The sequence below is a fragment of the Actinosynnema pretiosum genome (assembly GCF_024171695.1).
GTDB classification, from domain to species: domain Bacteria; phylum Actinomycetota; class Actinomycetes; order Mycobacteriales; family Pseudonocardiaceae; genus Actinosynnema; species Actinosynnema pretiosum.
In genome coordinates this window covers 349023-406245 of the sequence record NZ_JAMTCF010000008.1, presented here as the reverse complement: position 1 = coordinate 406245, position 57223 = coordinate 349023, and the positions used below count along the sequence as shown (strand labels likewise).

53 protein-coding genes and 1 pseudogene (2 of these 54 only partly in view) are annotated in these 57223 nt (G+C 73.7%); 24 read left to right on the top strand and 30 right to left on the bottom strand.

What is annotated here, in order from left to right:
- Window positions 1-71, top strand: the final stretch of a protein-coding gene (locus tag LV78_RS19160; protein WP_253846630.1) for a hypothetical protein. The gene continues 481 nt to the left of window position 1, outside the view; 71 of the gene's 552 nt are visible here — the last part of the coding sequence; the start codon falls outside the window, past its left edge; its stop codon occupies window positions 69-71.
- Between the two features lie 67 nt (window positions 72-138).
- Here LV78_RS19160 and LV78_RS40840 read toward each other — a convergent pair whose 3' ends face one another.
- Complete coding sequence (locus LV78_RS40840; protein ID WP_301306775.1) at window positions 139-1002, bottom strand: Scr1 family TA system antitoxin-like transcriptional regulator; 864 nt, start codon at window positions 1000-1002, stop codon at window positions 139-141.
- Window positions 999-1241: an HC3 family zinc finger protein gene (locus LV78_RS19140; RefSeq protein WP_253846629.1), complete on the bottom strand. Its 243-nt coding sequence runs from the start codon at window positions 1239-1241 to the stop codon at window positions 999-1001. Before LV78_RS19140 ends, LV78_RS40840 begins: the two co-directional genes overlap by 4 nt.
- A 244-nt stretch (window positions 1242-1485) precedes the next feature.
- Here LV78_RS19140 and LV78_RS19135 point away from each other — a divergent pair, with 244 nt between their 5' ends.
- Both LV78_RS19135 and LV78_RS19130 read left to right on the top strand, forming a co-directional pair.
- Window positions 1486-2340 carry a helix-turn-helix domain-containing protein gene (locus tag LV78_RS19135; RefSeq protein ID WP_253846628.1) on the top strand — a complete coding sequence of 285 codons (855 nt, stop codon included), beginning with the start codon at window positions 1486-1488 and terminating at the stop codon, window positions 2338-2340.
- 24 nt (window positions 2341-2364) lie between these two features.
- On the top strand, window positions 2365-2544 hold the full coding sequence (locus LV78_RS19130; RefSeq protein WP_253846625.1) for a DUF397 domain-containing protein: 180 nt from the start codon (window positions 2365-2367) through the stop codon (window positions 2542-2544).
- 158 nt (window positions 2545-2702) lie between these two features.
- Here the strand turns inward: LV78_RS19130 and LV78_RS19125 are convergent, their stop codons facing one another.
- From LV78_RS19125 to LV78_RS19105, 5 genes are all read right to left on the bottom strand, one after another.
- A complete protein-coding gene (locus LV78_RS19125; RefSeq protein WP_253846623.1) occupies window positions 2703-3860 on the bottom strand; it encodes an RNA polymerase sigma factor in 1158 nt (385 codons plus the stop codon).
- The gene (locus LV78_RS19120; RefSeq protein WP_253846622.1) at window positions 3857-4258 is read right to left on the bottom strand and encodes a YciI family protein; all 402 of its coding nucleotides are present in this window, start codon (window positions 4256-4258) and stop codon (window positions 3857-3859) included. The genes LV78_RS19125 and LV78_RS19120 overlap by 4 nt, the downstream gene beginning before the upstream one ends.
- A 141-nt stretch (window positions 4259-4399) precedes the next feature.
- The gene (locus LV78_RS19115) at window positions 4400-5473 is read right to left on the bottom strand and encodes a GDSL-type esterase/lipase family protein (protein WP_253846621.1); all 1074 of its coding nucleotides are present in this window, start codon (window positions 5471-5473) and stop codon (window positions 4400-4402) included.
- An 11-nt stretch (window positions 5474-5484) separates the two neighbouring features.
- Entirely contained in the window at window positions 5485-7113 is a 1629-nt protein-coding gene (locus LV78_RS19110) for a cellulase family glycosylhydrolase (RefSeq protein WP_253846619.1), read from the bottom strand.
- 283 nt (window positions 7114-7396) lie between these two features.
- Window positions 7397-7807 carry a hypothetical protein gene (locus LV78_RS19105; RefSeq protein ID WP_253846617.1) on the bottom strand — a complete coding sequence of 137 codons (411 nt, stop codon included), beginning with the start codon at window positions 7805-7807 and terminating at the stop codon, window positions 7397-7399.
- A 535-nt stretch (window positions 7808-8342) separates the two neighbouring features.
- Here LV78_RS19105 and LV78_RS19100 point away from each other — a divergent pair.
- Window positions 8343-9305 carry an acetylxylan esterase gene (locus LV78_RS19100; protein WP_253846616.1) on the top strand — a complete coding sequence of 321 codons (963 nt, stop codon included), beginning with the start codon at window positions 8343-8345 and terminating at the stop codon, window positions 9303-9305.
- A 352-nt stretch (window positions 9306-9657) separates the two neighbouring features.
- Here LV78_RS19100 and LV78_RS19095 read toward each other — a convergent pair whose 3' ends face one another.
- The 3 genes from LV78_RS19095 to LV78_RS19085 all read right to left on the bottom strand — a co-directional run bounded on the left by LV78_RS19095 (window position 9658) and on the right by LV78_RS19085 (window position 14197).
- Window positions 9658-10623: a hypothetical protein gene (locus tag LV78_RS19095; protein WP_253846615.1), complete on the bottom strand. Its 966-nt coding sequence runs from the start codon at window positions 10621-10623 to the stop codon at window positions 9658-9660.
- A gap of 125 nt (window positions 10624-10748) precedes the next feature.
- Complete coding sequence (locus tag LV78_RS19090) at window positions 10749-13064, bottom strand: beta-xylosidase/alpha-l-arabinosidase (protein ID WP_253846613.1); 2316 nt, start codon at window positions 13062-13064, stop codon at window positions 10749-10751.
- A gap of 56 nt (window positions 13065-13120) precedes the next feature.
- On the bottom strand, window positions 13121-14197 hold the full coding sequence (locus tag LV78_RS19085) for a LacI family DNA-binding transcriptional regulator (protein ID WP_253846611.1): 1077 nt from the start codon (window positions 14195-14197) through the stop codon (window positions 13121-13123).
- A gap of 267 nt (window positions 14198-14464) precedes the next feature.
- Between LV78_RS19085 and LV78_RS19080 the strand changes: the two genes are divergently transcribed.
- Window positions 14465-15508 (top strand): LacI family DNA-binding transcriptional regulator, encoded by a 1044-nt coding sequence (locus tag LV78_RS19080; RefSeq protein ID WP_253846610.1) that lies wholly within the window; start codon window positions 14465-14467, stop codon window positions 15506-15508.
- Between the two features lie 10 nt (window positions 15509-15518).
- On the opposite strand, the gene LV78_RS19075 is transcribed toward LV78_RS19080, so the two are convergent.
- The 3 genes from LV78_RS19075 to LV78_RS19065 form a co-directional block, all read right to left on the bottom strand.
- Window positions 15519-16064: a hypothetical protein gene (locus LV78_RS19075; RefSeq protein ID WP_253846609.1), complete on the bottom strand. Its 546-nt coding sequence runs from the start codon at window positions 16062-16064 to the stop codon at window positions 15519-15521.
- Window positions 16061-17350 carry a lytic polysaccharide monooxygenase gene (locus LV78_RS19070; protein WP_253846608.1) on the bottom strand — a complete coding sequence of 430 codons (1290 nt, stop codon included), beginning with the start codon at window positions 17348-17350 and terminating at the stop codon, window positions 16061-16063. Before LV78_RS19070 ends, LV78_RS19075 begins: the two co-directional genes overlap by 4 nt.
- A gap of 159 nt (window positions 17351-17509) precedes the next feature.
- A complete protein-coding gene (locus LV78_RS19065; RefSeq protein WP_253846607.1) occupies window positions 17510-18775 on the bottom strand; it encodes a hypothetical protein in 1266 nt (421 codons plus the stop codon).
- Window positions 18776-19030: 255 nt separating this feature from the next.
- On the opposite strand from LV78_RS19065, the gene LV78_RS19060 reads away from it, so the two are divergent.
- The gene (locus LV78_RS19060) at window positions 19031-20023 is read left to right on the top strand and encodes a C40 family peptidase (RefSeq protein WP_253846606.1); all 993 of its coding nucleotides are present in this window, start codon (window positions 19031-19033) and stop codon (window positions 20021-20023) included.
- 125 nt (window positions 20024-20148) lie between these two features.
- Entirely contained in the window at window positions 20149-20484 is a 336-nt protein-coding gene (locus LV78_RS19055) for an STAS domain-containing protein (protein WP_253846605.1), read from the top strand.
- A gap of 160 nt (window positions 20485-20644) precedes the next feature.
- Here the strand turns inward: LV78_RS19055 and LV78_RS19050 are convergent, their stop codons facing one another.
- Window positions 20645-21379: an ATP-binding protein gene (locus tag LV78_RS19050; RefSeq protein WP_253846604.1), complete on the bottom strand. Its 735-nt coding sequence runs from the start codon at window positions 21377-21379 to the stop codon at window positions 20645-20647.
- Window positions 21380-21953: 574 nt separating this feature from the next.
- Here LV78_RS19050 and LV78_RS19045 point away from each other — a divergent pair.
- Complete coding sequence (locus LV78_RS19045; protein ID WP_253846603.1) at window positions 21954-22820, top strand: MerR family transcriptional regulator; 867 nt, start codon at window positions 21954-21956, stop codon at window positions 22818-22820.
- 61 nt (window positions 22821-22881) lie between these two features.
- Window positions 22882-23169, top strand: coding sequence for a WhiB family transcriptional regulator (locus tag LV78_RS19040; RefSeq protein WP_253846658.1), 288 nt, complete (start codon window positions 22882-22884; stop codon window positions 23167-23169).
- A gap of 226 nt (window positions 23170-23395) precedes the next feature.
- Here the strand turns inward: LV78_RS19040 and LV78_RS19035 are convergent, their stop codons facing one another.
- From LV78_RS19035 to LV78_RS19025, 3 genes are all read right to left on the bottom strand, one after another.
- Complete coding sequence (locus LV78_RS19035) at window positions 23396-23890, bottom strand: sunset domain-containing protein (protein WP_253846602.1); 495 nt, start codon at window positions 23888-23890, stop codon at window positions 23396-23398.
- 92 nt (window positions 23891-23982) lie between these two features.
- Window positions 23983-24537, bottom strand: a complete 555-nt coding sequence (locus LV78_RS19030; protein ID WP_253846601.1) for a hypothetical protein — start codon at window positions 24535-24537, stop codon at window positions 23983-23985.
- Between the two features lie 157 nt (window positions 24538-24694).
- Window positions 24695-25342, bottom strand: a complete 648-nt coding sequence (locus LV78_RS19025; RefSeq protein ID WP_253846600.1) for a hypothetical protein — start codon at window positions 25340-25342, stop codon at window positions 24695-24697.
- Window positions 25343-25470: 128 nt separating this feature from the next.
- Here LV78_RS19025 and LV78_RS19020 point away from each other — a divergent pair, with 128 nt between their 5' ends.
- Complete coding sequence (locus tag LV78_RS19020) at window positions 25471-25776, top strand: ArsR/SmtB family transcription factor (RefSeq protein ID WP_253846599.1); 306 nt, start codon at window positions 25471-25473, stop codon at window positions 25774-25776.
- Between the two features lie 43 nt (window positions 25777-25819).
- Here LV78_RS19020 and LV78_RS19015 read toward each other — a convergent pair whose 3' ends face one another.
- Window positions 25820-27148 (bottom strand): NAD(P)/FAD-dependent oxidoreductase, encoded by a 1329-nt coding sequence (locus LV78_RS19015; RefSeq protein ID WP_253846598.1) that lies wholly within the window; start codon window positions 27146-27148, stop codon window positions 25820-25822.
- A gap of 99 nt (window positions 27149-27247) precedes the next feature.
- On the opposite strand from LV78_RS19015, the gene LV78_RS19010 reads away from it, so the two are divergent.
- Window positions 27248-27964: an HAD family hydrolase gene (locus tag LV78_RS19010; protein WP_253846597.1), complete on the top strand. Its 717-nt coding sequence runs from the start codon at window positions 27248-27250 to the stop codon at window positions 27962-27964.
- Complete coding sequence (locus LV78_RS19005) at window positions 27961-30315, top strand: glycoside hydrolase family 65 protein (RefSeq protein WP_253846596.1); 2355 nt, start codon at window positions 27961-27963, stop codon at window positions 30313-30315. Before LV78_RS19010 ends, LV78_RS19005 begins: the two co-directional genes overlap by 4 nt.
- 360 nt (window positions 30316-30675) lie before the next feature.
- Here LV78_RS19005 and LV78_RS19000 read toward each other — a convergent pair whose 3' ends face one another.
- A complete protein-coding gene (locus LV78_RS19000) occupies window positions 30676-32745 on the bottom strand; it encodes an APC family permease (protein ID WP_253846595.1) in 2070 nt (689 codons plus the stop codon).
- Window positions 32746-32945: 200 nt separating this feature from the next.
- Here LV78_RS19000 and LV78_RS18995 point away from each other — a divergent pair, with 200 nt between their 5' ends.
- Window positions 32946-33092 carry a hypothetical protein gene (locus LV78_RS18995; protein ID WP_253846594.1) on the top strand — a complete coding sequence of 49 codons (147 nt, stop codon included), beginning with the start codon at window positions 32946-32948 and terminating at the stop codon, window positions 33090-33092.
- Between the two features lie 76 nt (window positions 33093-33168).
- Window positions 33169-34377 carry an ABC transporter substrate-binding protein gene (locus tag LV78_RS18990; RefSeq protein ID WP_253846593.1) on the top strand — a complete coding sequence of 403 codons (1209 nt, stop codon included), beginning with the start codon at window positions 33169-33171 and terminating at the stop codon, window positions 34375-34377.
- A gap of 155 nt (window positions 34378-34532) precedes the next feature.
- On the opposite strand, the gene LV78_RS18985 is transcribed toward LV78_RS18990, so the two are convergent.
- Complete coding sequence (locus LV78_RS18985; protein WP_253846592.1) at window positions 34533-35354, bottom strand: hypothetical protein; 822 nt, start codon at window positions 35352-35354, stop codon at window positions 34533-34535.
- Window positions 35355-35735: 381 nt separating this feature from the next.
- On the opposite strand from LV78_RS18985, the gene LV78_RS18980 reads away from it, so the two are divergent.
- From LV78_RS18980 to LV78_RS18970, 3 genes are all read left to right on the top strand, one after another.
- Complete coding sequence (locus tag LV78_RS18980; RefSeq protein ID WP_253846591.1) at window positions 35736-36245, top strand: winged helix-turn-helix domain-containing protein; 510 nt, start codon at window positions 35736-35738, stop codon at window positions 36243-36245.
- 52 nt (window positions 36246-36297) lie between these two features.
- A complete protein-coding gene (locus LV78_RS18975; RefSeq protein ID WP_253846590.1) occupies window positions 36298-36699 on the top strand; it encodes a ChaB family protein in 402 nt (133 codons plus the stop codon).
- A 121-nt stretch (window positions 36700-36820) separates the two neighbouring features.
- On the top strand, window positions 36821-37999 hold the full coding sequence (locus tag LV78_RS18970) for a zinc-dependent alcohol dehydrogenase (protein ID WP_253846589.1): 1179 nt from the start codon (window positions 36821-36823) through the stop codon (window positions 37997-37999).
- Between the two features lie 51 nt (window positions 38000-38050).
- Here the strand turns inward: LV78_RS18970 and LV78_RS18965 are convergent, their stop codons facing one another.
- Window positions 38051-38911, bottom strand: a complete 861-nt coding sequence (locus LV78_RS18965) for an AraC family transcriptional regulator (protein WP_253846588.1) — start codon at window positions 38909-38911, stop codon at window positions 38051-38053.
- 223 nt (window positions 38912-39134) lie between these two features.
- Between LV78_RS18965 and LV78_RS18960 the strand changes: the two are divergent.
- Window positions 39135-39590, top strand: a pseudogene (locus tag LV78_RS18960) (SRPBCC family protein); the annotation flags it as partial.
- Window positions 39591-39832: 242 nt separating this feature from the next.
- Here the strand turns inward: LV78_RS18960 and LV78_RS18955 are convergent.
- Genes LV78_RS18955 through LV78_RS18945 form a run of 3 tightly spaced genes read right to left on the bottom strand, consistent with a single transcriptional unit; the run spans window position 39833 to window position 41408 of the window.
- A complete protein-coding gene (locus LV78_RS18955) occupies window positions 39833-40576 on the bottom strand; it encodes a metallophosphoesterase family protein (RefSeq protein ID WP_253846587.1) in 744 nt (247 codons plus the stop codon).
- Window positions 40573-40827, bottom strand: coding sequence for a BON domain-containing protein (locus LV78_RS18950; protein ID WP_253846586.1), 255 nt, complete (start codon window positions 40825-40827; stop codon window positions 40573-40575). Before LV78_RS18950 ends, LV78_RS18955 begins: the two co-directional genes overlap by 4 nt.
- Window positions 40824-41408 carry a nucleotidyltransferase family protein gene (locus LV78_RS18945; protein ID WP_253846585.1) on the bottom strand — a complete coding sequence of 195 codons (585 nt, stop codon included), beginning with the start codon at window positions 41406-41408 and terminating at the stop codon, window positions 40824-40826. The genes LV78_RS18950 and LV78_RS18945 overlap by 4 nt, the downstream gene beginning before the upstream one ends.
- Before the next feature lie 61 nt (window positions 41409-41469).
- Between LV78_RS18945 and LV78_RS18940 the strand changes: the two genes are divergently transcribed.
- A complete protein-coding gene (locus tag LV78_RS18940) occupies window positions 41470-41706 on the top strand; it encodes a DUF6480 family protein (protein ID WP_253846584.1) in 237 nt (78 codons plus the stop codon).
- A gap of 349 nt (window positions 41707-42055) precedes the next feature.
- Here LV78_RS18940 and LV78_RS18935 read toward each other — a convergent pair whose 3' ends face one another.
- The 3 genes from LV78_RS18935 to xylA all read right to left on the bottom strand — a co-directional run bounded on the left by LV78_RS18935 (window position 42056) and on the right by xylA (window position 45318).
- On the bottom strand, window positions 42056-42649 hold the full coding sequence (locus LV78_RS18935) for a flavodoxin family protein (protein ID WP_253846583.1): 594 nt from the start codon (window positions 42647-42649) through the stop codon (window positions 42056-42058).
- Window positions 42650-42796: 147 nt separating this feature from the next.
- Window positions 42797-44179 carry a xylulokinase gene (gene xylB / locus LV78_RS18930; RefSeq protein WP_253846582.1) on the bottom strand — a complete coding sequence of 461 codons (1383 nt, stop codon included), beginning with the start codon at window positions 44177-44179 and terminating at the stop codon, window positions 42797-42799.
- A complete protein-coding gene (gene xylA / locus LV78_RS18925) occupies window positions 44179-45318 on the bottom strand; it encodes a xylose isomerase (RefSeq protein ID WP_253846581.1) in 1140 nt (379 codons plus the stop codon). The genes xylB and xylA overlap by 1 nt, the downstream gene beginning before the upstream one ends.
- Before the next feature lie 402 nt (window positions 45319-45720).
- Here xylA and LV78_RS18920 point away from each other — a divergent pair, with 402 nt between their 5' ends.
- The 3 genes from LV78_RS18920 to LV78_RS41650 all read left to right on the top strand — a co-directional run bounded on the left by LV78_RS18920 (window position 45721) and on the right by LV78_RS41650 (window position 51043).
- A complete protein-coding gene (locus tag LV78_RS18920) occupies window positions 45721-46845 on the top strand; it encodes an ROK family protein (RefSeq protein ID WP_253846580.1) in 1125 nt (374 codons plus the stop codon).
- 917 nt (window positions 46846-47762) lie between these two features.
- A complete protein-coding gene (locus LV78_RS40835) occupies window positions 47763-50468 on the top strand; it encodes an nSTAND1 domain-containing NTPase (protein WP_308208730.1) in 2706 nt (901 codons plus the stop codon).
- Window positions 50469-50530: 62 nt separating this feature from the next.
- Complete coding sequence (locus tag LV78_RS41650; protein WP_253846579.1) at window positions 50531-51043, top strand: LapA family protein; 513 nt, start codon at window positions 50531-50533, stop codon at window positions 51041-51043.
- Window positions 51044-51141: 98 nt separating this feature from the next.
- Here LV78_RS41650 and LV78_RS18905 read toward each other — a convergent pair whose 3' ends face one another.
- The gene (locus LV78_RS18905) at window positions 51142-53901 is read right to left on the bottom strand and encodes a cellulose binding domain-containing protein (protein WP_253846578.1); all 2760 of its coding nucleotides are present in this window, start codon (window positions 53899-53901) and stop codon (window positions 51142-51144) included.
- A 437-nt stretch (window positions 53902-54338) separates the two neighbouring features.
- On the opposite strand from LV78_RS18905, the gene LV78_RS18900 reads away from it, so the two are divergent.
- Complete coding sequence (locus LV78_RS18900) at window positions 54339-54581, top strand: type II toxin-antitoxin system Phd/YefM family antitoxin (RefSeq protein WP_253846656.1); 243 nt, start codon at window positions 54339-54341, stop codon at window positions 54579-54581.
- Window positions 54578-54838, top strand: a complete 261-nt coding sequence (locus LV78_RS18895) for a Txe/YoeB family addiction module toxin (protein ID WP_253846577.1) — start codon at window positions 54578-54580, stop codon at window positions 54836-54838. The genes LV78_RS18900 and LV78_RS18895 overlap by 4 nt, the downstream gene beginning before the upstream one ends.
- Window positions 54839-54856: 18 nt before the next feature.
- On the opposite strand, the gene LV78_RS18890 is transcribed toward LV78_RS18895, so the two are convergent.
- Together LV78_RS18890 and LV78_RS18885 are read right to left on the bottom strand one after the other, a co-directional pair.
- The gene (locus tag LV78_RS18890) at window positions 54857-55888 is read right to left on the bottom strand and encodes a LacI family DNA-binding transcriptional regulator (protein ID WP_096492343.1); all 1032 of its coding nucleotides are present in this window, start codon (window positions 55886-55888) and stop codon (window positions 54857-54859) included.
- Window positions 55885-57223: the 3' portion of a GH1 family beta-glucosidase gene (locus LV78_RS18885; protein WP_253846576.1), read on the bottom strand. It continues 80 nt past the right edge of the window; the window shows 1339 of its 1419 coding nt (coding positions 81-1419); the start codon falls outside the window, past its right edge — the gene reads right to left on this strand; the stop codon is at window positions 55885-55887. Before LV78_RS18885 ends, LV78_RS18890 begins: the two co-directional genes overlap by 4 nt.

The following is a 57223-nucleotide window of genomic DNA, read 5'->3' as shown; positions in this document are numbered from 1 at the left end:
TGGTGGGCGGAGTAGAGGCGCTGCCGTCCGGAGCGATGAACCTGCCGGTTGCTGGCGGCCTAGCGGCCTAGCGGCCTGGTGACCTGCTGATCGGCTCCGCCCCCAACCCCGCCCCCGCTCCCCGGTTCCGCCGCCACCTCACGCGCAGTTCCACCCCATCAGCTCCCACATGTCCCGCCCGACGATCGCCAGGTCGTGCATCCGGTCGAAGTACGCCACGTGCGCCCGCACGTCCTCCTCGTCGGTGATCACCACGCTGCCCGACAGCAGCTCCACCACCACCATCCGGTCGTCCAGCGCCCGGAACCCGGTGTCCGCCGCCCGCGTCTCCAGCGCCCCGAACGGCAGGACGCCGAACTGGACCTTGCCGCCGTCCGCCGTCCGGATGCGGGCCGCCTGGCGCGGGCAGCGGGCCACGCCCTCCGGGACCACGACCTGCACGGTGCGGAGCACCGCGTTGTCCGACGGCAGGTCGGGCACGGCCGTCGCCGCGTACACCTTGATCACCTCCGCCGCCTGCTCGGCCCGCGCCACCTGGGCCTGCGCGCGGGACTCGGTGCGGTTCAGCACGGCCTCGCGGTGGCGGGCCTCCTCGGCGACCTGCTCGGCCAGGCGCAGCGCCCGGTCCCGCACCTCGCCCGCCACCCGGTAGCCGTCCACGAGCCGCAGCACGTCGTCCACCTTCGGCACGAGCCTGCCGTTCTCCAGCTTCGACACCTTCGACTGGCTCATCCCGGCCCGCTCCCCCGCCACCCGCCCCGGCAGCTGCGCCTGGACGCGGCACGCGTGCAGCAGCGCCGCCAGCTCCTCCCGCCGCGCCCGCGCCTCGCCGAAACCGACCACCACGCCACCCCCCTGCTCCCCGGTCCCGCGCATCGGGACCCCCTTCGCCTCCAGCACCCTGCGGATCGAGCGGGCCGAGCGCCCGGTGAGCGTCGTCAGCGCGCGCACCGTCCGCCCCCTCGTGTACTCGTCCTGCACGAACTCCTCGAACTGCGTCATCTCCCGCTCTCCTCCAGACCCCGACCGGTCGGCCGGGGGTAGGGCTGGATGCCCTCGTGCTCGCGCCAGGCCAGATCGCACCCCGCGCACGTCGGCCAGCACCACTGCGGGTACGCGGGCGAGGACGGCACGACCAGCCCGATCCCGCACAGCGTCACCCCCTCGTCCCGCACCTCCAGCCGCGCGCTGACCGCGTGCCGCCGACCCTCGTGCGGCAGCCACCGGAACGACCGCGACACCCGCCCACCCCCAGTTCTGCGCTGTTCACGGGCCGTCCCGGCACCCGCGCCCCCACCCCCGGAACCCGGTCCGCCCCCCGTGCGGACGCCACCCGGCGGGGTGGGGTCGCCGGGTGGTCAAAAACAAAAATAACTGTGCACGTGCAGGTTGAGAAGTACACAATTGGGTGAGGTGCAGATGTACCGCTGTGCGGCACACTTGATGCCGCACAACGCATTCCGACCGGGAAGCTGAGGTGGCCTCATGCCGGGAAGTGGCGCGAGTCCGACGGTCTACAAGCGACAGTTGGGGCTGGCGCTCGCCTCGATGCGGGAGGAGGCCGGGTTCACCGCGGAGCGGGTCGCCAAGGTCCTGGAGTGCTCCGTGGCGAAGATCCGGCGGATCGAGGCGGGCGACGTGAGCGTGCGCGCCGCCGAGCTGAACGCCCTGATGGACCACTACGGGGCCACCAAGCAGGCGCGCAAGCACATCGAGGAGCTGGGGCGGCAGGCGCGGAAGCGGGCGCCGAGGACGGCGTACGGGTCGGTGCTGCCGGACTTCTTCCGGAAGTTCTTCAACCTGGAGCAGATCGCCACGGAGGTGCTCCGCTACCACGGTGAGCTGGTCCCCGGTCAGCTCCAGACCCCGGACTACGCCCGAGCGCTCCTGGACGCGAACCCGCTCCAGGAGGAGCAGGAGCTGGACCGCCTGGTCCAGGCGCGGCAGGTGCGCCAGAGCAGGCTGGTCGACCCGGCGGCGACGCAGCGGCTGCACATCGTGCTGCACGAGGCGGCGATCAGGACCGTGGTCGGCAGCCCCGAGGTGATGAAGCACCAGCTCCTGCACCTGAAGAAGCTGGCCGGGCTCCAGAACATCACGGTGCAGATCATCCCGTTCAGCGCGGGCGCGCACGCGGCGACGGGCTTCCCGTTCGTGCTGCTCCGCTTCCCGGACAACCTGGCGAACGTGGTGTACCTGGAGAACCTGACCACGGCCGCCTCCGTCGACGAGCCGACGCACGTCGCGCAGTACGAGATGGTCTTCCGCCACGTGGCCGGGGCAGCCCTGTCACCCGCGAAGAGCAGCGCACTCCTGGCTACAGTGGCGAACGAACTGTAGATCAGGAAGGACGGTGCAGCCCTGATGGAGGACTTCACCTGGCGCAAGTCGAGCTACAGCGGGGGCAACGGCGGGGACTGCGTCGAACTGGCGCAGACCCCCGCCCACCTGCTGGTCCGCGACTCCAAGAACCCCGGCGGCCCGGTACTGGGCTTCGGGCACGAGGCGTTCGCGGGTTTCGTCACGGCGCTGAAGAACGCGTGACCGACGGCCCCCGGCGCCGGACCCGCCGGGGGCCCACCACCGACGTCCACCCGCCGCGAACGCGCGGACGAAGGCCGCCTGACCGCCCCTCGGTGCGGTGCCACGCACCGAGGGGACCAGGCACCGACGCGGCCGAACGGCCGGGCCCCGCCCCCGCCTCACCCCAACCCCGCCGCCTTCGCCAGCAGGTGCTGCCGCTCCGCCGTGCTGGTCGTCCGCGCCGCGGCGGCCCGGTAGTGCCGGACCGCCGCCTCCCGGTCGCCCGCCCGCTCGTGCAGGTGCGCCTTCACCGCGTCCAACCGGTGGTGCCCCGCCAGCGCCTCCTCCAGCTCACCCACCAGCGTGAACCCCGCCTCAACCCCGTGCACCACCGACGCCGCCACCGCGCGGTTCAGGGCGATCACCGGGTTGCCGGTCATCCGGACCAGCAGGCCGTACATCGCGAGGATCTGCGGCCAGTCCGTGTCCTCCGCCCGCGCGGCGTCGTCGTGGAGCGCCGCGATCGCCGCCTGGAGCTGGTACTGCCCCACCCGCCCCCGCGACACCGCCCGCACGACCAGGGCCGCGCCCTCCTCGATCAGCTCCCGGTCCCACCGCCCCCGGTCCTGCTCGGCCAGCGGCACCAGCGCGCCGTGCTCGCCCAGCCGCGCCGGGCGCCTGGCGTGGGTCAGCAGCATCAGCGACAGCAGGCCCGCCGCCTCGCCGTCGTCCGGCCGGGCGGCCACGACGGCGCGCGCCAGGCGGATCGCCTCCTCGGCCAGGTCCACCCGACCCGGATGGGTGTAGCCCTCGTTGAACAGCAGGTACAGCACGTGCAGCACCTGCGGAAGCCGCGCCTCGGGGTCCCCCAGCGGCTCCACGCGGATCCTGCGCTTCGCCCGGCTGATCCGCTGCGCCACCGTCGCCTCCGGCAGCAGGTGCGCCTCCGCGATCGCCGCCGTCGTCAGCCCGGCCACCGCCCGCAGGGTCAGCGCGATCGCCGACGCGGGCGGCAGGTCCGGGTGGCAGCACAGGAACAGCAGCAGCAGGGTGTCGTCCCGGTCCGGGACGGCCTCGGCGGGCACGTCCTCCGCGAACGCCTCCTCACGCCTGCGCCGCGCCTGATCACCGCGCGCCCGGTCCACGAGCTTGCGCCAGGCCACCGCGATCAGCCACGCCCGCAGGTCGTCCGGCGGCACCGGCAGGGCCAGCGCCTTGACCAGCGCCTCCTGCACCGCGTCCTCCGCGTCCGCGAACCCCGCCCCGCGCCGCACCAGCGCCCCGAGGACCCGCGGCGCGACCTCGCGCAGCAGGTCCTCGGGCACCGCCCAGCTCACCCGTCCTGCGGTTCCGGGGCGCCCATCACGGCCCTGACCTCGATCGGCTGGCCGAGCGGGACGCCACGGGGACCGGGGGCGGCGGAGGCCAGGGCCGCGATCTCCAGCGCCCGCGCCTCCGACTCCACGTCCACCACCCAGTACCCGGCGATGAACTCCTTCGCCTCGGGGAACGGCCCGTCCGTCACCACGGGCGCGCCGTCGCCGGTCGCGACGACGACCTTGGCCGCCTGCGCCAGCCCCTGGGCGTCGACCAGCTCGCCGCGCTCGGCCAGCTCACCGCCGAAGCGCCGCTGGAACTCGATGTGGGCCGCGACGTCCGCCGGGTCCCACTCGGGCATCGGGGTGTCGCAGGTGGCGGTGGCGCCGTAGTTCATCAGGAGCAGGAACTTGGCCATGGCGGTCCTCCGGGTGCTCGGTCCGACGCCCATCCTGGCGTCGTCGTCCGGGGGACGGGGCGGCCCCGCCGTTCTCGACACCCCGAAGGAGTGACCTGAGCCACACCACCAGGGCGTCGAGAACGGCCGGGGGCCGCCGGTTCAGCTCTTCGTGCAGCTCGCCGACGGCGTCCACGACGCGGGGTCGCCGTTGATGATGACCCCGGCCGTGGCCGACCCGGCGGGCGCGACCGCGCCGTTCCAGGCCGCGTTCGCCACGGTCGCCACCGAGCCGCTGGTGGTCGCCGTGCCGTTCCACGCCTGCGCCACGCTCATGCCGCTGCCGAGCGCGAACCGCACGGTCCACGCCGAGGAGGCGACGGTGCTGGTGTTGCGGAAGACCACGTCGGCCTGGAACCCGCCCTGCCACCGGTTGACCACGGTCACCGACGCCGCGCAGCTGCCGGTGGGCGGCGGGATCGTGGTGGTCGTGGTGGAACCGCCGGTCGTGGTCGTGGGCAGCACCCCGCCGAGCGCGTCCCGCAGCACCGGGAACCACCGGTTCGCGATCTTCCGGTCGCCCGACGCGTTCGGGTGCACGCCGTCGTAGGTGTCGGTGGCGGTGTCGAAGCCGGTCCACTGGTCCACCACCACGATCGGCGACGCGGCCGTGGTCTTCGACGTCGCCCACGGCTGGATCGCCGCGTTGAACGCCACCACGCGCTGCCCGCAGTCGGCGCACTGCGGCGTCCCCATCGGGATCAGCTTGGCGATCAGGATCCGCATCGCCGGGTTCTGCGCCCGCATCTGGTCCACGAGCTTGCCGTAGGCGGCCAGGATCGTCGCGGGCGCGATGTTGCTCCACACGTCGTTGGTGCCGAAGTGCATCACCACGACGTCCGGGCTGGTGGCCTGCAACCAGGGCACGAGCTGGTTCTGGTTGGCCACGTTGGTGACCAGGAGCCCGCCGTGCCCCTCGTTGTCCCCGTCGTGGGGGATGCCGCACCCCTGCGACGGGAGCGTTCCCACGAAGTCGGTGTTCGTGTAGCCGGCGGCCTTCAGGTCGACGTCGAGCAGCGCGCGCCAGCAGCCGGGCGAGCCGGTGATGGAGTCGCCGAGCGGCATGATCCGCACCGGCGCGACGGCGGCGGCCTGCGAGGCGGGGGTCGAGATCAGGAAGCCGCACACCAGGGCCAGCGCGGAGAGCAGGGCGGCCAGGGCCGCTTTCCTCGTCATCTCGGGTCTCCTCACGCCGTGGCGCACGACGCGCCGTTGAGGGTGAACGCGGTGGGGGCGGCGTTCGCGCCGGTGACGCTGCCGGTGAAGCCGACGCTGACCGAGCCGCCCGCCGGGATGTCCGCCGTGTAGGAGGCGTTGGCCACGCTCAGGTTCGCACCGGACTGGGTGGGCGTGCCACCCCACATGCTGCTCACGGTCTGCGCGCCGGGCCACGTCCAGCGCAGCACCCAGCCCTTGACGGCGGCGGTCCCGGTGTTGGCGATCTTCACCTCGCCCTGGAAGCCGCCGGTCCACTGGCCGGTGACGCGGTAGGTGATCGCGCAGGGGCCGACGGGGCTGCCGGGGAGCGTGGTGACCACGACCGAGCCGGAGCGGGTGGAGCGGTTGCCCGCCGCGTCGCGCGCGTACACCGCGAGGGTGTGCGCGGTGGCGGCGGTCAGGCCGGTCAGGGTGGCGGAAGTCGTCGCGGTGGAGGCGAGGGCGGTCTCGGTCGTGCCGCTGATCCGCACCACGTCGTAGCCGGTGACGCCGACGTCGTCGGTGGACGCGGCCCAGCGCAGCACCGCGCCGGAGGAGGTGACCGACGACGCGGTGGGCGTGCCGGGCGCGGTCGGCGCCTGGGTGTCGCCGCCACCGCCGCCGTACACGCTGGCCTCGCGCGAGGTGGCCTTGATCCCGTTGGCCCCGTTGAAGGTCCGCTGCCCCCAGGCGCTCAGCTGAGCGGCGTTGAAGTTGACCGCGAGGTCCAGGTACTCGACGCCGCCGCCGTTGCCGCTCCACGACCACGCGAGGTAGCCGAGCCGCAACCGCTGCGCGGCGGCGAAGATGGCGTCCTCGTTGGGGTCGCCGTCCGAGTGCATGTCGCCGAACTCGCCGACCGCGATGGGCAGACCGGCCGCGACGAACCGGCCGAGGTAGTCGTCAACCTCGGCGGCGGTGTCGAACACGCCGTACATGTGGATGGAGAAGATCGTGTTGCGCTGCGGGTCGGCGGCGAACACCGAGGCGGCGTTGTCGCGCATGGTGAACGCCCAGTCCTGGCCCCAGTTCGGCGCGTCCACCATGATCGTGTGCGTGAAGCCCTCGGCGCGCAGCCTGGTCAGGGCCGAGCGGGTGTCGGCGGTCCACGCCGCGTACCCGGTGTTGCCGTACGGCTCGTTGCCGATGTTGAGGATCGCGTACTTCTCCTGGCCGACGAGCGCGCTCTTGACGCCCACCCAGTAGTCCACGGCCTTGGACAGCGGGATCGCGCCGCTCTGCTCGCCGTACCCGGTGGTGTCGTGCACCTCCAGCACGCAGATCAGCCGGTTCGCCTTGCACTGGGCGATGACGTCCGCGACGTCGGCGGCGTCGTTGCGGGTCCAGCGGTCGCCGCTGGCGAGCACGACCCGGACCGAGTTGGCCCCCAGCGCCTTGACGTCGGCGAGCGCCTGCCGGGTGCGGGTGGGGTACCAGGTGTGGGCGTGGTTGACGCCGCGCAGGACGAAGTCGTTCCCGTTGGCGTCAACCAACCTCCCGCCGCTGATGGTGAACCCGGCGGCGGCCGAGGGGGCGGCTTCGGCGGGAGCGGGAGGTGGGGCGGTGAAGGCGGAGAGCAGGAGCGCCGCGGCAGCCGCGAGCGCGATTCGGGTGCGCATGGTGGGTGACCTCGCGTGGTGTCGGCGTTGACGTGCGAGCTGGTTGGTGCGAGCGCGCGGCGGCGAGGACGGCTCGGTCCGAGCCAAGCAATGAACCGATCAAGTGTCAATCAGCCGGTTCCGGTGCCCACTGGGCGGATCGGCGCAACCGGAAACCCTGCGGGCACGGGAAAAGCCCGCTGCCCCGGTGAGGCCTCGGGTGTGGTGGGGCACCCGGCGGCGGCGTGCCGGGCGGCGGGACGGGGCAGCGGGCGGTTCAGCGGTCAGGCCGGAACGGGCCCGGTCAGTAGTCGGGGCAGAGGTTCTCGCGCACCACGGAGAGCACCGAGGCCGCCGTCTGGCTGTCGAACGCCTCGGGGTCGTTCGGCGGGCTGAAGCGCTCGCGCACCAGCGCGGTCAGGCGGACCTGGTCGTTGCCCATGTTGGGCACGTCCACGCACAGCTCGCGCCCCTTGAGCACGGCCTTGTCCGTCTTGCCGCCGGTGATCCGGGGATCGATGACGTCGAGCGCCGTGATGTAGGCCCGCGTGGTCGCCTCGTCGGGGGCGGGCGGCATCCCGGTGGGGCGCGGGGTCGTGGTCGTGCTCGCCAGGACGCCGACGGCCCTCGGCGAGGGTGTCGACGGCGCCTCCTGGGCGCAGCCGCCGACGAGCGCCAACGCGCCCAGGGCAAGGGCAACACCTGTTCGATTCACGCCGTGAGCGTCGCGGACCGATCGCTCCGCGTTACCGGTACCGCACCGATTCTGGGGTTCGCGCGCAGCCGGGAAAACCCCTCAGGACAACGTTCTCGCACGGTGCACCAACGATTCCGGGGTGATCACGTCGAGCGACGACGTCCGGTCCCCGCACGACCGCGCAGGGCGCGGGGCGATCAGCGCGGGCGGCGCGCGTCGGACCGGTTGGCAGAACGCCGGATCGTCCAGGGCGACCAGCGGAGGCCTCGGCGGTGCGGCCGAAACGCTTTCACCCGTGGAAACCAGCGCGACGCCCCCTCGTGACCGAGAGCGACGACCCACCGCCCCACGAGCACCGCTCCAGCCTTCCGCTCACCGGGAATTCGCAGGAGCACCCCGTTACCACCCGCAAGAGCGCGGGTGCGGGAAGCCGCAGGGCGCTCGCTCACCTCGGACCGCCCGCGTGGTGATCGCGAAGTCGGTCCCGCTGGACGCGCCGAGCGCGGGACTAGGGTGATCGGACCGCCAGACGACGAGTGAGTGGAGACCGCCGATGCCGTGGTTCGACCTGCCCGAGGCGGAGCTGGCGCAGTACCGGACCCCCACCCAGGAGCCGACCGGCCTCGACGCCTGGTGGGCCGAGCGCCTGGCAGACGCCAGGGCACTGGCGAAGCCGGTGACGACCATCCCGCACGAGGAGTCCGCGTACGGCCCGCTGAGCGTGCTGGACGTCGAGTTCTCCGGCGCGCTGGGCGACCGCGTCCGCGCCTGGCACCTGCGCCCCGCAGGCGCAGACCCGCTGCCCACCGCCGTGGTGTTCATCGGCTACGGCGGCGGCCGGGGCACCCCCACCGAGCACGCCTGGCTGGCGGCGGCGGGCTACGGCGTCCTCGTGGTCGACACCAGGGGCCAGGGCGGCAAGTGGACCACCGGCGCGACCCCCGACTCGGCCCCGTCCGGCCCGTCGCACCCCGGTTTCATGACGCGCGGGATCACCTCACCCGAGACCTACTACTACACCCGCCTGATGACCGACGCCGCCCTGGCGGTGGACGTCGCGGCCGACCTGGACGGCGTGGACCCGGACCGCATCGCCGTCCTGGGTTCGAGCCAGGGCGGCGGCCTGGCACTGGCAGCGGCGGCCCTGAACCCGACCAAGGTCAAGGTGTGCCACGCGGACGTGCCGTTCCTGTGCGACTTCCAGCGCGCCATCACCCTGACCGGCGCCGACCCGTACGCCGAGATCGCGAACTTCCTGGCCCACAACGTCGCGCTGGTGGACCAGACCCGCGAAACCCTCCGCTACGTGGACGCGGCCCTGCTGGCCAAGCGCATCACCGCGACCAGCCTGCTGAGCGCAGGCCTGATGGACGAGGTCTGCCCCCCGTCCACGGTCTTCGCCGCCTACAACGAGATCACCGCCCCGAAGCAGATCGAGGTGTTCCCGTTCAGCGGCCACGCGGTCCCGAGAACCCACGACGAGGTGAAGCTCAAGCACCTGCGCGCCCACCTCTGACCAAACCACCGCGCCAGATCTCGCACTAGCGGGCTGCGGGGCGAGCGCAGCGAGCCCGCAGCACAGCCACCCGCGTCCCTCGTCTCCGTTTGGCCTGGCGAAGCCCGAGCGCAGGTGTCAAGACGCCGCCGCACCGCGCGGCAGACTGCCTGGTCACACGGCGTCTTGACGCCTGTGCTTGCCTGAAAGGAGGCCAAACGGAGACGAGGGACCCCGCCCACCGCAGGGGTAAACCGCACCACCCCCGAAACAGCCACCGGCCGGCAGAGCTCGTCCCCCTCGTTTTTGGAGGCCTGCCCCGCCGGCGAGGCGAGCCCTTCAGCTCTTGATCTTGCCCTTCACTCCCGCCTACCTAAAGCAGCCCGAACCGCTTCAGCACGTCCCCCAACGGCTCCCGCCCAGCCCCCAACCGGTCGCTGAGCGGTTGCCACCGCTCACCCCCGACCTCCGGCAGCGGCTCGACCTCCCCGCGCCCCGCCAACTCCTCGTGCGCCAGCAGCAGCACCTCAGCCGCCACCCGCAACCACAAACAATCCAACGCCTCCCCGCGCAACTCGCTCCACGCCCGGTGGTCGGAGTGCCGCAGCAACGGCAACCAGCGCAGCATCGGATCGCGCCGGGCCTCCCACAACAACTCCTCCGCGAACTGCCGCAGATCGCGCGCCTGGACCGGCACGACCTCCAACAACGCCCCCAGCTCACCGGAAACGTCCCCGCTCCCGCCCCCGCTTTCGCCCTCACCCACGCCGACGCCGACGCCGACGCCGACGCCGACGCCGACGCCGACGCCCACGCCCACGCCCCCGATCACCCGAGGCAAATACCGCCCCGAGAGCGCGCACAGCACAACCGCCCGCTTCCGCCGCAAGTGCAACAACCGCGGCGTCCGATCAACCCCGGCCCGGTGCTCCCGCTCAACCTCGTGCAGGTCCAACAACTGCCACGACGAGTACAGGAACCCGTTCCACCAAGGCCCGCGCCCACCACCACCCCGCTCGTGCGGGTGCTCCTCCACCTCGTCGGCGCAGTCCCGCAACCGCCCCTCGCGCACGGCCGCGCGCATCTCGCGCCGCCGGTCCAGATGCCCGTCCGGCAGCACATCCACCCGCCGCCGCCCCTCATCGCCCCCACCCGGAACGACCCGGTACAGCGGCACCAGCAACCGGCTCCGGTGCAACTCCCCCAACCGCGCGAGGTCGAGCCGGTGCCCGCGCAGCAGCGCCTCGCCGATGAACCCGGCGCTGTCGAGCAACCGGTCCTGGGTGAACACCCCCGCCATCCGGGCGAGCGCGAGCACACCGCGCGCCCCGTCAGCCATATCTTCCCCACCCCAACCGCCCAACCGGGCGACGAGGCTACCCAAACAGGTGAAACCAATTCCCGCAGGGGGCCGCGCGGGTCCACCGCCAGGTCCCCGCGCGGCCCGTCCTGGGAGGTGAGCGATCAGCCGCTCACCACTTCGACCTCGACCGGGGTCACCAGCACCCGGTCGTGGCCGACGACCCTGGTCCCGCCGAGCAGCCGCACCGACCGCTCCCACCGCACGTCCTCGCTGGAGCACCCGACGAGCAGCCGCAACTCCCCCGGCTCGACGATCCGCACCCCGTCCCGCCCGGTGAACGAGGTCCGGTCGGCGTGCACCCGGAACACCACCCGCGCGACCTCACCGGGCTCCAGCTCCACGCGCGCGAACCCGACGAGCTGCCGCCTCGGCCGGACCACCGAGGCGACCGGGTCGTGCAAGTACAGCTGCACCACCTCGCCACCCGCCACCGCCCCGGTGTTCGCCACCTCCAGCGACACCACCAGCTCGGTCTCGAACTCCTCCGCCGCGGCGAACCCGCTCAACTCGAAGCTCGTGTACGACAACCCGTGCCCGAAGGGGAACAGCGGCGTCGGGTCGGCCGAGCTGATCGAGCTCGGCCCGCCGAGCTGGGGCCGCAGGTACGTCGACGGCTGCCCCGCCGGTCCGCGCGGCACCTGCACCGGCAGCTTCCCGGAGGGGTTCACCCGCCCGCTGAGCACACCCGCGACCGCGCCCGCGCCCTCCTCGCCGGGGAAGAACGCCTGCACCACCGCAGCCGCCCGGTCCGTCGCGGGCCCGAGCGCGTAGGGCCGCCCGGTCAGCAGGACCAGCACCACCGGCCGCCCGCAGTCCAGCAGCTCCGCCAGCAGCTCCCCCTGCACCCCCGGCAGCTCCAGGTCCTCCGCGTCGCACCCCTCGCCGGAGGTGCCGCGCCCGAACAGCCCCGACCGGTCCCCCAGCACCGCGAGCACCACGTCGGCCCCCTCGGCCAACCGCACCGCCTCGGCGAACCCGCCCCGGTCCATCCCGCTCACCTCGCAACCGGGCGCGGTCACCACCTCGGCGTCGGGGAACTCCGCGCGCACCGCCTGCGCCGCCGTGGCCATCTCCACGCCCAGCGGCACCTCCGGGTGCTGCACGCCGACGTGGTTGGCGAACGAGTAGCAGCCCATCAGCGCGAGCAGGTCGTCCGCGCACGGCCCGACCACCGCGATCCGGGACGCCCCGGCCAGCGGCAGCACCCCGTCGTTGCGCAGCAGCACCACGGACCGCTCGGCGATCCGCCGCGCCAGCGCGCGCAGGTGCGGCGGGTCCAGGTCCACCGGCTCGCCGCGCAGCACCGCGGGCGACTCCGGCTTCCAGTCCGCGTCGAGCAGCCCCAGCTCGCACTTCTGGGTGAGCACCCGCGTCACAGCGGTGTCGACGTGCTCGACGGGCACCTCCCCCGAGCGCACCAGCGCGGCCAGCGGCTCGCCGTAGCAGCGCACGCTCGGCAGCTCCACGTCCACGCCCGCCGCCAGTGCCAGCGCCGCCGCGGCCCCCGGCGAGTCCGCGACCCCGTGCGCGGTCTCCAGGAACGACACCCCGAAGTAGTCCGCCACCACCGTCCCGGTGAACCCCCACCGCTCCCGCAGCAGCCCGGTCAGCAGCGCCCGGTCCGACGCGGGCGGCACCCCGTCCACGTCGGCGTAGGAGTGCATGACCGACCGCGCCCCGCCCTCCCGCAGCGCCATCTCGAACGGCACCAGCACCACGTCGGCGAACTCGCGCGCCCCGATCGCCACCGGCGCGTGGTTGCGCCCGCCGCGCGAGGCCGAGTACCCGGCGAAGTGCTTGAGCGTGGCCACCACCCCGGCCGACTCCAGCCCCCGCGTGTAGGCGGCCCCGATCAGCCCGACCAGGTACGGGTCCTCGCCGATGGTCTCCTCGACCCGCCCCCACCGGTAGTCGCGGGTCACGTCGAGCACCGGTGCGAGCCCCTGGTGCACGCCGACGTCGCGCAGCTGCGCGCCGATGCCCTCGGCCATCGCCCGCACCGAGTCAGGGTCGAAGCTCGCGCCCCAGGCCAGCGGCACCGGGAACACGGTGGCCTGCCAGGCGGTGAACCCGGCCAGGCACTCCTCGTGCGCCATCGCGGGCACGCCGAAGCGGCTGCCCGCGACGAGCCTGCGCTGGGTCTCGGTCAGCGCCCGCGCGCCGAGCAGCGGGTCGACCGGTCCGGTGCCGAAGACGCGGGTGAGCTGGCCGAGCCCCGGCTTGGTCAGCTCGTCCCACGGCGGCAGCGGCTCGGCGAAGTCGTGCTGCGCCGGGGCGACCTCGGCCCCGTCGCTCGACGCGCCCACCCACACCCCCACCAGCTGCGCGAGCTTCTCCTCCAGGGTCAGCTCGGCCAGCAGCGCGGCGACCCGCTCGGCGACCGGCCGGGCCGGGTCCCCCCAGGTGTTCACGTGCACCGCTTCTCCTCCACGCGCTTCTCCTCCACCCGCCCGCGCGGTCGCGGGCTGTCCGTTCACCGGCGCGCCCCGGTCGAGGCGCGGACGACGAGTTCGGTGGCCAGCTCGACCCGCTGGGCCCCGAGCGGGCGGCCCGCGACCAGGTCGGCGAGCATCCGGCCCGCGTGCCTGCCCATCTCGGCCAGCGGCTGGCGCACCGTGGTGAGCGCGGGCGACGACCACACCGCGACGGGCAGGTCGTCGAAGCCGACGACGCTCAGCGCCTCCGGGACCGGCAGGCCCGCCACGCGGGCGGCCTCGATGACGCCGAGCGCCTGCTCGTCGTTGCCCGCGAACACGGCGGTGGGCGGGTCGGGCAGGGCGAGCAGCCCGGTGGCGGCGCGCATGCCACCCCCGTGCCGGAAGTCGCCGTGCCTGACCAGGGCGGGGTCGACGCCGATGCCCGCGCGGTCGAGCGCGGCGCGGTAGCCGTCGACGCGGGCGCGGCTGCACAGCAGTCCGGGCGGCCCGCCGATGGCGGCGATGCGGCGGTGGCCCAGTTCGAGGAGGTGCTCGGTGGCGGCCAGGCCGCCCGCCCAGTTCGCGGCGCCGACGCTGGGCACGTCGGGCGGGGGCAGGTCGACCGGGTCGATGACGACGACGGGGACGCGGGAGGCGGCGAGCAGGCGGCGGTCCGCCTGGGTGAGGCGGGAGGTGACCACGAGCGCGCCCGCGCGGCGGGCCTCGACCAACCGGGCGGCCCAGCTCTCCCTCGGCGCACCCGCGCCGCCCTGGCCCGAACCACCCCGCCCCGACCCGCCCTGTCCCGAACCGCTCTGCCCCGAACCGCCCTGCCCCGCGCCTGCCCCGGTCAGCCCGGTGGACGAGACCACGACGTGCAGCCCTGAGTCGACCACGCCCCGGATGACCTCGACCGCCCACGGGCTCTCCAGCGCGGTGAACACCAGGTCCACCAGCGCGCCCGACGCGGCGCGCCGGGCGCCGACCGGGACGTAGTCGTACTCGTCGAGCAGCCTGCGCACGCGCGCCCTGGTCTCGGCGCCGACGTCGTCCTTGCCGTTCAGCACCTTGGAGACCGTCGGCAGGGACACCCCGGCGGCTGCGGCGATGGTGGCCAGCGTGGCTCGACGCATGATGCCGATAGTATCGAAACCATCTCGAAACACAAGGGTACGCATTTACCCTGATCAGGGTGCCATTAGCCACCACTCAGACCTGCTTGACACCGGGATGCAACAACCCTAGGGTCCTTTGCTGCCGAATGTTTCGGACAGGCCACCGCGCCCACCGGGGCCGACAGTTTTTGCGGGCCCGCCGATTTTTTCGACCGCGCCCGACGGCCGCCGCCCACGTCCCGGTGAACCGGCGAAACCACCCGTGACCTGCCGTAGACTGCGGCCATGCCGACCAAAGCCGAGTCGTCGTCCTCGGGCAGCACCGCTTCGGGCAAGGTGACGATCGCGGACATCGCCGCCGAGGCCGGGGTGTCGGTCCCGACAGTTTCAAAGGTGATGAACGGCCGCGCCGACGTCGCCGCCACCACCCGCGAGCGGGTCGAGGAGATCATCCGCAGGCACGGCTACCAGCGGCGCGCCGACGAGCGCTCCCGCCGGTCCAACCTGGTGGAGCTGATGTTCCACGAGCTGGAGAGCGCCTGGGCGCTGGAGATCATCCGGGGCGCGGAGCAGGTCGCCTCGGACAGCGGGCTCGCGCTCGTGCTGTCCGAGTCGCAGGGCCGCACCACCCCAGGCCACGGCTGGCTGGAGGGCGTCATCGCGCGCCGCCCGCTCGCGGTGATCAGCGTCTTCTCCGACCTGACCGGCCAGCAGCTGGCCAAGCTGCGCGCCAGGGACATCCCGGTCGTCGTGGTCGACCCGATCGGCGAGCCCGACCTGGACACGCCGTCGATCGGCGCGACCAACTGGAACGGCGGCCTCACCGCCACCCGGCACCTGATCGAGCTCGGCCACCGCCGCATCGCCATGATCGGCGGCCCCGAGCGGGTGCTGTGCAGCCGCGCCCGCGTCGACGGCTACCGCGCCGCGCTGGAGACCGCCGGGCTGCGGGTGGACCCCGAGCTGATCCGCTACGGCGACTTCCACGTCGAGTCCGGCCGCGCCCAGTTCGCGCCGCTGCTGGAGCTGCCCGACCCGCCGACGGCGGTGTTCGCGGGCAGCGACCTGCAGGCGCTGGGCGTCTACGAGGCCGCCCGCGCCGCCGGGCTCAAGGTCCCCGACGACCTGAGCGTCGTCGGGTTCGACGACCTCCCGGTCGCCCAGTGGGTGGGCCCGCCGCTGACCACCGTCCGCCAGCCCTTGCAGGACATGGCCGCGGCGGGCACCCGTCTCGCCATCACGCTGGCAAGGGGTGACGAGCCCGAACACCGCCGAATCGAGCTCGCCACGTCCCTCGTCGTGCGGCAGAGCACCGCACGGCCGCGCTAGGCGGGACGCCTCATCCGTGGTGGTGGCCCTCGGGCCGCGAGTACACGCAGCCCTCGACGTCCGCGGGCAGCACGTGCCCGAGGTCCTGGCCCTCCACCGGGCCGCACCGAAGGTGGTGCAGCCCCAACGTCTCCAACCCCAGCGTCCCGCTGAGGGCGAAGCCGTTGCCGAAGCCGAAATCCGGGTCCCCGGAGACCTTCTCCTCCTCCACCGCCCGCTGCCACGAGCGCTGGAAGTCGGCCATCCGCTCCCGGTGGAACACCACGAGACCGAGCCGCTCGTACGGCTCGACCGCGCAGGTCCCCCACTCCGCCACGAAGGGCGCGTACAGCTCGGCCCGCAGCGGGCCGACGAACTCGGCGAACTCGGCGATCGTGCGCGGCTGGGGCGCCTCGCACTCGCCGGTGCGCTCGCGCACCCAGTCGGCGACCTCGGTCGTGCTGGTCAGCTGCGGGCCCAGCGACCCGGTGCCCAGCACCGGCGAGTCGGACGGCGTGGTGCACGCCGTCGTCCCCACCAGTGCCGAGCCCGCGATCGCCGCGCCCACGAGCGTCACGCCGAGGCGCACGTCGCGCCGCCGAGGGTGAACGCGGCGGGCTTGGCCGGGTTGCCACCGGCCGTGCCGTTGAAGCCGAAGCTCACCGTCGCGCCGGGGGCGATGCTGGAGTTCCAGCTGACGCCCTTGGCGGTGGCCTTCCCGCCGGAGACGACGACCTCCGCCGACCAGGCCGAGGTGATGGCCTCACCGGCGGGCAGGTCCCAGGCGAGCTGCCAGGCGCTGACCGCCGAGGTCCCGGTGTTCTTGACCGCGACGTTCGCGGTGAAGCCGCCGGACCACACGCTGGGCGTGGTGTAGGTGACCGAGCAGGTTCCGCCGGGCGTGCCGCCGCCACCGGTGGTGGTGACGTTGACCAGCGCGGACGGCGGCGAGGTGTTGCCCGCCGCGTCGCGGGCGACCACGTAGAACTGGTACGCGGTGCTCGCGGTCAGGCCGGTGACGGTCGCCGAGGTGGTCGTGGTGGTGGCCACGAGCGCGTCGTTGGCGCCCGCCTCGCGGTACACCTGGTACCCGGTGACGCCGGTGTTGTCGGTGGCCGCGCCCCAGGTCAGCGCGACCGAGCTGCTGGTCGCGGTCGCCGCGGGGGTCCCCGGCGCGGTGGGCGCCTGGGTGTCGCCGGTGTTGCCGCCGCCGCTGAACACCACGTCGGAGCAGCTGTAGAACGCCTCGGGGCTGTCCGTGCGCTGCCAGATCGAGTAGATGATGTGGCGGCCGGTCTTGTTCGGCAGGGTCGCGTTCCACGAGTACTCGCCGTTCGCGAGCGGCGGGTTCAAGACCGAGTCGAACGGGGCGGGCTCCAGGTCGGACCACTTCAGCGGCTTCGTGACGTCGAAGCCGTCCTTGGTGACGTACTGGTCCCAGGTGCCGGGGTGCGGGGCCCACGCGTTGTAGCGGAAGGTGATGGGCGCGCCCGCGCGCAGGTTCGTGGACGGCCAGTCCGCGCGGTTGAGGTTGTAGGCGTCGTACTTGGCGGTGGGGCCGCACAGGTCGCCGTCGGCGATGATCTCGCGGTGCTTGCCGCCCGCCTGGCTGATGAGGTTGCCGAACCAGTCCCACAGCGGTTGCTTGCCGCCGAGGGCGACGGCTGCGGCGCAGGCCGGGTTGGCGGGGTTGAGGTCGCCGTTCCCGTTGGCGCGGCCGTCCTCGTAGCAGTGGTAGGTGCGGCTGCCGGGGTAGGTCATCGAGCCGTGCGCCAGCGCCGTTCCACTGGTGCCGAGGACGGTGGTCACACCGACCACCGCGAGCACGGCAGCGGCCAGTGCTCCTAATCGCCTGGGTCGCAAGGTGTCTCCTTCAGATCGCCGGTGATCTGGGTGCTGACTGGGAGCGCTCCCAGTCACACGATCGCACTCGTGCGGGAACTCCGTCAACAGGGGATTTCAGCGGAACGTCACCGAACGGGCGCGCTCCGTCAGAGTCTGGATCGACTCGGGCCCTTGCGCTCAGGTCTTGCGCACGGCCCCGGTGAACCCGGCGACGAACAGCGTGGCGAAGCCCCAGGCGAGCAGCCGCAGCAGCCACCCGGCGACGCCGAGCACCTGCCCCGAGGCGGTCCCCGTGGGCTCGCAGCGCGGTTTGGTGGTGAGCAGCGGGGAGCCGACGTCGAGCCCCAGCGCGACCCGCTCCACCACCGGGCACGGCCCCTGCGGCGTCCCGGTCCTGGCCAGCCCGTCGCCGCCGAGCGCCAGCGCGAGCGCGACGGCGACCACCAGCACGGCCAGCAGGCCCAGCAGCGCGCGCCACGGCTGGTAGCCGTGGCCGAGCAGCAGCCCGGTGAGCCGCGCCCAGGCCCGCTCGCCCCGGCCGAGGGCGCCCCTGGCGAGCTGGTCGCGGCGCTGGGCGACGAGCACCCTGCGGGCCTGCGCGTCGTGCCCGACGGCGCGGTGGGCGGCGGCCAGGTGCTGGTAGGGCTGGGCGGCGTAGGCGGGGGTGGCCTCGCGCAGCAGGCGCAGCCACTCCTCGGGGGCGACCACCCCCGGTAGGCCCGCGTGGGTGAGCCCGGCGACGGCGAGCCTGGCGGCGGGCTCGCCGGAGGCGTGCGCGAGGCCGTCGGGCGCGAACCAGAACGTGCCGCCGACCCGCGCGTCCCTGAGGTCGAGCGCGACCAGGTCGCCGCCGCCGACCGCGCGGAACCCGGCGTCGCCCCAGTGCGCCAGGAACAGGTCCCGCTCGACCCGCAGGCCCCTGGCGGACAGCGCGGGGCCGCCCCGGTTGACCAGCGAGGCGCCCGCGAGGGAGAGCAGGCCGATCCCGGCGTGGTCGACGACCACCGCGCCGCGCGGGCAGTCGGCGCGGGCTTCGAGCAGCTCCAGCCCGAGCGCCCTGGCGCGCAGGCCCTCGACGTCGATCGCGGGCTCGCTCGGGTGCGCGGCGCGGCAGCCGCGCAGGACGAGGGCGGGGAGGTCGGCGTCGCGGGCGTTGACGCCGCCGTCGAGCAGGCAGTCGAGCAGCTCGACGGCGACGGGGCCGGTGGCGTTCTCCAGGTCGAGGCGGCCCGCGATCCGGGCGCCGCGCAGCCGCAGGCCGTGCGGGTCGGGACGCTCGACGAGCCTGCCGAGCACGACGTCCCGGATGACGCGGGCGGAGACGGTGCGGTCGGGGCCCTGGGAGCGCGTGGCCGCCGCGTCGACCGGCCCGTCCCCGGCCAGGTCCAGCACCTCCCCGGACCGGACGTGGTCGACCAGGCGTTGCTCCAGGGGCGTCAGCACCGGGCCATGATCCGGGCGGGGGCGTGACCAGACCCACCGTTCGCCGGTCCGCAGCGGTGGCCACGGAGTGGAATCACGGGAAACCCCCAGGCAGGCGGCATCACCCTTCCGCCAGGTGACTTCGGTGCCGAAGAGTGACAGCGTCCCGACAGCCGACCCCCTGTAGACGCAGGCCGGACTGATCCGTAACCTGGCCGAGACCTAGAGCTTTAACCCAATCGGGTGATAAGCAGGCTGAGAGAGGACCGCACGAACGTGGCGTCACGACCCGCACAGCGCACCATCCGCGCGGCACTGGCGACCACCGCCGCCGCCGTCCTGGTCACCGGCCTGCCGCTGACCCAGGCCTCCGCGCAGCCGAGCAGCGCCGAGGACGCGCTCAAGAAGTACAACGACCTGTCCACCGAGGCCGGTCGGCTGAACGACGAGCACCTCAAGGCGCAGGAGGACCTGAAGGCCAAGCAGGGCGACCTGGACAAGGCCAACGGCGACCTGCAGAACGCCAAGGGCGCCGAGGAGGCGCACCGGGGCGACGTGGACGCGCTGACCGAGGCCTCGTTCGAGGGCGCCCGGTTCAACCAGCTGTCCGCGCTGCTGGTCAGCGACTCGCAGCAGGACTTCCTCAACCGCGCGACCGCGCTGGAGGTGCTGGCGTCCGCGAACGCGGAGTCGATCCAGGGCCTGTCCGACGCCGTCGTGCAGGCGGACGACGCGCAGAAGCGCGCCAGCGAGGCCACCGAGGGCGCCCGCAAGGCCGCCGCGGACATCGAGACCCGCAAGAAGGACCTGGACAAGCAGGTCGGCGAGGCGCGCGAGCAGTACCGCTCGCTCAGCGCCGCGCAGAAGACCACGCTGGCCGGCATCGGCGACACCAGCACCGTGAGCGTGCCCGCGGGCACGGCCGGGACGGCGCTGTCGTTCGCGCTCGCGCAGCGCGGCAAGCCGTACGTGTACGGCTCGAACGGCCCGAACTCCTGGGACTGCTCCAGCCTGATCCAGGCCGCGTACCGCCAGGCGGGCGTGTCCGTGCCGCGCACCAGCTACGGCCAGGCCACCGTGGGGCGCTCGGTCTCGCGCAGCGAGGTCAAGGCGGGCGACATCATCGTCTACTACTCCAGCCAGTCGCACGTGGCGATGGCCGTGGACGGGGTGCGCGCGGTGCACGCGTCGACCGAGGGCGTCCCGGTGAAGATCGCGGACATCGACTCGATCGGCCCGATCAGCGTGATCAGGCGCGTCGAGGGCTGAGCCCCGGCGCGCGGGGTGCGGTCCCGGTCCGTTTGGCGATCACCGGACCGCACCCCCTAGGGTGTGCCTCTGGTTGAGCGAACAGCCTCGTCGTAGTCGCACGATCAGGTTGCCGAGGTGCCCCCATGAGTGATTCGGTCGAGCTGTCCGCGACCACCAGCCAGCCGGACTCGGTGCTGGTCAGGGTCGTGGGCGAGCTGGACATCGCCACGGCGCCCACGTTCCGCGACTACGCCCTCGACCGGTTGCCCCCGGCGGGCGGGCGGATGGTGCTGGACCTGGGCGGGGTGGGACTGCTGCCCGCGTCGGGGATCAACGCGCTGCTGGAGCTGCGGGCGGCCTGCGAGGCGCGCGGGGCCCGGCTGGAACTGCTGGCGGGCTGCCCGGTGCTGCGCCCGCTGGTGCTGACCGGGCTGGACCGGTTCTTCACGATCACGCCGGTGTCGTCCGAGGCTTCCTGACCGGGGCCGAGGGCCTCGGGTTCAGGGGCCTTGGCTTCTGGGGCCTCGGGTTCGGGGCCGACCGCGCAGGCCACCGGCAACCAGCCCCGATCGGCGTTCCAACGCCGACCACCCCGCACACCGGTCAGCGCCCCAGCGCAGGTCAGCCCCCCAGCGCCGGTCAACGCCCCAGCACCGCCCACACGACCTTCCCGCCGCCCGGCCACGGCGAGTGCCCCCACACCCGGCTCACCGACTCCACCATCCGCATCCCCCGCCCACCCGGCAGCAGGCCGCGCCCCGCCGGTGGCGGCGGCTTCGGCGGGGTCGCGCCGCCGTCGCGGACGGCCACCACGAGGCGCCCGCCGCGCAGCTCCAGGCGCAGGCTCGGCGCGGAGCTGGTGTGCTCCAGCGCGTTCTCCACCAGCTCGGTCGCGACCAGCACCGCGTCCTCGATGCGGTCGCCCAGGTCCCAGCGCTCGCAGGTCTCGCGCACGAACTGCCGGGCGATCAGCGCGCCGACCGGCGTGTCCGGCAGCAGCGCCTCGTCCCGCTGCGGCTGCGCGGGGTGCTCGACGGACGCCAGCGCGTCGGTCAGCGTCGGGTAGTGCGGCACGAACCGCCCCGCGCCGCCGCCCGCCAGCGCGGCCCGGTGCGGGTCCGACTCGCCCACCAGCACGATCCGCACGCCCGGCCACTCGGCGACCCGCGTCCACACCGTGGAGAACACCGACATCAGCGCGGGGGTCGCGAACTCGAAGCCGTCGCCGAGCAGCACCACCACGGCGGACGGGCCGGTCACCGCGCACTTGAGCAGGCCGTCGCGCAGCGGGACGTAGGTCGACAGGTCCAGCCTGCCCTCGGGGCGCACGACGGTGGCGCCGTCGACGTGGTCGACGTCGTAGGTGAAGGTCATGACGCTCTCCCCGATCCGGCCGGCTCCCGCGCGCGGCAGCCCCGACCGCTCAGCTCCCGCCGGTCCGACCTCCCGACGGGCTCAGCCAACGTAGCCGGTCCGCTACCGGGAACACCCCATCGCGGTGCTCGACCGAGGTCGACGCCACTCCCCGCGCCACGCCCGCGGCGTCCTCCCGCACGGGTGGCGCTTCGGCTCCCACCAGGACAATCGGCCGTTCGAGGTCCCCGGAAACCTCCTCGGCGACCGAACCAGCCGCCGAGACCGGCTCCGGCTCCGCGTTCACCCGGACCGGGGAGGGCGGGCCACCCGCCGCACGCTGGCCCTACGCACCGACCAGGCACGCTCGGTCCCACTTCCGTCACGCACCGTCAACGCGTGTTCTCGCCCACCACCCGCCCGGTGTCCCGCCGTCCTCCGCCCCGGACCGGACCCCGCCGCGCTGCCCCGAACCGCCGAACCCGTTCGCCCTGCTGAAGCGGTGGTGCGGCGGTGCGCGGACCAGTCGTTACCATTTTCGTTTCAGAAGCGTTGCACTACCCGATGTGCTGGCGGTGGATCTGTGGATAGCGGCGTGCTGTGGAGTCCCGGCGCGGTGGCCAGGATGTTGGCCATCTCGCCCACCACCCTGCGCACCTGGGACCGCCGCTACGGCCTCGGTCCCAGCACCCGCCAGGAGGGCAAGCACCGGCGCTACTCGGCCGAGGACGTGGGCAGGCTGCGCCGGATGGTCGCGCTGACCGGCCAGGGCGTGGCGCCCGCGTCGGCCGCCGCGATGGCGCTGGCCGAGCCGGTCGCCGGTGAGCCGGAGCGCGCGGACGAGCCGGTCCAGCGCGCCGAGGAGGTGACGGCGGCCGAGCGGCGCGGGTTCGCGCGGGCCGCGACGGGGCTGGACGCGCCGCTGATGGTGCGGCTGGCGAGCGAGCTGATCCAGCGGCACGGCGTGGTGCGGGCGTGGGACTGCGCGCTGGTGCCGTTCCTGGTCGCGGCGGGTGAGCGGGCGGCGGCGGACGCGCGCGGCGTCGAGGTCGAGCACCTGGCCACGGCCAGCATCTCGCGGGCGCTCCTGATGCACGCGCAGGCCGCCGACCGGGAGCGGTTGCCGGTGCTGCTGGCGTGCGCGCCGGAGGAGCAGCACTCGCTGCCGCTGGACGCGCTGGCCGCCGCGCTGGCCGAGCGGGGCTGCGCGTCGCGGAACCTCGGCGCGCGCGTCCCCCCGACCGCCCTGCTCGACGCCGCGGCGCTCTTGTCACCCGTAGCGGTGATGGTGTGGGCGCACGCCGAAGCTCAGGCCGGAGCCACCCCGATCGCGGAATTGGTGAGAACCGGGCGAACCGTGCTGGTCGGCGGGCCGGGCTGGCGGAGCGTGCCAGCCGGTTCCCGCTACGTCGGCTCGCTAAACGAGGCGATCGACACAATCCTCAGCTTGAACCGATTTTGAATCGAATTTAGGGTTGGCCGGGACAACATCACCAGCACCTCCTGTGGAAGGCGTGGTCACCGTGCCAGAGCTGTCCCGACTGCCCGTGCCCGTCGCCGAGTCCTGGGACTGGCAGCTGGAAGGTCTGTGCCGAGGCATGGACAGCGCGCTGTTCTTCCACACGCCGAACGAGCGCGGCTCGTCCAGGCAGAACCGGGAAGCGCGCGCGAAGGAGATCTGCGGTCGCTGCCCGGTGCGCAGGCAGTGCCGCGAGCACGCCCTGGAGGTCGAGGAGACCTACGGCATCTGGGGCGGACTGGGCGAGAGCGAGCTGCGCAAGCTGATCGCCGTCCGCCACCGCCGCTCCTGAGTGGGGGCGGGGCGGCGACCGGGCGGGCCGGGAGGCAGGCTCGGGCGCACCCCGTCACGACGCTGGGACGGGGTGCGGGTCAGTGGGGGCACGACGATCGGCGGGCGCAGGTCAGGACGCCCGAGGATCGGAGAGCTCAACCCGCCATCGGTGATCGCGGGGCCCAGGCACCACGACGCCGGCGCCCCAGCTCCTGCGTCACGAGCCTGACGTCATCGCGCAGGCGTCACAGCACCGGGCGGGTGGCGGCCTTCGGGCGCCAGCGGGTGTAGCCCGCTTCCTCGGCCTCGGCGATGGACGAGAACTCCACGTCGCCGCGCATCCGGTCGAAGTACGGCGAGTCCGGGGTGTGGAAGACCCGCGTCCGGGAGTTGGCCCTGACCTGGCGCGGGATGACCTGGGTGGTCTCGTTGTTGCCCGGCATCTCCAGCGCGCGCGGGGCCCTGGCGGGCAGGGCCGGGACCTCGTTGACGCTCGCGCGGGCGGGCGTGGGGCGCGGCGCGGGGAGGTCGTCCTCGTCCTCGTCGATCTCCGCGTCGAGGATCTCGTCCTCGTCGTAGTCGTCGAGGTCGTCGTCGTAGTCGTCCTCGTCGATCTCCACGACGGGCCTGGCGCGCAGCTCGGCCCTCAGGTCGCGGATGGTGACCCGCAGCGGCAGCCAGCACAGGACGGCGCCCGCGGTGAACGCGACGGCGCAGATGCCGAAGAACAACCAGAACACCGCGCACTCCTCGACGGCGGGTGGGCGCGACCGACGGCGCGCCCAGGTGGACCGACTCGGGGAACCCGGCTCAACGCGACTCCCCGCGACGCTTAGTACCCGAGCGACCACCCGCAGTTCCACCGGCTCCCGGCGTCGACGCAGGACATCGGTGACCAATTCACCGTAAGGAGTGACCACAGGGCCGACTCCCCCACCTGGTCACCCCTCCCCTCTCGGCGCCCGCTCCGCACCACCCGAGCCCTCCGCACCACCCGCGCCCTCGGTACCACCAGGGCCCTCGGTACCACCAGGGCCCTCCGCGCCACCGGCCCGACCGGCACGCGGCCCGGCCGCCCCCCGAGCGGACCGCCCCGCCTCCGCGCTCCCGTCCCGACCGGCGACCCGCCCGCCCGGTTCCGGCCCCGACCGCCCACCACCCGGCGTCGCACCACCGGTCCATCCAGCACCGGGCCCGCCCGCACCTCCAGCCCGTCCAGCACCAGGCCCACCCGCACCTCCAGCCCGTCCAGCACCAGGCCCACCCGCACCAGGCCCACCCGCACCACCGGCCCGTCCACCACCAGGCCCGCCCGCACCTCCAGACCGGTCGGCGCCCGACCCGGTCCCACCGACGGCCCGCCCAGCACCCGCCCCACCCGCGCCACCGGCCGGAACGGCCTCCCGCTCCCCCCGAGCGCCCCTGCGCCCGCCCACCGGCTCCCGACCCGGATCGGACGGCGCCGTCGCCGCGGGCCCCTCGCCCTCCCGCGACCGCTGCTCCACCGCGCCCGGCCAGGCCCCAGCGGCCTCCGGTTCCGTCCTTCAAGCGGCTTGCTCGTACACCACCGTCCGGCACCCGCACCGCTGGCACACCGGGTGCGCGGGCACCCGGATGTCCGCCAGCAGCCGGTTCGAGTCCGCGAAGGTCGGCACCGCCAGGCCGGGCACCAGCAGCGCGTCCAGCGCCTCCCGGTTGCGCCGCCCGCGCGCCCTGGCCCGCTCGACCGGGTCGCGGAACCGGTCGCGCAGCCGCTCCCCCGCCTCCTCGCGGGCGCGCACGCCCTCCTCCGTCAGGTGCGGCACCCGGCGCGGGGCGTTGAGCCGGGCGTTGCGGCGGTTGACCCGCCACCACGCACCCAGGCTCATCCCCTCCACCGGCGGCTTCGACCGCTGCTGCCCCGACGGCCACCACGAGCGCAGCCGGGCGCGGAGGAAGTCGTGCGCCACCTGGTCGCGGTGGCGCGGCGCGCCCTGCCGCGCGCCGTCGGGGCGGCGGTCGACGGCCGTCAGCACGGCGTCGACGCACCAGCCGTCGCCGAACCAGGGCACCAGCACGGCGCGCACACCCGCGCGGTCCGCGTCGGCCCAGTTCGCCCTCAGGCACAGCGCTTCGACGGCCGTGTCGATCTCGTGCTCTGTCTCGGGTACGACACGGCCGGGCCACTGCCGGGGATCGAGGTGAACGCGCATCGCCGTCAGCTCCTTCCGAACACGTCCGATCCACATCCGAACACCTGTTCGGGATAGTGCCACCGACCACCGACAATTCCAGTAACTCAATCTTGACTTATATAAGCCCCGACCTAAATACTGAGGTCGTGCACGCCCTCGACGTTCTTGGTGACCCGATCAGGCGACGCATCCTGGAATTGCTCGCGGACGGCGAGCGGGCGGCGGGATCGCTCGCGGAAGTGATCAACGCGGAGTTCGGGATCTCCCAACCCGCGGTCTCCCAGCACCTCCGGGTGCTCAGGGAGAGCGGATTCGCGCGAGTGCGCGCGGAAGGCGCGAAACGCCTCTACGAGATCGACGGGACGGCGCTGCGCGAGGTGGACGGCTGGCTGGCGCGGTTCGAGCGGTTCCGGGACGAGCGGCCCGGCGCGGGAGCGGCGGACCCGGCCTGACAGCGCGCGGCGGGCCCCGGCCGGACGCCCGCCGCGCACCCGCTCAGCTCCCGGCCTTGACCACCCGGTTGCCCGGCCGGTCCGCGTCCGAGAGCCGCACGCCCTCGCGCGGCACCAGCCCGAACTGCACCACCTGCCGCCCGGACAGCAGGTCGGCGATCCACTCGGCGGCCACCCGCACCCGGTTCCCCGGCATCGCCAGCAGGTGGTACCCGCGCGCCACGAGCTTCGCGGGCACCCCGCGCAGCGGCACGTGCAGCGGGTCGGCCACCGCGTCCATCCCGGCCAGGTCGACCACGAACCCCAGGTCGCGGTGCTTGTACCGGCCGACCTTCCCGTGCCCGAGCGACGCCGCCGCGTTCCGCCCGGCGAGCGCGCCCTGCCGCTGCGCGTGCTGCGCGGTCATCGGCGTCGGCTCGCCGGGGTTGTAGTGGTCAGGCACGGCCGCGACGTCGCCCGCCGCGTAGACCCCGTCCAGCCCGCGCACCGCCAGCGAGGTGTCCACCACGACCCGCCCGCGCTCGGCGGGCAGCCCGGACGCCTCCACCAGCGGGTCCGGCCGCACGCCGACGCACCACACGACGGTGCGGGTGGGGATCTCGGAGCCGTCGGTGAGCCGGGCGCAGGTGTCGGTGACCTCGGCGACGCTGGTCCTCATCCGCACGTCCACCCCGCGCGACTCCAGCACCTTCCGCGCGGGCCCGGACATCCGCGCGTCCAGCCCCGGCAGCACCCGGTCGGCCATGTCGAGCAGCAGCCACCGGCACTCGTCCGGTCGCAGCGCGCCGGGGGCCCCGCGCCGGGCCCGCAGCGCCTCGGCGGTCATCCGCTGCCCCTGCGCGACCAGCTCGGTGCCGGTGTACCCGGCGCCGACCACGACGAACGTGGCGCGCGCCGCCCGCTCCTCGGGGTCGTCGGCCTGCTCGGCCAGCTCGACCTGCCGCAGCACGTGGTCGCGCAGGTACAGCGCCTCGGGCACCGACTTGAACCCGAGCGCGTGCTCGCCGACGCCGGGGACGGACAGCATCCGGGTCACGCTCCCGGCCGTGACGATCAACCGGTCCCACTCCAGGACCCGCCCGCGCCCCTCCACGTCCACGACCGAGCAGGTGCGTGCCCCGGGGTCGATGCCGGTGGCGGTGCCGAGCACCAGCCGGGTCCGCTTGAGGCTCGTGCGCAGCGGCACCGCGACCCGCCGGGGGTCGAGCGAGCCGCCCGCGACCTCGGGCAGCAGCGGCACGTACAGGGTGTAGTCGGTCGGGTTGACCGCGATCAGCTCGGCGGCGTCGCGCGGCAGCGCCTTCTCCAGCGACTTGAGCGCGTGGAAACCGGCGAACCCGGTCCCGACGACGAGCACTTTCGGCTTGGCCACGGGGTAGCCCCTCTCGGCTGTCGGGAGCGCGCCGGAGACCCGGAGCGCCCACCCGTGCGCACGGGGGTACCCGTGGCCCGAACCGGGTAGTCATGGCGCATGACGCTGGGTCTGCCCGACGGGATCACCGCCTGCCTGTTCGACCTGGACGGGGTGCTCACGAGCACCGCCGTCCTGCACCGCCGCGCCTGGAAGCGCACGTTCGACGCGCTGCTCGCCCAGCGCGGCGAGCCCGAGTTCACCGAGTCCGACTACGTCCGGTTCGTCGACGGCCGCCCCCGCTACGACGGGGTGCGCGAGTTCCTGGCCTCCAGGGGCGTCGTCCTGCCGGAGGGCGACCACGACGACCCGCCGGAGGCCGACACCGTGCACGGCGTCGGCAACCGCAAGAACGAGCTGCTGGAGGAGGTCATCGCCCAGGAGGGCGTGAGCCCCTACCCCGGTTCCGTCGACTACGTGAAGGCCGCGCGCGACGCCGGTCTGGCGATCGCCGTGGTCACCTCCTCCGCGAACGCCGAGAAGGTGCTGGAGGCCAGCGACCTGGCGAGGTACGTGCAGGCCAGGGTGGACGGCGTGACGATCGTGCGCGACGGCCTCAAGGGCAAGCCCGCGCCCGACTCGTTCCTCGCGGGCGCGAAGGCGCTGGGCGTCGAGCCCGCGCGGGCCGCCGTGTTCGAGGACGCGCTGGCCGGGGTTCAGGCCGGGCGCGCGGGCGCGTTCGGGTTCGTCGTGGGCGTGGACCGCGCGGGCCAGGCCGACGCGCTCGCCGCGCACGGCGCCGACGTGGTCGTGGCGGACCTGGCGGAGCTGCTGTGAGCGGCTACCGCGTGCAGCCCTGGACGCTGCGCTGGGAGGGCCTGTCGCTGACCGACCTCCGGCAGACCGAGTCGACGTTCGCGCTGGCCAACGGCCACATCGGGATGCGCGGCACGCTGGAGGAGGGCGAGCCGCGCGGGCTGCCGGGCACCTACCTCAACGGGTTCTACGAGGAGCACGACCTGCCCTACGGGGAGAGCGGCTACGGCTACCCCGAGGAGGGGCAGACCGTCGTCAACGTCACCGACGGCAAGGTGCTGCGGCTGCTCGTGGAGGACGAGCCGCTGGACCTGCGCTACGGGCGCACCGTCGAGCACGAGCAGGAGCTGGACTTCCGGACCGGCACGCTGCGCCGCCGCACCGAGTGGGAGTCGCCGACCGGCAAGCGCGTGATCGTGCGCACCGAGCGGCTGGTGTCGCTGACCCAGCGCGCGGTGGCGGCGATCCGCTACGAGGTCGAGGCCGTGCAGGACGTGCAGCTGGTGGTGCAGTCGGACCTGCTGGCCAACGAGCCGGTGGAGGAGCGCTCCGGCGACCCGAGGGTGGCGAAGGCGCTGGACTCGCCGCTGGTGGCGGACTTCGCCTACGCGCGCGGGAAGCGGGCGGTGCTGGCGCACCACACCCGCACCTCCGGGCTGCGCATGGCGGCGGCGATGGACCACGAGGTCGAGGCGAACGACTCGCTGCGCACCGAGGTCGAGGCGGACGAGGACCTGGCGCGGTTCACCGTCGCGGTGGACGTGGCGGCGGGCGAGAAGCTGACGATCGTGAAGTACCTGGGGTACGGCTGGTCCAAGCAGCGGTCGGTGCCCGCGCTGCGCGCGCAGGTGGAGGCGGCGCTGGCCGGTGCGCTGCAGACCGGGTGGGACGGGCTGCTCGCCGAGCAGCGCGAGTTCCTGGACGAGTTCTGGAACAGCGCCGACGTCGAGGTCGACGGCGACCCGGAGTTGCAGCAGGCGGTGCGGTTCGCGCTGTTCCACGTGCTCCAGGCCGCGGTGCGCGGTGAGACGCGGGCGATCGCGGGCAAGGGGCTGACCGGTCCCGGCTACGACGGGCACGCGTTCTGGGACACCGAGACGTTCGTGCTGCCGGTGCTGACCTACACGGTGCCGGAGGCGGCGCGGGACGCCCTGTCCTGGCGGCACTCCACCGTGGAGGACGCTCGGGAGCGGGCGCGGATTCTGGGGCTGGGCGGGGCGGCGTTCCCGTGGCGGTCGATCAGCGGCGCGGAGTGCTCGGCCTACTGGCCCGCGAGCACGGCGGCGTTCCACGTGTCCGGCGACGTGGCGTACGCGGTGGCGCAGTACGCGCAGGCCACCGGGGACGAGGAGTTCGAGCGGTCGGCGGGCGCGGAGATCCTGGTGGAGACGGCGCGGCTGTGGATGTCGCTGGGCCACCACGTGCCCGGCGACGGGTTCCGCGTCGACGGGGTGACCGGGCCGGACGAGTACACCGCCGTGGTGGACAACAACGTCTACACGAACCTGATGGCGCAGCGGAACCTGCGGGTCGCGGCGGAGGTGTGCGAGCGGCTGCCCGACGTCGCCCAGCACCTCGGCGTGGAGGAGGACGAACCTGCGGCGTGGCTGCGGGCGGCCGAGGCGATGAACGTGCCCTACGACGACGAACTGGGCGTGCACCAGCAGTCCGAGGGGTTCACCAAGCACGCCGAGTGGGACTTCGAGGCCACCGAGGCCGACGACTACCCGCTGCTGCTGAACTACCCGTACTTCGACCTGTACCGCAAGCAGGTGGTGAAGCAGGCCGACCTGGTGCTGGCGATGCACCTGCGCGGTGACGCGTTCACGGCGGCGCAGAAGGCCCGCAACTTCGCCTACTACGAGGCGCGGACGGTGCGGGACTCGTCGCTGTCGGCGGCGACGCAGGCGGTGCTGGCGGCCGAGGTGGGCGCGCTGGACCTGGCCTACGACTACCTGTCCGAGGCGGCGTTCACCGACCTGCACGACCTGCACCACAACGTCCACAACGGACTGCACATGGCCTCGCTGGCCGGGGTGTGGCTGGGGCTGGTGGCCGGGTTCGGCGGGATGCGGGACCACAGCGGCGGCCTGGACTTCGCGCCCCGGCTGCCGGTGGGGCTGAACCGGTTCTCATTCCGGATGACCTACCGGGGCAGCCGGTTGTGCGTGGTGGTGGAGGAGGGCAAGACCACCTACCGGGTCGTGTCCGGTCCGGCGCTGCGCATCCGGCACCACGGCGAGGAGGTCGAGGTGGAGCCGGAGAACCCGCTGGTGCTCCAGGTCCCGGCCGCGCCGGAACCGCCGGAGGGCATCACCCAGCCCGCCGGTCGGGCGCCGAGGCGGCGCACGCCGAACCGGGCGCAGGACTGAGGGCGCGCGTGGCCGGGTGGGTGACCACCCGGCCACGCGGGCACGCGGGCGCGCGAACGCGCGGGCGCGGTGAAGTGGCGCGCGGGCCGGGAAAGCGCGAACCCCGCCCCACCGGATCGGTGGGGCGGGGTTCGGTACCCGCGAAGGGTTGGGTCCGCCCGGCGCACGCGCCGGGCGGCCTCCCGACGAGGCGTTCGACCGGGTTCCCAGGGGGGAGGGGGAAATCCCGGTCTCCTCGGCGACCGCAGGGGGGCGGCGGTCACCGCGCTCTCGTCCCTCACCGGATAACCGGCTCCGGGCGGGGGCAAACCTGGCACCTGTGCCCACTTCCGGGTGTCCTTCGGAATTCCGCGCGCGGGATCAACCCCCGCCCAGGTGGATGGCGGGCCTGCGCTCCGGGTCGGGCTCGCACTCGCGCAGGATCTCCCGCACCACCGGCGCGGTGTCGCCCTGCCCGAGGACGAGGTAGCGGAGCAGGTGGGTGAGCGGGCTGCCCTCGGCCCACTCGAAGTAGCAGCGCGGCCGGACCCCGGTGGCGTCGCGCAGCGCCAGCAGCACGGCGGCGATCGCGTTGGGCGCGGCGGGGCTGTCCGCGCGCAGCACCCGGAACCCGCCGACCTCCACCCCGCGCACCCGCAGCACGTCGCTGAACTCGGACGGGTCGACCACGTCGACCTCCAGGAACACCACCGCCGCCCCGCCCGGCACCGGGTTGAGGCCGCGCTGCACCCGCTCCTTGGCCCGGTACTCCAGCGCGTCCCCGGCCTGCCGCTTGTTCGCGATGATGTTGAGCTGGCCGTCGTGGCGCAGCAGGTCGTCCAGGAACCCGCGCGCCCGCTCGTCGAAGTCGATCGCGTCGGCACGCAGCTCGGTGGTCCTGGACACCCGCGACACCAGGGAGATCAGCACGATGCCGAGGACGAACGCGGCGGAGATGGCGATGCCGTCCGGCTTGGCCCGCACGTTCTCGGCGAGCGCGTACAGCAGCACGAGGGTGAGCACGGCGAACCCGGTCCCCGCCCTCCGCCGACCGGCGCGCCAGGCGGAGACCGACACCGCGACCGCGCCGGACACCATCATGGCCAGGATGCCGGTCGCGTAGGCCCCGGCCTGGGCGTTGACGTCGGCGCCGAACGCGACCGTGATCCCGACGCTGATCGTGGTGTAGACCAGCACGACCGGGCGGACCGCGCGCCCCCACTCCGGGGCCATGCCGTACGCGGGCAGGTAGCGCGGCACGATGTTGACCAGCCCGGCCATCGCGGACGCGCCCGCGAACCACAGGATCAGCACGCTGCTCAGGTCGTAGGCCGCGCCGAACCCCGCGCCCAGCCGCTCGTGCGCCAGGTACGACAGCGCCCGCCCGTCCGCCGCGCCGCCGGGCTGGAACGCCTCGGCGGGGATCAGCACGGTGGTCAGGACGCTGGTGGCCACCAGGTACCCGGACATGATCAGCGCGGCGGCGGTGAGCAGCTTGCGCGTGTTGCGCACCCGGTCGGCCACCCGCTCCCGCTCGGTCGCGCCCCGCGCGGCCACCAGCGGCATCATGCTGACGCCGGTCTCGAAGCCGGACAGGCCGAGCACGAGCAGCGGGAACGCGAGCACGGCCGGTCCGAGCACCCCGCCGACCCCGCCGCCGCCCTCGGCGAGCCGGTCGGTCCACGCGGTCAGCGCCTCCGGCCTGGCCACGAGCTCGGCCGCGCCGGAGGCGATCACGGTCGCGTTGAGCAGCAGGAACACCGCGACCAGCGGGATCGCGACGCCGACCGCCTCGGTGAAGCCGAGCAGGAACACCCCGCCGAGCAGGAGCAGCAGCACGACGGTGACCAGCACCTCGTGCCCGTGCAGGAACGCGGGCGAGCTCGGGTTCTCCAGCAGGTGCACGGTCGCGTCGGCCGAGGACAGGGTGATGGTGACGATCCACGAGGTGGCCACGAAGCCCAGCAGCACCAGCACGAACAGCTTGCCCCGCCAGAACGGCAGCAGGTCCTCCAGCATCGCCACCGAGCCCTGCCCGTGCGGCGACTCGTGGGCGACCCGCCGGTACATGGGCAGCATCCCGAGCAGGGTCAGCGCGACGATCAGCAGCGTCGCCAGCGGGGACAGCGCGCCCGCCGCGAGCACGGCGATGCCCGGCAGGTAGGACAGGGTGGAGAAGTAGTCGACGCCGGTCAGGCACATGACCTTCCACCACGCCTGCGGTCTGCTGTGCGCGGCGTCCGCCTCGGGCCCTGCGGGCGAGACGCGGTGGCGCAGCAGCCAGCGGCCGAGGGCGGTGCCGGGGCGGCCGGGCCGCTGCGGGCTGGGCACCCTGGCCGGGACGCCCGCCGACCGGCTCGCGGGCACGGCGCCCGCCCGTCCGGTCCCGTTCGCGCTGCTGCTCCCCCCACCGGCGCTGCGCCCGGTGGCGTGCTCACGTGCTCGGCTCATCGGGGCGGTCCCTCCGGCGGCTCGGCGCGACGCGGCGGCGCGGGCGCCGGTCGAGTGTGCCCCCGAACCCGGCCCACCGCCCGCGATCGGCCCGCGACGGGCCCGTGACCGCACTAACGCGGGGTTTCCACCGGGTGTTTGTCACTCACACAGGTGAGAAACGGCGCAGCGGGGCGCGCGACGCGACACCATCCCCGCCTGTGAGCACACCGATCTACGACGAGCTGGCGGCGACCTACCTCGCCGGACTCGACTGGGAGCCGCTGGACCAACCGGCGCCGCGCCTCGTGCTGCCCGCGCAGTCCGAGCCGTCGCCGCCCCAGCACCGCCTACCGGAAACGCGCTGACCAGGCGATCTTGACATTGCGGCAGGCTGCGGAGTAGGACGGCTGCCGTCCTTCCCACGTCGACCTGCGGGGCGAGATGCGATTTCGAGCACTGCTCACGGCGGCGGCGGTGCTCGCCGCCTCCGCTTGCGGGGCAAATCCCGATGAACCCGAGAAGGTCACCCTGACCTGGTGGGACTCCTACGAGTCGGCGACGGCCGACCAGGCGGCGCAGGCCATGGTGCAGCGCTACCAGGACGCCCACCCCGAGGTGGAGGTCAAGCGGACCTCCATCCCGCGCGCGGAGATCCGCGCGAAGCTCGACCAGGCCGCGACCTCCGGGGCGTTCCCCGACGTGGTCGTGGTCGACCAGGCCGACCTGCCGAGGCTGGCCAAGCAGAACGCCATCACCGACCTGACCAAGCTCTTCGAGCAGTGGGAGACCGGGGGCAAGTTCCTCGGCCCGGTCAGGGCGAGCGTGACCTGGAGCGACAAGGTCTGGGGCGTGCCGCTGCGCACCGAGACCAACGCCCTGCTGTACAACCGCGACCTGATGCTCGGCGCGCCCCCCACCACCTGGGAGGGCCTGCGCACCACGGCGAAGGCGCTGACCAACCCGCAGCGGTCCGGGCTGTGCTTCGCCGGGCTGCCCGGCGAGGAGCTGACCGCGACGTTCCTGCCGCTGCTGTGGCAGTCCGGCGGGGACCTGACCGACCTGGACGGCGCGACCGACGCGCTGGCGTTCCTGCACGACCTGATGGCCGCCGACGGCAGCGTGCCGAACGCGGTGCTCGGCTGGGACGGCGAGCAGGCCGCGCAGGCGGTGGCGAGCGGGTCGTGCGCGATGCTGATCGGCGGCACCTCCTCGGTCAAGCCGCTGAACTCCTCCGGCATGGCCTGGTCGGTGGCCCCGCTGCCCGCCGGTCCCGCCGGGGAGGCGTCGGCGCTGTCCGGGGAGACCTGGGTGATCGGCAAGGGCGCGCGCAGCACCGAGGCCGCCTGGGACCTGGTGAAGTCGCTGGCCGACGACAAGGAGAACGTCACCGAGCTGGGCGCGGGTCTGGGCGGGCTGCCCAACCGGTCCGACACGGTGGCCGACCCGGCCTGGCAGTGGGACCCGAGCGTGGCCGGTTTCGCCGCCCAGCTGGAGAAGTCGCGGCCGAGGGTGGCCTACGGGTCGAACTACCCGCAGCTGTCCGAGGTGGTGTGGACGATGGTCCAGCGCGTGCTCAAGGGCGGTGAGGACCCGCAGGCCGCCGCGTCCGAGGCGAAGAAGTCGGCGGCCCCGCTGCTCACCGACGGCTGAGCGCCGCCCGCTCGATCCGCGCCCCGCCTGACCTCGTTCAGGCGGGGCGCACCCCTGCTGCGGCCCGGTGCGGGCGGCGGTCGCCTCCACCCGCGATCGCGGGAGCCGTTCGCGGCGCGCACGGCGCGGCTCCCCTCCGGACTCCTCGGGCCGCTCTACGGCAGGGCGCTCATCGCGGAGACGGGCTCGTGGAGCTGCCCGCGCCAGCCGCCGACGCCCGCGAGCGCGACGCGCGGGCGCGGGGCGCCGTCCGGCCTGCCGACCGCGCCGAGGGGCAGGTGGTCGGGGCGGTACTCGACGGCGCCGACCGGGCGGAAGTCGCCCGAGGACAGCGAGCCGTCCGGGTGGAACCTGAGCTTGGGGCTGCCGTCGCGGGCGATCGACTCGAAGATGGCGCGGTCGCCCTCGGTGACCGGTTGCCACATCATGTGCGCACCGTGCGTGACGCCCATGTCCAGGGAGATCATGGTGGCCACGGCCCGGTGGTAGCGCTCGTCGCTGATCTCGCCGCCGAACGCGTTCCTGATGTCGAACACGTCGTGGTCGCCGGTGACCGGGCGCAGCCTGCCCGCGCGGTCGTGGCCGTGCACGACGCCGCCCCGGACGAAGAACTCGCCGCGCTCGGCCAGCACGGCCATCTTCGGGCCGAGCGCGTCGTACTCGGCTCTGCGCATGGCGAACCGCTTGAGCACCGCCTCGGAGCGGTCGCGGCGCGGTTCGATCGGGTCGAAGAAGCCGACCAGGCCCAGGTGGCGGGGCCGCGCGCCGAGGCGCACGTCGCGCTCGTCGATGGTCTTGGCCTTGATGGCCTCCGGCTTGGGCAGGGCTCCGGCGCGCAGCCACGGCACGGCGTGCTGGTTGGTCGCGCGGACGTCGATGACGAGGTTCTGCTGGGCCGCCACCTGCTGGAACTTGCGGGCGTTCTCCGCGGGCATCCCGAACCGGGTCTCCGCTAACGCCAAGGGGAAGTTGCGCACCGTACAACCGTCCGCCCGATCAGGACAAGCACCAGCACCCGTTCACGGGGGTTAGCTGTATGCGTGACCTGCGATGCGCTGATCGGACCGCGTGCGGGGGCCGACCGGTTGCGGGTCGTGGTCGCGCTGGTGCCAGGTGGCCGCAAAGCGACGGAGAGGAGCACCGGTGCGGGTGAACCGGTCTACCGGTTGGTGGGCCGGTGGGACGATCACCGGATCACCCGGTTGTCCCCCGTGCCGCGCTCGCCCCGCCCCTCGGGTGCCCCGGCGGGTTCGGTCCCGCGCGCGCCGGGGGCGGGGTCCACTCCCCCGCCGACAGGTCTCATCGGGTGGACCTCGTTGACCCCGGCCCGCGCGTCCTGATCCGATCATGGTGTGGGGGTGGGTGGATTGGTCCCGGAGGCCACGAGCGTCGACGTGACGATCAGCATCCGCGTGACGGGCCCCGAGCAGATGGCGCGGCGGCTGGCGGACGCGCTGCGCGCCGCACTGGACCTGCCGGGGGCCGAGGTGGAGGTGCGGGCGGTCGAGCCGGCGCGCCGCGAGCCCGCGCTGGTGGTGCTGGCCGATTCCAGGCGGGTGCTGCACCGGGGCGAGCGGGTCGAGCTGACCAGGTTGGAGTTCGACCTGCTGCTGCACCTGTGCGAGCACCCCGACCGGGTGCACCGGCGGCACGCGCTGATGCACCGGGTGTGGGGCGCCAGTCCCGTGGTGGACACCAGGACGGTGGACGTCCACATCCGGCGGATCAGGCGCAAGCTCGGCGACGCGGCGCGGTTCATCTCGACGGTGCGCGGCGTCGGGTACCGGTTGGAGCACACCGGGCAGGTGGTCGTGGTGCGCGACGGCGAGCCGCCCGACGACGAGGGGTCCACTGTGGACCCGGCATGACCCGCGCGGGCGCGGGTACCCGACCGGTTCCAGCGAACCAGGGAGGTACGCCGTGCCCACGAGCGAGGAGATGCCCGACACGATCAGCCGGTCCCCGGAGGGGGCGCGGCGGACGTGGTCGAAGGCGCACGACAGCGCGGTCGAGCAGTACGGGGAGGGCGAGCGGGCGCACCGCACGGCGTTCGCGGCGCTCAAGCGCACCTACGAGAAGGTCGGCGACCACTGGGAGCGCAAGGCGCGCACCGGGCCGTCCGACCAGCGCTCGTCCGGCGCCCCGCCCCGGCGGCGGGGCGCGACGCACGAGGGCGTGGACGCCAACGCGAGCAAGCGGCACCTGTACGAGCTGGCCAAGCGGCTCGACGTGCCCGGCCGGTCGTCGATGGACAAGCGGGAGCTGGTGGAGGCGGTCAAGCGCGCCAACCGGCGGGCCTCGGCGGCGGCCAGGAAGAACTGAGCGCGTCCGGCGTGGACGCGCCCGACCGTCCCCGCCGGACCCGTTCGCCCCGCCCGGTTTGCCCGGCCCCTTCGCGGGAACGCCTCGGGGGACGGGGGACCGACGAGCCGGAGGGAGTGCCGTGAAGGCTGTGACCTGGCACGGTAAGCGGGACGTGCGCGTGGACACCGTGCCGGACCCGATCCTGCAGGAGCCGGACGACGTGATCGTGAAGATCACCTCGTCCGGGGTGTGCGGGTCGGACCTGCACCTGTACGAGCTGTTCGGGCCGTTCATCGACGAGGGCGACGTGCTCGGGCACGAGCCGATGGGCGTGGTGGCCGAGGTCGGGCCCGAGGTGACGGCGGTCAAGCCCGGCGACCGGGTGGTGGTGCCGTTCAACGTCTCCTGCGGGACCTGCTTCACCTGCTCGCAGGGGTTGCAGTCGCAGTGCGAGACGACGCAGGTGCGCGAGTACGGCAGCGGGGCCTCGCTGTTCGGCTACACCAAGCTGTACGGGCAGGTGCCCGGCGGGCAGGCCGAGTACCTGCGGGTGCCGTTCGGGAACAAGCTGCCGATCAAGGTGCCGGACGGGCCGCCGGACGACCGGTTCGTGTACCTGTCGGACGTGCTGCCGACCGCGTGGCAGGCCGTGGAGTACGCGGCGGTGCCGCCCGGCGGTTCGGTGGCGGTGCTGGGCCTCGGGCCGATCGGCGACATGGCGGCCAGGGTGGCGCTGCACCGGGGCGCGGAGACGGTGATCGGCATCGACCTGGTGCCGGAGCGGTTGCAGCGGGCGCACGGGCGCGGCGTGCGGGCGATCGACGCCCGCGAGCCGGAGCTGGTGGAGCGGGTGCGCGAGCTGACCGGCGGGCGCGGTCCGGACGCGGTGATCGACGCGGTCGGCATGGAGGCGCACGGCGGCACGGCTGGCAAGCTGGCCCAGCAGGTGACCGGTCTGCTGCCGGACCCGGTGGCGGCCAAGCTGATGCGCACGGCGGGCGTCGACCCCCTGGTGGCGCTGCACACCGCGATCGAGCTGGTGCGGCGCGGTGGCACGATCTCGGTGGTCGGGGTGTACGGCGGGATGGCCGACCCGATGCCGATGATGACCCTGTTCGACAAGCAGGTCCAGCTGCGGATGGGCCAGGCGAACGTGTGGCGGTGGGTGCCGGAGATCCTGCCGCTGCTCACCGACGACGACCCGCTGGGCGTGGACGACTTCGCGACCCACCGGGTGCCGCTGGCCCGCGCGCCCGAGGCGTACGCGGACTTCCAGGCCAAGCGCGACAACACGGTGAAGGTGCTGCTCAAGCCGTGACGCGCGCGGGTGGCGCGGCCCCAGGGACCGCGCCACCCGCTCGGCACGCCGCTACTCCTTCTCCACGGGAATCCACAGCTCGGCCTCGGCCGTCTTCCCGTCGTCGAACACGGTGCTGCTGAGGATCTCCGGGCCGGGGCGGCTGCGGTACGGGTTCGACGGGAACCACTGGGTGAACACGTCCCGCCACATCTCCTGCAGCGCCCTCGGGAACTCCCCGGTGCTGGAGAACACCGCCCACGTCCCGGCGGCCACCGGGAGCGCGTCCAGCCCCTCCGGGACCGGCAGCGAGCTGGCGACCCCGTGGTAGTAGTCCAGCTCGGTGCCCTCCGCGCGGGACGGGTCCAGGTCGGCGCTGACCCCGACGACCCCGCTCGGCTCCTCGTTGTTGAGCTTCTTGATCTCGGCGAACTCCGCCTTGTCGAGCCCCCGGATGAAGTCCGCGATGTGCGGGTTCATCCCCTTGTGGACCAGGGGCACCCTGGCCTTGCGCCCGACGACGGCGAACTCCGCCCGTTCCACGATCCGGTACCGCATGTCGCTGCTCCCCTCGATGACGAGGCGGAAGGCCATCCTCGACTGCGAGCTGAGCGCCGCCCCGGTCCGCCTGACCGCACCGGGGCCCACGCCGTGCACGGCCCGGAAAGCCCTGGTGAACGCCTCGTTGGAGGCGTAGCCGTGGTCGACGGCGATGTCCAGCAACGTCCGCCGCCCCGCCACCACCTCCGCCGCCGCGAGCGTGAGCCTGCGCCGCCGCACGTACTCCGACAGCGGCATCCCGGCCAGCGCCGAGAACATCCGCCGCAGGTGGTGCTCGGAGGTCAGCGCGATCCGCGCCAGCTCCGCGACGTCGACCTCGCCCGGCAGGGCCTGTTCGATGCGCTCCATGGCCTCGTTGAGCCGTTCCAGCACGCCCGTCCCCTTCCGCCACCGGGAACGCTACGGAGCGCGGGCGCGGGCGCACCCGACCGGAGCGGACCGGTTCCGATCGGGTGGCGCACGTCCACAGTGGACCGGACCACGAACCGTTCCCAGTGGTGTTTCCCTTTTATCGCTTGAGAAACACCGTGTTAATCCCCGTTCGGAGGGTACTCGGTGAGGGACCGAAGACCACGAGCGGAGAGGTTGCGACACAGTGACGACGATCGAGAAGTCCGTGGACGTCGAGGTCCCGGTCAGCACCGCGTACAACCAGTGGACCCAGTTCGAGTCGTTCCCCAGCTTCATGGAGGGCGTCGAGAACATCACCCAGGTGTCGGACACCCGGACCCACTGGGTCACCAGCATCGGTGGCGTGAAGCGCGAGTTCGACGCGGAGATCACCGAGCAGCACCCGGACGAGCGGGTCGCCTGGCACACGGTGGAGGGCCCGCAGCAGGCCGGTGTGGTCACGTTCCACCGGCTCAACGACCGGCAGACCAGGGTCCACCTGCAGATGGACTACGAGCCCGAGACCCTGACCGAGAAGGCCGGGGCCGCGCTGGGCATCGTGGAGCACCGCGTGAACGGCGACCTGAAGCGGTTCAAGGAGTTCATCGAGAACTCCGGCTCCGAGACCGGCTCCTGGCGCGGTGACGTGCCCCGCGACCCGCAGACGGGCGAGGACGCGCACCGGATGCCGCCCGGCGGCACCACCGCGACCCCGAACCCCGGCGCCACGCCGGGCGTCGCGGGCCCCGGCGCGACCCCCGGTCTCGCCGGCCCCGGCACGGGCGCCCTCGGCGGCGCGACGCACCGCGACCCGCTGTCCTGATCCACCCGCACCACCGAGGAGGCCCGCCCCCGATCCGGGGGCGGGCCTCCTCGCTTTCGGTGTTCTTCTCTCAGCGCCGGTCAGGCGTGGGCGACCCTGGGTTCGAGGTTGGCCGGTTCGACGCCGTACACCGAGTACGCGGCGCGGATGATCGGCTGGGCGACGTTGCGCACCCGCACCCCACCGGGCGTCATGCCCTGCTCGGTGCCGAAGTGCGCGTGCCCGTGCACAGCCAGCTGGCACCCGGTGGCGTCGACGGCCTCGCCCAGCAGGTACGACCCGAGGAACGGGTAGATCTCCAGCGGTTCGCCGCGCAGCGTGTCCGGCACCGGCGCGTAGTGGGTCAGCGCGACCTTGACGTCGGTGTCGAGCCCTTCGAGCGCGGTCCGGAGCCGCTCGGCGACCTCGGTGGTGTGCCCGATGAACGCCTTCATCTCCCGCTCGCCGAACGCGCTGGCGCACTTGCCCGCGAACCCGCCGCCGAAGCCCTTCACCCCGGCGACGCCGAGCGTGCGGTCCCCGATGGTGAACACGGCGCCCTCGCCCTCCAGGACGATCAGGCCGCCGTCGCGCAGCACGCTCGTCACCTCGTCGGGCCGGTCGTCGTGGTGGTCGTGGTTGCCGAGCACCGCGACCACCGGCACCGGCAGCCCCCGGTACTCGTCCGCGACGACCTTGGCCTCGTCCACGGTCCCGTGCCTGGTCAGGTCACCGGCCAGCAGCAGCACGTCGGCGTGCTCGGCGACGTTCTCCAGCGCGGGCCGCATCCGACCGCGCGCCGACTCGTCCAGGTGCACGTCGCCCACGGCGGCGATGCGGATCATCGGAGGTCCTCCTGTCCTTCGGGTTCGCCGACCGGGACGACCTTCACGTCGTCGAGCACGGTCAGCTCCGGGGCGACGTCGTGGATCACCGCTTCCAGCTCCGCCCGCCGCTCCGGGCTCGCGACGTCACCGGAGAGCAGCGCGGTATCACCCCGAACGGTGACGCGAACCCCCATCTCGGTGGTCCGGGGGTCCTCGGCGATGGCCCGGCGCAACCGGGCGGCGAGGTACTGCTCGGGCTCGTCGGTCATGACGCGCTCCTCTCCCGCACCGGGTCGACCTCCGGCGCGATGATGTCCAGCCGCTCCACCAGCAGCAGGAACGACTCGGCGTAGGGCGAGTGGCCGGTGGCCTCCCGGACCTTCTCCCAGTCGATCTGCTCGCGCAGCGCGCGGGCGAAGGGCAGCAGTGCGCTGAAGTCGCAGCGGTGCCCGTCGAGCACGAGGAGCTTGCCGATCATCACCTCGGTCGCGGGCATCACCGGCAGCACCACGGAGCCGACCTGCAGCTCCTCGGCCCGCTCCAGCGTCTCGGTGGTCACCGGCAGCTCGTTGGGCCGGTAGAGCAGGTCCACCAGCAGGTCGCCGTCGTAGACCTTCAGCAGCCAGTCCTCCGGCGGCTCGGCCGCCCGCATGCCGACGGCGACCAGCGCCCGCACGGCTTCGGCGGCGTCCTCCTCGCGGACCAGGATGTCCGCGTCGTGCTCGGTGGAGGGTCCGCCGCGCGCGTACACCGCGCAGCCGCCCGCCAGTGCGAACGGGATGCCCTCAGCGCGCAGCGCCTTGGCCACCTTGGTCAGGGTGCGCAGCAACTCGTCCTGTAGGCCGCTCATGGGATTTCGTTTACCCGTGTGACGTCGGATTCACACGGGCCCGGTCGGGTACACGCCCCGTATGACCGCGAAACCGCCTGACCCCAACCCCGCGCGCACACCGGGCCTGGAGCCGGGCGGCGGAGTCGCGCCGGGCGACACGCCGCCGGACTCGGGCCAGACCTCAGGCCTGTCCCACCCCCAACCGATGCCGTCGAAGGTGGCGCCGGTGGTGACCCTGGTGGCGGTCATCGTCCTGACCGTCCTGGTGGTGGCCTTCGTGGTGGCGGAGCTGATGGGCTGGACCGCCCTGTTCTGACCCGTCGCCCCTACCACCCGCGCCCGGTCCCCGCTGCGGTTCGTCCACAGGCTCGGTGGTTGTCCACAACTTGCACATCTGCGACTGCCGGGCGTGGACCGGGCGCTCTAGCTTCGGATTCATGCCCGACGAACACATCCCGGTTCCCCCCGCACCGCTCTCCCGCGCCGCACTGCTGCGGTCTTCCCTGCGCGGCGCCGCACGCGGTGTCCTGCGCGCCGTCCTGCACGCGGCACGCCTCTGGCCCACGGGCCGGACCACCACACCCGCGAGCCCACCCGCTCCCCCGCCCCCGCCTCCGCCTTCGTTCTCGTTCTCGTCCTCGGCGAAGCGCGGGGGTCAGGCGTCCCTAGGGCGCGGGGACGGGGTTCGCGGCCAGCGCGACGGCGACGGCGTGCAGGTTGGCCGCCATGGTCCGCCCGGTGCTGTGCGCCCACTCGTGCCCGTGGTCGGTGTCCGAGTAGTCGGGTCCGGGGCCGGGCCCCATGTTCCAGTACGTCCAGGCCTGTCCGGGGATCGTGTACCCGATGTCCCCGAGCCCGCCCGCGACCTCGCTGACGACGTGGTGCGCCCCGTCCTCGTTGCCCGTGACGACGACGCCCGCGACCCGGTTGTAGGCGACGGGCCTGCCGTCCCCGTCCTGCTCGGAGATCATCGCGTCCATCCGCTCCAGCACCCGCTGGGCCAGGGACGAGGGCCTGCCGACCCAGGTGGGCGTGGCGATGACCAGGATCTCCGAGCCGAGCAGGTCCCGGTGCACGGCGGTCCAGTCGTCCCCGAGGTCGGTCTCCACACCGGGCCCGACGTCGAGGTCGGCGATCCGGTGCTCGACGACGTCGACCCCGCGTTCCCGGAGCGCCCCCACCACGACCGAGGCCAGCGCCCCGGTGTTGGACGGCGCGGGCGACTTCTTCAACGTGCAGTTGAGCACGGTAGCGCGCACAGCTCCCACCTCCGGTCTGAGCGGATCGCGCCCGGTTACCCGCAGCGACCCGCCCCAACCGCGCCCTTCGGCGGCACCCCCGGCACGAGCGGGCGGGTGACCCGGAAACCCCCCGGATCACCCGCCCGAGTCCCGCGCTCGCGCGCCTCAGCCCAACCGGGGCACCGTCAGGTCCCGTGCCTCGGCGTACCGCTCGCGCACGAACGGCGTGGCCTCGGCGGTGAAGGAGGCCGAGGTCAGCGACGTCCAGACCGGCGGGGCGTCGGCGCCGCCGACCGCCCAGGCGGCCTGCCTGGCGGCGCCGTCGGCGACGTACTCCCCCGGCTCGGGCACCAGCACCGGGCACCCGAGCACGGCGGGCGCGATCTCCCGCACCGCCCGCGCCCGAGCCCCGCCACCGATCAGCAGGACCCGGCTGACCGGGGTGCCGACGGCCCGCAGCGCGTCGATCGCGTCCGCGAGGCTGCACAGCATCCCCTCGACGGCGGCCCGCGCCAGGTGTCCGGGCGTGGCCGTGTCCAGCCGCAGCCCGTGCAGCGCCCCGGTGGAGTCCGGCCGGTTCGGGGTGCGCTCGCCCTCCAGGTACGGCACGAAGGCCAGCCCGCCCGCACCGGCCTCCGCGCCCAGCGCCAGCTCGGACAGCCGGTCCAGGTCGACGCCGAGCATCGCGGCGGTGGCGTCCAGGACGCGGGAGGCGTTCAGCGTGCACACCAGCGGCAGGTAGGTGCCCTCCGCGTCGGCGAACCCGTTCACGATCCCGGTCCCGTCCGCAGCCGCCGCCTCGGACCGCGCGAACGCGGTACCGGACGTGCCCACGGACACCACCACGTCACCGGGCTGGATCTGCACGCCCAGCGCGGCCGACGCGTTGTCGCCCGCGCCGACCCCGTACCGGCCGCCGATCAGCTCGGCGGGTCCGGCGACCCGAGGCACCTCGGGCACCCGGCCCATGGCCAGTTCCAGCAGGTCGGGCCGGTACTCGCCGGTGACCGGGGACCAGTAGCCGGTGCCGCTCGCGTCGCTGCGGTCGGTGACCAGGTCGGCCAGGTCGCCGCCGCCGCGCAGCTTCCAGGTCAGCCAGTCGTGCGGCAGGCACACGGCGGCGACCCGCGCGGCGGCCTCGGGCTCGTTCCGGGCCAGCCACCGCAGCTTGGTGACCGTGAGCGAGGCGACCGGCACGCTGCCGGTGGCGTCCGCCCACGCCTGCGCGCCGAGCTCGGCGGTCAGGTCCGCGGCGGCGCCCGCCGACCGCGTGTCGTTCCACAGCAGCGCGGGTCGCACGACCTCGCCGGACGCGTCCAGGCACACCATGCCGTGCTGCTGCGCGGCCACCGAGACGGCCTCGACGTCGTCGAGCCCACCTGCGGCGTCGATGGCCGTCCGCAGCGCGGTCCACCACTCGTCGGGGTGCACCTCGGTGCCCGGCGGGTGCGAAGCACGCCCTTCCCGGACCAGCGCGCCGGTCTGGGCGTCGCGCACCACCACCTTGCAGGACTGGGTGGAGGAGTCGACGCCCGCGACCAGCGCCATCAGCGGGCGCCCAGGAGGTGCTCCAGGGCCAGCTGCGACAGCTTCACGAACCCGTACCCGCGCTCGGCGGCCTTGTCGGGGTCGAACGACTCGTCGGCCGCGAGGAAGTCCGCGATGGACTCGCCCTCGCCGAGCGTCGGCACGGCCTGCTCCGTGACGCCGCTGACCCGCAGCGCCTCCTGCACCTCGGGGTCGGCGCGGTAGGCCTGCGCGCGCTCCTTGAGCAGGGTGTAGGTGCGCATGTTCGCGGCGGCGCTGTCCCACACGCCGTCGACGTCCTCGGTGCGCAGCGGCTTGTAGTCGAAGTGGCGGGGGCCGTCGTAGCCGCCGTTCTCCAGGAGGTCGACCAGGAAGAACGCCGAGAGCAGGTCGCCGTGCCCGAAGACCAGGTCCTGGTCGAAGCGCGGCCCCTTCTGCCCGTTGAGGTCGATGTGGAACAGCTTCTTCTGCCACAGCGCCTGCGCGATGCCGTGGACGAAGTTCAGGTTGGCCATCTGCTCGTGGCCGACCTCGGGGTTCACGCCGACCAGCTCGTGGTGCTGGAGGGTGGAGATGAACGCGAGCGCGTGCCCGACGGTCGGCAGCAGGATGTCGCCGCGCGGCTCGTTGGGCTTGGGCTCCAGCGCGAACCGGAACCCGTAGCCCTGGTCGACGGAGTGCTGCGCGACCGTGTCCAGCGCCTCGCGGTACCGCTCCAGCGCCGCCTGCACGTCCTTGCCCGCGTCCGTCTCGGAGCCCTCGCGACCGCCCCACAGCACGATCGTCTTGGCGCCCAGCTCGGCGGCCAGCTCCAGGTTGCGCAGCACCTTGCGCAGCGCGAACCGGCGCACCGACCGGTCGTTGCTGGTGAAACCGCCGTCCTTGAAGACGGGGTGGGTGAACAGGTTCGTCGTCACCATCGGCACGACGAGCCCGGTCTCGTCGAGCGCGCTGCGGAACGCGGAGACCCGCTGGTCCCGCTCGGCGGCGCTGGCCCCGAAGGGGATCAGGTCGTCGTCGTGGAAGGTGACGCCCCAGGCGCCCAGCTCGGCGAGCTTGCGCACCGCCGTTGGCGCGTCGAGGACGGGGCGGGTCGCGTCCCCGAACGGGTCACGACCCTGCCAGCCAACCGTCCACAGGCCGAAGCTGAAGTCGGTCACGGTGAACCTCCAATAAGTTTGATGCCTGAACTTATCGCGTTCGACGGATACTATCCAGTGGTGTCCAGCCCGCAGCCGACCAACCGGCAAGCCCCGCGAACAGCGAAGCAGAGCGCTCCGGGAACCGCAGGGCAGCGGGTGGGCGCTTCCGGGGCGGGGGCACCGGTGACGGCCGGAGCGGCGACCGGCGAGACGGCTGACGAGAAGGCGACCGCCGGAACCGACGCGGAACCGCCCCGGTCCACCACCCTCGGCCAACCGGACCCAACGCCGCCCATCGCTGTCAGCCGCTCAGGTCATCAGCCCTCCTCCCCCTCAAGCCGCTCCACTCCGGGGTCTCCCGCGTCCAGCCGTCCTGGTCCGGCCGGTCAGCACACCGTCCGCAGGCTGAACTCGGCGCTCGTGCTCGACGCGATCGCCACCGCTCCCGGTTCGTCCCGCGCCGCCGTGGCCACCAGGACCGGTCTCACCAAGGCCACCGTGTCCAGCCTCGTCGACCGGATGATCGGCGCCGCGCTGGTGGTCGAGGGCGCGGCCGAGGCCCGCAGCGGCCCCGGAAGGCGTGGAACCGCGCTGCACCTGTCCCCCACCGGGCCGCACGGCCTCGGCGTCGAGGTCGGGGTCGACTACCTGGCCACCTGCCTGGTCGACCTGACCGGCCGGGTGCGCAAGCGCTGGGTGCGCGACAGCGACAACCGGGCGTCCTCCCCGGCCGTCGTGCTGGGCGAGGTGGCCGCCGCGGTGCGCACCGCGACCAGGGAGGACGTGCCGGTCGGTGGCATCGGGGTGGCGGTGCCGGGCCTGGTCGAGTCGGCCAGCGGCGTGCTCCGGGTGGCCCCGAACCTCGGGTGGCGCGAGGTGGACGTGCGCGGCGAGCTGGGCCGGTTGCTGGGGGCGGACGCGGGCGGTCTGCCAGTGCAGGTCGGCAACGAGGCGAACCTCGCCGCGCTGGCCGAGCTGTGGCACGGCGACGTGCCCAGGGACTTCGTGCACGTCTCCGGCGAGATCGGCATCGGCGCGGGCATCGTGGTGGACGCGGGTCTGTTCGAGGGCGTGTCCGGCTTCGGCGGCGAGATCGGCCACCTCTCGGTGGACCCGAACGGCCCGCGCTGCACCTGCGGCTCGCGCGGCTGCCTGGAACGTTTGGCGGGCCAGGACGAGATCCTGCGCGCGGCGGGCGCGAACGACGTGGAAGCCCTGCTGACCCTGCTCGACGCAGCCGCTCCACCGGCGGTCGCAGCAGTGCGAACGGCGGCGAAGTGGCTGGGAATCGCCCTGGCCGGGGCGGTGAACCTGCTCGGCCTGCCCGCGGTGGTGCTGGGAGGCGCGTACGCCCGCCTGGAACCCTGGCTGCGCCCGACCCTGGAGGCGGAGCTGGGCGGACGCGTGGTGAGCGCGGCCTGGTCCCCGGTGACGGTGACCGCGTCCTCGCTGGGCGGCGAAGCGGCGGTGCGCGGCGCGGCGACCAGCGCGGTCCGCGCGATCCTGGCCGACCCCGAGCCGTACGTGACCTCGGCCCTGGCCTGACCCGCTCCCCGCACCACCCCCGCACCAGACGACCGCAACAAACGGCGCCACCCCCGCAGCAGACGACCGCAACAAACGGCGCCACACCGCCGAACCGGCGACAACGCGACGAACCCGGCCGGAACCGGGACGACGGCGACGAACGCTCAGGCCTCCGCCACCCGCCAACGCGACGAACCCGGCCGGAACCGGGTCGGCGGCGGCTCAGGCCCCGCCAGCCCGCCAGCCCGCCAGCCCGCCAGCCCGCCAGCCCGCCAGCCCGCCAGCCCGCCAGCCCGCCAGCCCGCCAGCCCGCACGAGCAAACCGGACAGTCCCGAGCCTGGCAAGCAGGGTGTTACAGGGGCGAGCCGAGCGGACCGAGAGCAAGCAGGGCGGGTCGGGGGTGGGGCAGTGGAGTGGGCCGGGGGCAAGCCGGGCGAACTGGGATAGCGAAGCCGGGCTTCCGCTCGCCCCCGCCCACCGTTCGTCCCACGTCCCACGTCCCGCGCCCCGTGGCCCGCTTCCCGTGCCCCGCGCCCCGTGGCCCGTGGCGTGGCCCGTGCCCGTGCCCTGCGTCCCACGTCCCGTGGCTCGTAGCCCGCGCCCTGCGTCCCGTGGTCCGCGTCCCGCGTCCCGCGCCATTCCAATCCCCAACACCCCCCACCCCACTCCGGCCCCGCCCCCGCACCCCCGGTTCGCCCAACCCCTCCCCCGCGCAGCCGCGATCCGTTGCGGCGTACGGGGGAACGGGGTGCGCGTCCCCTTCACCCATCCCCCACTAACATGATCACGCGCAGTCGCCACAACTCGATTCCCTTACCGCAGAACAGGTTCACCCACCACCCGACCGGTGGGTATGGTTCCCGGACCACCCGTCAGACCTGGACTCCGCGTCACCCAGACACAGACAATCGACCTCACGAGGGGGTGGACGGCTGTGCCGCGTGGAGAGCGTCCCCTGGACGTCGGTGACACCCCGCTGCTCAAGTTCGCCGCCGACCTGCGCTCGCTGCGCGACCGCGCGGGCGGGCACAGCTACCGGCAGCTCGGCGCCAAGGCCCACTACTCCGCCACCACCCTCTCCGACGCCGCGGGCGGTCGGAAGCTGCCGAGCCTCGCCGTCACCCTCGCCTACGTCCGCGCCTGCGAGGGCGACGTCGCCGCCTGGGAGGACCGGTGGCACGAGGTCGCCGCCGCCGTCGCGCCCGAGGAACCGCCGCCGGTCGAGCAGCACCCGCCCTACGCCGGGCTCGCCGCGTTCCAGACCCGCGACTCCGAGTGGTTCTTCGGCCGCGACCAGCTCCTCGACGACCTCCTCTCCAGGGTCGCCTCGGCCCCGTTCACCGCCCTGTTCGGCGCGTCCGGCGCGGGCAAGTCCTCGCTGCTGCAAGCCGGGCTGGTCGCCCGGTTCACCGGCTCGACGCTCCTCACCACCCCGTCCGCCTCCGGTCTCGCCCTCCCCGAGGCCACCGCCGACCTGGTGATCATCGACCAGTTCGAGGAGGTCTTCACGCTCTGCTCGGACACCGCCCGCCGCGCCGCGTTCATCGCCGAGCTGCTCGACGCCCCGCAGCACGTGGTGATCAGCGTCCGCGCCGACTTCTACGGCCACTGCGCCCAGCACCCCGACCTGGTCGCCGCGCTGGAGGACAACCAGCTCCTCATCGGCCCCATGGGCACCGAGGAACTCCGCCAGGCGATCATGCAGCCCGCCGTGAAGGCCTCCTGCACCGTCGAGACCGCCCTGGTCTCCCGCCTCGTCGCCGACGCGACCGGCCAGCCCGGCGTGCTCCCGCTGCTCTCGCACGCCCTCCTGGAGACCTGGCGCCGCCGCCGGGGCGCGACGCTCACCCTCGCCGGTTACGAGGCGGCGGGCGGCGTGCAGTACGCCATCGCGCAGACCGCCGAGCGCACCTACACCTCCCTCGAACGCCAGCAGCGCGAGCTGGCCCGCCAGGTGTTCCTGCGGCTGACCGCGCTCGGCGACGGCACCGAGGACACCAAGCGCAGCCTGCCGCGCGCCGAGCTGGACGACGACGTGGACGTCGACGTGGTGCTCGACCGCCTCGCCCACGCCCGCCTGCTCACCCTCGACCGCGACCGCGTGGAGATCGCCCACGAGGCCCTGATCCGCTCCTGGCCCCGCCTGCGCGGCTGGCTCGCCGAGGACCGCGAGGGCCTGCGCACCCTGCGCCAGCTCACCGAGGCCGCCGCGACGTGGATCTCCCTGCACCGCGCCCCGGACGCCCTCTACCGGGGCACCCGCCTGGACACCGCGCTGGAGTGGACCCGCCGCCCGCGCGCCCGCACGTCGGCGCGCGAGCGCGAGTTCCTCGCCGCCAGCTCCCAGGCCCGCGACCGCGAGCGCCGCCTCGCGCACCGGCAGACCCGCAGGCTCCGCCAGCTCGTGGCGCTGCTGGCGGTGCTGCTGCTGCTCGCGGGCGGCGCGATGGTGCAGACCATCCGGGCCCAGGAGGCCGCGACCGAGCAGCGCAACATCGCGCTGGCCCGGTTCGCCGCCAACGAGTCCCTCGGCAAGCGCGAGAGCGACCCGCTGGTCGCCGACCAGCTGGTGATCGCCGCCCACCGGCTCAGCGGCACCGACGACCTGCGCGACGCGGTGCTCGGCGCGCACGCGGGCAAGTCCGGCAGCACGGTCAGCCGGTCCGTGCGCACCTCCCCCGCGCTGTCCCCGGACGGCCGCCCGCTGCCCAGCGCCCGCGTCGGCGAACCGGTCGACGACGCCATCTACCCGCGCATCGGCACGCTCACCACCCCGGTCGACGCGGTCACCTCGTTCGCCGTGACCTCCGCCGCGCAGGCGTTCGCGACCACGCTGGAGAGCCCCGGCGCCCGGCTGTGGGACGCCACCGACGCCCGCCACCCGGTCGCCGCGCACACCTTCGACGGCCAGGTCACCCAGCTGTCCTACGCGCCGAACGGCAAGCTGCTCGCGCTGGTGCGGGAGGCGATGGCCGTCGAGCTGTGGGACGCCGCCGACCCCGCCGAACCCCGGTTGATCGGCGTGCTGCCCGACCACCCGCGCTGGGTCACCGCGCTCGCGTTCAGCCGGGACAGCCGGGTGCTGGCGACCACCGACAACCAGAGCCGGGTGCGGTTGTGGGACGTCGCCGACCCCACCGCGCCGAGGCAGACCGCGCAGCTGTCCGACGGGGAGGACGTGTCCGTGGTCGCGCTCGCCCCCGACCGCCGCACGGTCGCGCTGGGCGGGGTGAGCGGCGCGGTGCGGCTGTGGGACGTGTCGGCGCCGGAGGGGCCGCGCCGGATCGCCGAGCTGGACGGGCACCGGCAGCCGGTGCGGGCGCTCGGGTTCCGGCACGACAGCACCGCGCTGGCCACGGTCGGCCGGGACGACACCGTGCGGCTGTGGGACCTGGCCGACGCCTCCCGGCCGCGCGCCGCCGGGCGGATCAGCGGCAGCAGCGAGGGCGTGTACGGGGTGTCGTTCGGGGAGACCTGGGGCGAGGTGGTGACCGCGCGCGCGGACGGGACGTTCCGGCACTGGGAGTTCGACCTGGACCACGTCGTGGAGCAGCTGTGCGCGTCGGTGCGCGAGCCGATCAGCCGCGAGGAGTGGTCCCGGTACTTCGACTCGCTGGAGTACCGGCCGCCGTGCGGGTGACCTCGGGCCGGGCGGCGGCGCGCTGAGTCGCGGCGGCGTGGGCGCGGGGCGAGAATCGGCGGGTGACCGCTCCACGCGAAGACAAGCGCGCTCCGGCCGTGGACCCCGCGCCACCGGAGGCCGTGCCCACGCCCAGGGTCGACGCCACGCGTCCGACGCGCACCACCCCCGACGGCAGGGGGGCGAGTCCCGCCGCCCCCGGTTCGACGGTGCCCGGTTCGGCCGCCCCCGGTTCGGCGGCGCCCACCCCGACACCCACCCCCGCCCCGGTCCCGGCCGACAAGGCCGCCAGGCGCGGGCACGAGCGCACCCGGCCGACCAGGATCAGCGGCGCGTGGGTGGCGGTCGTGGCCTCCGCCGTGGTGCTGCTGTTCCTGCTGGTGTTCATCCTGCAGAACCAGGCGGGCGCGACCATCACGTTCCTCGGCGGCACCAGCACGCTGCCGCTGGGCGTGGCGCTGCTGCTGTCCGCGATCGCGGGCGCGCTGCTGGTGGCGCTGGTGGGCGCGGCCCGCATCCTGCAGCTGCGGCGCGAGGCCCGCAAGCGCGCCGAGGCCGCGACCGACCGGCGCTGAGACCCTCGGGCCGCGCGGGCTCCGCCGCGCTCCTGCGGACGCGCCCCGGCGGCGCGGCTGTGTCGCGCAGCCGCGCCGCCGGGACCCGCACGAGGGCCTCACACCGGTGAGCAGGAACCACCGTTGAGCGTGAACGCGGTGGGGTTGGCGTTGCTGCCCTGCCAGCTCGCCTGGAATCCGAACTCCACCGCGCTCCCAGCGCCGATGGTCCCGTTCCAGCCCTCGTTGGTCACCGTGACCTCGGCGCCGCTCTGCGCGGCCTTGCCGTTCCACGCGCTGGTCACCCGCTGGCCGTTCGCGTAGGTCCACCTCAGCGACCACCCGCTGACGGCCGTCGTGCCCCGGTTGGTGATCCGCACGGTTCCCTGGAACCCGCCGGACCACTGGTTCTGCACCCGGTACTCGACCGCGCACGACGCCGAGGGCGGGACCGTCGTCGTGGTGGTGGTCGTGGTGGTGGTCGTGGTCCCACCGCCGGTCGTGGTGGTCGTGGTGGTCGTGGTGGTCGTGGTGGTCGTCGTCGTGCTCGGCGGCGGCCCGCTCGGGTCGGCGTACAGGATCCCGCGCCCGTTCGTGCCGAGGTAGACCCGCCCGTAGACCCTCGGGTCGCCGGTGATCGCCTCGCCCGCGTTGCCGTACTGGTGCTGGTCGTCGTTGATCCGGACCCAGTTCGCCCCGGTGTCGTCGGAGCGGAGCACGCCGGTCACGCCGCCGGTGGTGAGCACCGCGTACAGCGCCGGGTAGGTGCTGCCGGGCGCGGCCTTGCCGAAGCCGACGTTCACCGCGCTCGTCACGTTCGCCTGCTTGGCGGCGGTCGCGCCGCCGTCGGTGGACCGGAACAGCCCGCCCTCGCCCGCCAGCCACAGCTCGCCCTCGCGGCCGGGCACGGCGTGCAGCTTGGTCGCCGCCACCGACGCGCCCGCCGTGAACGTCGCGCCGCCGTCGGTGCTGGTGTAGACGCGGTTCGCGGCCAGCGCGTAGAACTTCCTCGGGTTCACCCGGTCCGACTCGACCACCGCGCCCGCGGGCACGCCGCTCGACGCGGTCCAGGAGTTGCCGAAGCCCACCGAGAGGTGCACCCCCGCGCCCGCCGGGCTCCAGACGAACCGGCTGCCGTCCGCCGCCGCCGCGACCGTGCCACCGCCGGTCACCCCGCCCGGATCGGTCCCGCCGAACCAGTTCGCGCCGCCGTCCGTGGAGAACGCGACGTGCGGGGCGGCGTCGGAGTTGCCGGAGCGGACCATCACCGAGGCGTTGGTCTCGGCGTAGTCCAGGCTGGTGGTGGAGGTGAAGTTGGGCTGGGTGAACATCATCGGCGGCACCTTGGCCAGATCCGCGTGCCGGAACCCGCCGATGTCGCCGAGCGCGCTGACCAGCGGGGCCGCGCCGGTGGGCGGGCTGACCAGGTCGAGCACGCTGGTCTCCTCCAGACCCGCCGCCGTGGGCTTGAGGGTGATCTGGCCGCCCCGGTCCCAGGCGGTGAGGTTGGTGGTGCCGTAGATCGTCGCGCCGGTGCCGTAGAGCATCCGGTCCGAGTCGAACGGGTCGATCTCCATCGACTCGGTCATCCAGCCGAGCTTGGGCGTGACCTCGGGCGGCTGCGGGTTGGCCCCCCAGCTCAGCCACGGGGAGGCGGTGATGTCCATGGTGTAGCGGAAGCTGCGGTTGGGGTAGTTGGTGAAGTCCCAGATGCGGGTCCAGGTCGCGCCCGCGTCGGTGGAGCGGAACACGATGATGTCCGGCCACCAGGAGATCTGGGTGGTGACCATGATCGTGCTGGGGTTGTTGCGGTCGATGGTGAGGCCGCTGTAGCCGAAGTAGTCGTCGGCGCTGTCGGACGGGATCGGGCTGATCCTGGTCCACGCGCCGGAAGCCGTGTCGTACTTCCACACGTCGCCCTTGGCGCCGTCGTACGGGCCGCCGGTGTCGCTGGTGGCGAGGTAGAGGAAGCCGCCGGTGGTGTCCAGGACGCCCTTGTGCGCGAGGTAGCCGGTGGGCTGACCGGCGAGCCTGGTCCACGTCGCGCCCGCGTCCGTGGTGCGGTAGACGGTGTTCTGCTTGTCGGCGACGCCCACGTAGATCGTGCGGCTGGGGGCGCCGGACGCGGACGAGCGCGGGTCGTAGGTGACCCAGGTGACGCCCTGGTTGTCGCTGTTGTAGCCGGTGGTGTCGTTCGGGTCGGCGACGTAGGTGCCGGGGTTGGGGAACGCGGTGACCTTCGCCCAGGTGACGCCGCTGTCGGTGCTGCGCCACAGCCCGTTGCCGCTGGGGGCGCCGAGGTGGAGCACGCGCGGGTCGTTCGGGTCGACCGCGAGGCGCTCGCCCATGCCCCGGCCCGGCATGTTGCCGCCGAGCTTGAACGGGAGGCTGGTGGACTGCCAGGTCGCGCCCCGGTCGGAGGAGCGCAGGACGGCGCCGTTGTTCGGGTCCCAGCTGTTGGTGTACATGCCGACGGCGGCGTAGACCTTGGCGGCGTTCTTGGGGTCCGGGGCGATCGAGATGACGCCGTTGTGGCCCCAGCGGTCCCAGCCGACGGCGTCGAGCAGCGGGGTCCAGCGGCCGGTGGCCTGGTTCCAGCGGTAGGCGCCGCCGATGTCGGTGCGCGCGTAGACCAGGTTCCGCTCGGCGGGGCTGAAGACGATGCCGGGCACGAACCCGCCGCCCTGGATCTCGACGTTCTTCCAGGTGTGCGGCTGGCTCGCGGGCGCGGCCTGCGCGACGGGGGCGGGGCTGGTGGCGACGATGGCGACGAGCGTGGCGGCGGCCGTGACGAGGGCTGCCAGGAGGGCGGGTAATCGGCTCCCGCGCCGCGCCCGTGCGGTGACGGGCGGGGTGGGCTCTGGCTGGCGCGGTGCCATCACGGCGCTCCTTTGCGCGGTTCGGGCGGGTGCCGGGCAGGGCGAGCGGTGGAGCGGGGGCCGGGCCGGTGGAGCGGGGGCCTGGCGGGCTGAGCGGGCTGAGCTGGTCGGGCCGGTCGAGCGGGAGTCGAGCGGAGACCTGGCGGGCCGTGCGGGTCGAGCGCGAACCGGGCCGGGGTCGGGAGGAGGCGGTGGGCGAAAGGGACGCCTCCTCCCGCGCCTGGCTCCGGGCGGTCGGGGGACGACCGACCCGACCACCGTTTCTGGGAGCGCTCCCAGAGCGGGTGGAAGAAAAACGTAACGACCGCCGAAGTGCGGTGTAAAGAGCTGCCCGGTGCGCGGATCGGGTGAATTGCAGGTGACTCGCTCGCCCTTGGCGCTTCACAACGGGATACGTACAATATCTTGTACGTCGAAAGGTGTCACAGGTGAAGATCATGAGCTATTCCGAATCACGCGCCAACTACGCCGAGACGCTCGACTCCGTGATCAACGACCGTGAGGAAGTCGTGATCACCCGCGCGGGACGCGACTCGGTGGTGATCGTCGCACTCGACGACTACCAGTCCATGAAGGAGTCCCTCTACCTGCTCCGCAGCACGGAGAACGCGCGGCGCGTGTTCAACTCGATCGAACGCTTGGAATCCGGCGGCGGCGAGCACCACGAGCTGGTCGAGTGAAGTTCATCTGGGACGAGCACGCCTGGGCCGACTACCTCTGGTGGCAGACCGAGGACCGCAAGGTGCTCAAGCGCGTCAACGAGCTGATCAAGGACGTCCAGCGCAACGGCAACGAGGGCATCGGCAAGCCCGAGCCGCTCAAGCACGGCTTCCAGGGCTACTGGTCGCGCCGGATCACCGACGAGCACCGCCTGGTCTACAAGATCGCGGAGGACGAGATCCGGATCGCCGCCTGCCGCTACCACTACGCGAGGTAGCGGCAGGTGGTCCGGGCGCTACGCGCTGGCCCGGTGCACCAGCGAGGTCGGCAGGAGCAGGAACGGGGGGAGGTTCTCCTCGCCCGTCAGCTCCGCCATCAGCCGCCACGTCATCGTGCGGCCCAGCTGCTCCACGTCCTGCCGGACCGTCGTCAGCGGCGGGACCGCCGTCGACGCCAGGACCAGGTCGTCGAAGCCCACCACGGCCACGTCCTGCGGCACCCGCTTGCCGTGCGCGTGCAGCGCCTGCAGCGCGCCCATCGCCATGATGTCGGCCCCCACGAACACCGCGTCCAGCGCGGGCTCGCGGGTCAGCAGCTCGTCCATCGCGGCGGCGCCGCTGGTCGGGGTGAAGTCGCCGAACGCGACCAGGTCGTCGCGCAGCCCGGCCTGGCTCAGCGCCCGCTTGAACCCGCTCAGGCGGTCCATGCCCACGGCCATGTCCTTCGGGCCCGCTATGGTCGCGATCCTCGTGCGCCCCAGCGAGACCAGGTGCTTGGCCGCCTCCATGGCCCCGTTGAAGTTGTCCGAGTCCACGTACGGCACCCCGCCCGCGCCGAGGGGCCTGCCACCGACGACGGTGGGCAGGCCCGCGTCGGCGAGCACGCGGGGCAGCGGGTCCTGGCCGTGCAGGCTGATCACCAGCACGCCGTCGACGTGGCCGCCGCACAGGTAGTTCACCAGGTCCTGCTCGTCGCCCTCCTTGCTCATCATGAGCACGAGCTGGACCCTCTTGCCCGACAGCTCCGCGTGCACGCCTCGCAGCACGCCCGCGAAGAACGGGTCCGCCAGCACCCGGCTGCCCTGTTCGGACACCACCAGCGCGATGCAGTTCGCCCTGCTGCCCGCAAGGGTGCGGGCGGCCTGGTTGGGGCTGTACCCCAGCTGAACGATCGCCTGGTGAACGGCCTCGCGCGCCTTGGTGCTGACGTACGGCTCGCCGTTGATCACCCTCGACACGGTCGACTTGGACACCCCGGCGGCTCTGGCGACCTCTTCGAGCCTGGTCGGGGGCCTTCGGGCCTTGGGCGGCTCAACGGCGTCGGTCACGGCGCAGCCGTCGCTGACGGCGCGGGCAGCGCGTTGCCGCGGGCGACCTCGGAGTACCACATGGCGCTCATCTTAGGCGTCCTGACCTGCGTGCCGTAGTCGACATGCACGATCCCGAACCGCTTGGCGTAACCCTCGGCCCACTCGAAGTTGTCCATCAGCGACCACGCGAAGTAGCCGCGGAGGTCGACGCCCTCGCTGATCGCGTCGTGCGCCGCGCGCAGGTGCGAGTCGATGTACGCCAGCCGCTCCGGGTCGTTCACCGAGCCGTCGTCGGCCACCGAGTCGCGGTAGGCCGCGCCGTTCTCGGTGATGTAGATCGGCAGGCGCGGGTACTCCTCGTGCAGCCGGGTGAGGAGCTGGTAGATCCCGCGCGGTCGCACCTCCCACTCCATGTCGGTGCGCGTCGCGTCGTCCCGGACCGGGAAGCTGACGTGCTCGGCGCCGACCCACGGCGACCCGGTGGCGCGGCGGCCCGGCTTGGGCTCGCTGGGCGCGGCGGGCTCGGAGCTGACGAAGTGCTCGGTGTAGTAGTTCACGCCGAGCTGGTCCAGCGGCGCCGAGATGATCGCCAGGTCCTCGGGCTTGATGTGGTCGGCGAACCCGTGCGGCGCGAGGTCCGCGACGATGTCCGCCGGGTACTCGCCCTTGAACAGCGGGTCCAGGAAGATCCGGTTCTGCAGCCCGTCGAGCCGCCGCACCGCGTCCAGGTCCGCCTCGGACGAGGGGTCGGCGGGGATGATCGGGTACATGTTGAGCGTGATGCCGACCTTGGCCTCCGGCTTGGCCGAGCGGATCGCCGCGGTGGCGAGGCCGTGGCCGAGCAGCAGGTGGTGCACGGCCGCGACGGCGGCGGCGGGCTCCTGGCGGCCGGGCGCGTGGATGCCGCCCGCGTAGCCGAGGAACGCCGAGCACCACGGCTCGTTCAGCGTGGTCCAGTTGGACACCCGGTCGCCGAGCGCCTCCACGACCGTGGCCGCGTAGTCGGCGAACCGGTGCGCGGTGTCCCGGTTGGCCCAGCCGCCCGCGTCCTCCAGGGCCTGCGGGAGGTCCCAGTGGTAGAGCGTGACCCACGGGTCGATGCCGCGCTCCAGCAGGGTGTCGACCAGCCTGCTGTAGAAGTCCAGCCCGGCCTGGTTGGGCTCGCCGCCGTCGGGGCGGATCCTCGGCCAGGCGGTGGAGAAGCGGTACGCGCCGAGGCCGAGGTCGGCCATCATCGCGACGTCCTGCTCGACCCGGTGGTAGTGGTCCACGGCCACGTCACCGTTGTCACCACCGGCGACGGCGCCGGGCAGCGCGCAGAAGGTGTCCCAGATGGACGGGGAGCGACCGTCC

Coding starts and splice junctions, on each gene's coding strand:
- LV78_RS40840 (WP_301306775.1), bottom strand. CDS start 1,002: ATGACGCAGTTCGAGGAGTTCGTGCAGGACGAGTACACGAGGGGGCGG.
- LV78_RS19135 (WP_253846628.1), top strand. CDS start 1,486: ATGCCGGGAAGTGGCGCGAGTCCGACGGTCTACAAGCGACAGTTGGGG.
- LV78_RS19130 (WP_253846625.1), top strand. CDS start 2,365: ATGGAGGACTTCACCTGGCGCAAGTCGAGCTACAGCGGGGGCAACGGC.
- LV78_RS19120 (WP_253846622.1), bottom strand. CDS start 4,258: ATGGCCAAGTTCCTGCTCCTGATGAACTACGGCGCCACCGCCACCTGC.
- LV78_RS19115 (WP_253846621.1), bottom strand. CDS start 5,473: ATGACGAGGAAAGCGGCCCTGGCCGCCCTGCTCTCCGCGCTGGCCCTG.
- LV78_RS19110 (WP_253846619.1), bottom strand. CDS start 7,113: ATGCGCACCCGAATCGCGCTCGCGGCTGCCGCGGCGCTCCTGCTCTCC.
- LV78_RS19100 (WP_253846616.1), top strand. CDS start 8,343: ATGCCGTGGTTCGACCTGCCCGAGGCGGAGCTGGCGCAGTACCGGACC.
- LV78_RS19095 (WP_253846615.1), bottom strand. CDS start 10,623: ATGGCTGACGGGGCGCGCGGTGTGCTCGCGCTCGCCCGGATGGCGGGG.
- LV78_RS19085 (WP_253846611.1), bottom strand. CDS start 14,197: ATGCGTCGAGCCACGCTGGCCACCATCGCCGCAGCCGCCGGGGTGTCC.
- LV78_RS19080 (WP_253846610.1), top strand. CDS start 14,465: ATGCCGACCAAAGCCGAGTCGTCGTCCTCGGGCAGCACCGCTTCGGGC.
- LV78_RS19055 (WP_253846605.1), top strand. CDS start 20,149: ATGAGTGATTCGGTCGAGCTGTCCGCGACCACCAGCCAGCCGGACTCG.
- LV78_RS19050 (WP_253846604.1), bottom strand. CDS start 21,379: ATGACCTTCACCTACGACGTCGACCACGTCGACGGCGCCACCGTCGTG.
- LV78_RS19025 (WP_253846600.1), bottom strand. CDS start 25,342: ATGCGCGTTCACCTCGATCCCCGGCAGTGGCCCGGCCGTGTCGTACCC.
- LV78_RS19010 (WP_253846597.1), top strand. CDS start 27,248: ATGACGCTGGGTCTGCCCGACGGGATCACCGCCTGCCTGTTCGACCTG.
- LV78_RS19000 (WP_253846595.1), bottom strand. CDS start 32,745: ATGAGCCGAGCACGTGAGCACGCCACCGGGCGCAGCGCCGGTGGGGGG.
- LV78_RS18990 (WP_253846593.1), top strand. CDS start 33,169: ATGCGATTTCGAGCACTGCTCACGGCGGCGGCGGTGCTCGCCGCCTCC.
- LV78_RS18955 (WP_253846587.1), bottom strand. CDS start 40,576: ATGATCCGCATCGCCGCCGTGGGCGACGTGCACCTGGACGAGTCGGCG.
- LV78_RS18950 (WP_253846586.1), bottom strand. CDS start 40,827: ATGACCGACGAGCCCGAGCAGTACCTCGCCGCCCGGTTGCGCCGGGCC.
- LV78_RS18945 (WP_253846585.1), bottom strand. CDS start 41,408: ATGAGCGGCCTACAGGACGAGTTGCTGCGCACCCTGACCAAGGTGGCC.
- LV78_RS18940 (WP_253846584.1), top strand. CDS start 41,470: ATGACCGCGAAACCGCCTGACCCCAACCCCGCGCGCACACCGGGCCTG.
- xylB (WP_253846582.1), bottom strand. CDS start 44,179: ATGGCGCTGGTCGCGGGCGTCGACTCCTCCACCCAGTCCTGCAAGGTG.
- LV78_RS18905 (WP_253846578.1), bottom strand. CDS start 53,901: ATGGCACCGCGCCAGCCAGAGCCCACCCCGCCCGTCACCGCACGGGCG.
- LV78_RS18900 (WP_253846656.1), top strand. CDS start 54,339: ATGAGCTATTCCGAATCACGCGCCAACTACGCCGAGACGCTCGACTCC.